This window comes from Azospirillum sp. TSH100 (assembly GCF_004923295.1).
Taxonomy (GTDB): domain Bacteria; phylum Pseudomonadota; class Alphaproteobacteria; order Azospirillales; family Azospirillaceae; genus Azospirillum.
In genome coordinates this window covers 57,672-113,943 of record NZ_CP039636.1, presented here as the reverse complement: position 1 = coordinate 113,943, position 56,272 = coordinate 57,672, and the positions used below count along the sequence as shown (strand labels likewise).

At 67.6% G+C, this 56,272-nt stretch carries 52 protein-coding genes (2 of these 52 only partly in view); 21 read left to right on the top strand and 31 right to left on the bottom strand.

Annotated elements, in window-relative coordinates; all coding sequences use genetic code 11:
* From E6C72_RS18315 to E6C72_RS18260, 12 genes are all read right to left on the bottom strand, one after another.
* Positions 1-1,106: the 5' portion of an efflux RND transporter periplasmic adaptor subunit gene (locus E6C72_RS18315; protein ID WP_199228736.1), read on the bottom strand. Its footprint begins 73 nt before the window's first position; the window shows 1,106 of its 1,179 coding nt (coding positions 1-1,106); it begins with the start codon at positions 1,104-1,106; its stop codon lies off the left edge, out of view.
* Between the two features lie 195 nt (positions 1,107-1,301).
* A complete protein-coding gene (locus E6C72_RS18310) occupies positions 1,302-1,991 on the bottom strand; it encodes a (5-formylfuran-3-yl)methyl phosphate synthase (protein ID WP_109085668.1) in 690 nt (229 codons plus the stop codon).
* Positions 1,988-2,611 (bottom strand): DUF447 domain-containing protein, encoded by a 624-nt coding sequence (locus E6C72_RS18305; RefSeq protein ID WP_109085669.1) that lies wholly within the window; start codon positions 2,609-2,611, stop codon positions 1,988-1,990. Before E6C72_RS18305 ends, E6C72_RS18310 begins: the two co-directional genes overlap by 4 nt.
* Positions 2,608-4,026: a DUF6513 domain-containing protein gene (locus E6C72_RS18300; RefSeq protein WP_109085670.1), complete on the bottom strand. Its 1,419-nt coding sequence runs from the start codon at positions 4,024-4,026 to the stop codon at positions 2,608-2,610. The genes E6C72_RS18305 and E6C72_RS18300 overlap by 4 nt, the downstream gene beginning before the upstream one ends.
* The gene (locus E6C72_RS18295; RefSeq protein WP_109085671.1) at positions 4,002-4,571 is read right to left on the bottom strand and encodes a flavoprotein; all 570 of its coding nucleotides are present in this window, start codon (positions 4,569-4,571) and stop codon (positions 4,002-4,004) included. Before E6C72_RS18295 ends, E6C72_RS18300 begins: the two co-directional genes overlap by 25 nt.
* A gap of 10 nt (positions 4,572-4,581) precedes the next feature.
* On the bottom strand, positions 4,582-5,283 hold the full coding sequence (locus E6C72_RS18290; RefSeq protein ID WP_247875687.1) for a uridylate kinase: 702 nt from the start codon (positions 5,281-5,283) through the stop codon (positions 4,582-4,584).
* 4 nt (positions 5,284-5,287) lie between these two features.
* Entirely contained in the window at positions 5,288-5,797 is a 510-nt protein-coding gene (locus E6C72_RS18285) for a dihydroneopterin aldolase (protein WP_109085672.1), read from the bottom strand.
* Between the two features lie 169 nt (positions 5,798-5,966).
* A complete protein-coding gene (locus E6C72_RS18280) occupies positions 5,967-6,986 on the bottom strand; it encodes a GlxA family transcriptional regulator (RefSeq protein ID WP_109085673.1) in 1,020 nt (339 codons plus the stop codon).
* Positions 6,987-7,331: 345 nt separating this feature from the next.
* Positions 7,332-8,141: a formylmethanofuran dehydrogenase subunit C gene (locus tag E6C72_RS18275; protein WP_109085674.1), complete on the bottom strand. Its 810-nt coding sequence runs from the start codon at positions 8,139-8,141 to the stop codon at positions 7,332-7,334.
* Positions 8,138-9,043 (bottom strand): formylmethanofuran--tetrahydromethanopterin N-formyltransferase, encoded by a 906-nt coding sequence (fhcD, locus tag E6C72_RS18270; RefSeq protein ID WP_109085675.1) that lies wholly within the window; start codon positions 9,041-9,043, stop codon positions 8,138-8,140. The genes E6C72_RS18275 and fhcD overlap by 4 nt, the downstream gene beginning before the upstream one ends.
* The gene (locus E6C72_RS18265) at positions 9,034-10,722 is read right to left on the bottom strand and encodes a formylmethanofuran dehydrogenase subunit A (RefSeq protein WP_109085676.1); all 1,689 of its coding nucleotides are present in this window, start codon (positions 10,720-10,722) and stop codon (positions 9,034-9,036) included. The genes fhcD and E6C72_RS18265 overlap by 10 nt, the downstream gene beginning before the upstream one ends.
* The gene (locus tag E6C72_RS18260) at positions 10,715-12,025 is read right to left on the bottom strand and encodes a formylmethanofuran dehydrogenase (RefSeq protein ID WP_109085677.1); all 1,311 of its coding nucleotides are present in this window, start codon (positions 12,023-12,025) and stop codon (positions 10,715-10,717) included. Before E6C72_RS18260 ends, E6C72_RS18265 begins: the two co-directional genes overlap by 8 nt.
* 242 nt (positions 12,026-12,267) lie before the next feature.
* Here E6C72_RS18260 and E6C72_RS18255 point away from each other — a divergent pair, with 242 nt between their 5' ends.
* From E6C72_RS18255 to fae (E6C72_RS18225), 7 genes are all read left to right on the top strand, one after another.
* A complete protein-coding gene (locus E6C72_RS18255) occupies positions 12,268-13,281 on the top strand; it encodes a beta-ribofuranosylaminobenzene 5'-phosphate synthase family protein (protein WP_247875688.1) in 1,014 nt (337 codons plus the stop codon).
* A gap of 146 nt (positions 13,282-13,427) precedes the next feature.
* Positions 13,428-14,234, top strand: a complete 807-nt coding sequence (locus tag E6C72_RS18250) for a methylenetetrahydromethanopterin dehydrogenase (protein WP_247882159.1) — start codon at positions 13,428-13,430, stop codon at positions 14,232-14,234.
* Positions 14,231-15,394, top strand: coding sequence for an ATP-grasp domain-containing protein (locus E6C72_RS18245; RefSeq protein WP_247875689.1), 1,164 nt, complete (start codon positions 14,231-14,233; stop codon positions 15,392-15,394). The genes E6C72_RS18250 and E6C72_RS18245 overlap by 4 nt, the downstream gene beginning before the upstream one ends.
* Positions 15,369-16,334: a methenyltetrahydromethanopterin cyclohydrolase gene (gene mch / locus E6C72_RS18240; protein WP_109085681.1), complete on the top strand. Its 966-nt coding sequence runs from the start codon at positions 15,369-15,371 to the stop codon at positions 16,332-16,334. Before E6C72_RS18245 ends, mch begins: the two co-directional genes overlap by 26 nt.
* A 10-nt stretch (positions 16,335-16,344) precedes the next feature.
* A complete protein-coding gene (locus E6C72_RS18235; RefSeq protein ID WP_109085682.1) occupies positions 16,345-17,262 on the top strand; it encodes a RimK family alpha-L-glutamate ligase in 918 nt (305 codons plus the stop codon).
* Complete coding sequence (locus E6C72_RS32320) at positions 17,259-18,335, top strand: triphosphoribosyl-dephospho-CoA synthase (RefSeq protein ID WP_247875690.1); 1,077 nt, start codon at positions 17,259-17,261, stop codon at positions 18,333-18,335. Before E6C72_RS18235 ends, E6C72_RS32320 begins: the two co-directional genes overlap by 4 nt.
* The gene (gene fae, locus E6C72_RS18225) at positions 18,230-18,718 is read left to right on the top strand and encodes a formaldehyde-activating enzyme (protein WP_247875691.1); all 489 of its coding nucleotides are present in this window, start codon (positions 18,230-18,232) and stop codon (positions 18,716-18,718) included. The genes E6C72_RS32320 and fae (E6C72_RS18225) overlap by 106 nt, the downstream gene beginning before the upstream one ends.
* On the opposite strand, the gene E6C72_RS18220 is transcribed toward fae (E6C72_RS18225), so the two are convergent.
* Positions 18,697-19,425, bottom strand: coding sequence for a HisA/HisF-related TIM barrel protein (locus E6C72_RS18220; protein WP_109085684.1), 729 nt, complete (start codon positions 19,423-19,425; stop codon positions 18,697-18,699). The genes fae (E6C72_RS18225) and E6C72_RS18220 overlap by 22 nt on opposite strands.
* Between E6C72_RS18220 and E6C72_RS18215 the strand changes: the two genes are divergently transcribed.
* From E6C72_RS18215 to E6C72_RS18200, 4 genes are all read left to right on the top strand, one after another.
* Positions 19,424-20,401: an ATP-grasp domain-containing protein gene (locus E6C72_RS18215; RefSeq protein WP_109085685.1), complete on the top strand. Its 978-nt coding sequence runs from the start codon at positions 19,424-19,426 to the stop codon at positions 20,399-20,401. The genes E6C72_RS18220 and E6C72_RS18215 overlap by 2 nt on opposite strands.
* Positions 20,394-21,428: a hydantoinase/oxoprolinase family protein gene (locus tag E6C72_RS18210; protein WP_109085686.1), complete on the top strand. Its 1,035-nt coding sequence runs from the start codon at positions 20,394-20,396 to the stop codon at positions 21,426-21,428. The genes E6C72_RS18215 and E6C72_RS18210 overlap by 8 nt, the downstream gene beginning before the upstream one ends.
* 10 nt (positions 21,429-21,438) lie before the next feature.
* Positions 21,439-21,921 (top strand): GreA/GreB family elongation factor, encoded by a 483-nt coding sequence (locus tag E6C72_RS18205; RefSeq protein ID WP_109085687.1) that lies wholly within the window; start codon positions 21,439-21,441, stop codon positions 21,919-21,921.
* Positions 21,922-22,158: 237 nt separating this feature from the next.
* On the top strand, positions 22,159-23,232 hold the full coding sequence (locus tag E6C72_RS18200) for an HAD family hydrolase (RefSeq protein WP_109085688.1): 1,074 nt from the start codon (positions 22,159-22,161) through the stop codon (positions 23,230-23,232).
* 89 nt (positions 23,233-23,321) lie between these two features.
* On the opposite strand, the gene pabB is transcribed toward E6C72_RS18200, so the two are convergent.
* From pabB to E6C72_RS18145, 11 genes are all read right to left on the bottom strand, one after another.
* The gene (pabB, locus tag E6C72_RS18195) at positions 23,322-24,773 is read right to left on the bottom strand and encodes an aminodeoxychorismate synthase component I (RefSeq protein ID WP_109085689.1); all 1,452 of its coding nucleotides are present in this window, start codon (positions 24,771-24,773) and stop codon (positions 23,322-23,324) included.
* 3 nt (positions 24,774-24,776) lie between these two features.
* Positions 24,777-25,484 carry a GNAT family N-acetyltransferase gene (locus tag E6C72_RS18190; protein ID WP_109085690.1) on the bottom strand — a complete coding sequence of 236 codons (708 nt, stop codon included), beginning with the start codon at positions 25,482-25,484 and terminating at the stop codon, positions 24,777-24,779.
* Positions 25,481-26,365, bottom strand: coding sequence for a proline/glycine betaine ABC transporter permease (locus E6C72_RS18185; protein WP_109085691.1), 885 nt, complete (start codon positions 26,363-26,365; stop codon positions 25,481-25,483). The genes E6C72_RS18190 and E6C72_RS18185 overlap by 4 nt, the downstream gene beginning before the upstream one ends.
* 3 nt (positions 26,366-26,368) lie before the next feature.
* On the bottom strand, positions 26,369-27,652 hold the full coding sequence (proV, locus tag E6C72_RS18180) for a glycine betaine/L-proline ABC transporter ATP-binding protein ProV (protein WP_109085692.1): 1,284 nt from the start codon (positions 27,650-27,652) through the stop codon (positions 26,369-26,371).
* A gap of 67 nt (positions 27,653-27,719) precedes the next feature.
* Complete coding sequence (locus tag E6C72_RS18175; protein WP_109085693.1) at positions 27,720-28,514, bottom strand: electron transfer flavoprotein subunit beta; 795 nt, start codon at positions 28,512-28,514, stop codon at positions 27,720-27,722.
* The gene (locus tag E6C72_RS18170) at positions 28,507-29,742 is read right to left on the bottom strand and encodes an electron transfer flavoprotein subunit alpha/FixB family protein (RefSeq protein WP_199228737.1); all 1,236 of its coding nucleotides are present in this window, start codon (positions 29,740-29,742) and stop codon (positions 28,507-28,509) included. Before E6C72_RS18170 ends, E6C72_RS18175 begins: the two co-directional genes overlap by 8 nt.
* Positions 29,739-31,655, bottom strand: coding sequence for a DUF3483 domain-containing protein (locus E6C72_RS18165; protein ID WP_109085694.1), 1,917 nt, complete (start codon positions 31,653-31,655; stop codon positions 29,739-29,741). Before E6C72_RS18165 ends, E6C72_RS18170 begins: the two co-directional genes overlap by 4 nt.
* Before the next feature lie 51 nt (positions 31,656-31,706).
* Positions 31,707-33,752 (bottom strand): NADH:flavin oxidoreductase, encoded by a 2,046-nt coding sequence (locus tag E6C72_RS18160; protein WP_109085695.1) that lies wholly within the window; start codon positions 33,750-33,752, stop codon positions 31,707-31,709.
* A gap of 165 nt (positions 33,753-33,917) precedes the next feature.
* The gene (locus E6C72_RS18155; RefSeq protein ID WP_247875692.1) at positions 33,918-35,000 is read right to left on the bottom strand and encodes a GlxA family transcriptional regulator; all 1,083 of its coding nucleotides are present in this window, start codon (positions 34,998-35,000) and stop codon (positions 33,918-33,920) included.
* Positions 35,001-35,266: 266 nt separating this feature from the next.
* A complete protein-coding gene (locus E6C72_RS18150; protein ID WP_247875693.1) occupies positions 35,267-36,379 on the bottom strand; it encodes a hybrid-cluster NAD(P)-dependent oxidoreductase in 1,113 nt (370 codons plus the stop codon).
* A 26-nt stretch (positions 36,380-36,405) separates the two neighbouring features.
* Positions 36,406-37,686, bottom strand: a complete 1,281-nt coding sequence (locus tag E6C72_RS18145) for an SRPBCC family protein (RefSeq protein WP_109085696.1) — start codon at positions 37,684-37,686, stop codon at positions 36,406-36,408.
* A gap of 698 nt (positions 37,687-38,384) precedes the next feature.
* Here E6C72_RS18145 and E6C72_RS18140 point away from each other — a divergent pair.
* From E6C72_RS18140 to fae (E6C72_RS18130), 3 genes are all read left to right on the top strand, one after another.
* Positions 38,385-39,275 (top strand): glycine betaine ABC transporter substrate-binding protein, encoded by an 891-nt coding sequence (locus E6C72_RS18140; RefSeq protein ID WP_109085697.1) that lies wholly within the window; start codon positions 38,385-38,387, stop codon positions 39,273-39,275.
* Between the two features lie 166 nt (positions 39,276-39,441).
* The gene (locus tag E6C72_RS18135; protein WP_109085698.1) at positions 39,442-41,157 is read left to right on the top strand and encodes a methyl-accepting chemotaxis protein; all 1,716 of its coding nucleotides are present in this window, start codon (positions 39,442-39,444) and stop codon (positions 41,155-41,157) included.
* A 37-nt stretch (positions 41,158-41,194) separates the two neighbouring features.
* Positions 41,195-41,728, top strand: coding sequence for a formaldehyde-activating enzyme (gene fae, locus E6C72_RS18130; RefSeq protein ID WP_109085699.1), 534 nt, complete (start codon positions 41,195-41,197; stop codon positions 41,726-41,728).
* Between the two features lie 29 nt (positions 41,729-41,757).
* Here fae (E6C72_RS18130) and E6C72_RS18125 read toward each other — a convergent pair whose 3' ends face one another.
* The 5 genes from E6C72_RS18125 to E6C72_RS18110 all read right to left on the bottom strand — a co-directional run bounded on the left by E6C72_RS18125 (position 41,758) and on the right by E6C72_RS18110 (position 45,924).
* A complete protein-coding gene (locus tag E6C72_RS18125; RefSeq protein WP_247875694.1) occupies positions 41,758-43,041 on the bottom strand; it encodes an MFS transporter in 1,284 nt (427 codons plus the stop codon).
* Between the two features lie 75 nt (positions 43,042-43,116).
* Positions 43,117-43,293 carry a hypothetical protein gene (locus E6C72_RS31815; RefSeq protein WP_169055240.1) on the bottom strand — a complete coding sequence of 59 codons (177 nt, stop codon included), beginning with the start codon at positions 43,291-43,293 and terminating at the stop codon, positions 43,117-43,119.
* A gap of 19 nt (positions 43,294-43,312) precedes the next feature.
* Positions 43,313-44,176: a formyltetrahydrofolate deformylase gene (gene purU / locus E6C72_RS18120; protein ID WP_109085700.1), complete on the bottom strand. Its 864-nt coding sequence runs from the start codon at positions 44,174-44,176 to the stop codon at positions 43,313-43,315.
* 41 nt (positions 44,177-44,217) lie between these two features.
* On the bottom strand, positions 44,218-44,748 hold the full coding sequence (locus E6C72_RS18115; RefSeq protein ID WP_109085749.1) for a YbaK/EbsC family protein: 531 nt from the start codon (positions 44,746-44,748) through the stop codon (positions 44,218-44,220).
* 132 nt (positions 44,749-44,880) lie between these two features.
* A complete protein-coding gene (locus tag E6C72_RS18110) occupies positions 44,881-45,924 on the bottom strand; it encodes a GlxA family transcriptional regulator (protein WP_109085701.1) in 1,044 nt (347 codons plus the stop codon).
* Positions 45,925-46,038: 114 nt separating this feature from the next.
* Between E6C72_RS18110 and E6C72_RS18105 the strand changes: the two genes are divergently transcribed.
* The 7 genes from E6C72_RS18105 (at position 46,039) to E6C72_RS18075 (ending at position 54,724) form a co-directional block, all read left to right on the top strand.
* On the top strand, positions 46,039-47,292 hold the full coding sequence (locus E6C72_RS18105; RefSeq protein ID WP_109085702.1) for a sarcosine oxidase subunit beta family protein: 1,254 nt from the start codon (positions 46,039-46,041) through the stop codon (positions 47,290-47,292).
* A 10-nt stretch (positions 47,293-47,302) separates the two neighbouring features.
* Positions 47,303-47,647 (top strand): sarcosine oxidase subunit delta, encoded by a 345-nt coding sequence (locus E6C72_RS18100; protein ID WP_109085703.1) that lies wholly within the window; start codon positions 47,303-47,305, stop codon positions 47,645-47,647.
* Positions 47,644-50,643: a sarcosine oxidase subunit alpha gene (locus tag E6C72_RS18095; RefSeq protein WP_109085704.1), complete on the top strand. Its 3,000-nt coding sequence runs from the start codon at positions 47,644-47,646 to the stop codon at positions 50,641-50,643. The genes E6C72_RS18100 and E6C72_RS18095 overlap by 4 nt, the downstream gene beginning before the upstream one ends.
* A gap of 11 nt (positions 50,644-50,654) precedes the next feature.
* Positions 50,655-51,209 (top strand): sarcosine oxidase subunit gamma, encoded by a 555-nt coding sequence (locus E6C72_RS18090; protein ID WP_109085705.1) that lies wholly within the window; start codon positions 50,655-50,657, stop codon positions 51,207-51,209.
* A 15-nt stretch (positions 51,210-51,224) separates the two neighbouring features.
* The gene (gene glyA / locus E6C72_RS18085) at positions 51,225-52,499 is read left to right on the top strand and encodes a serine hydroxymethyltransferase (RefSeq protein WP_109085706.1); all 1,275 of its coding nucleotides are present in this window, start codon (positions 51,225-51,227) and stop codon (positions 52,497-52,499) included.
* Between the two features lie 66 nt (positions 52,500-52,565).
* Positions 52,566-53,948: an L-serine ammonia-lyase gene (locus E6C72_RS18080; RefSeq protein ID WP_109085707.1), complete on the top strand. Its 1,383-nt coding sequence runs from the start codon at positions 52,566-52,568 to the stop codon at positions 53,946-53,948.
* A gap of 26 nt (positions 53,949-53,974) precedes the next feature.
* The gene (locus E6C72_RS18075) at positions 53,975-54,724 is read left to right on the top strand and encodes a hypothetical protein (RefSeq protein ID WP_136700806.1); all 750 of its coding nucleotides are present in this window, start codon (positions 53,975-53,977) and stop codon (positions 54,722-54,724) included.
* A gap of 24 nt (positions 54,725-54,748) precedes the next feature.
* Here E6C72_RS18075 and E6C72_RS18070 read toward each other — a convergent pair whose 3' ends face one another.
* Together E6C72_RS18070 and E6C72_RS18065 are read right to left on the bottom strand one after the other, a co-directional pair.
* A complete protein-coding gene (locus E6C72_RS18070; RefSeq protein ID WP_109085709.1) occupies positions 54,749-55,378 on the bottom strand; it encodes a response regulator transcription factor in 630 nt (209 codons plus the stop codon).
* Positions 55,375-56,272, bottom strand: the 3' portion of a protein-coding gene (locus E6C72_RS18065; RefSeq protein ID WP_247882158.1) for a sensor histidine kinase. Its footprint extends 737 nt past the window's final position; only the last 898 of its 1,635 coding nucleotides appear in the window; its start codon lies off the right edge, out of view; the stop codon is at positions 55,375-55,377. The genes E6C72_RS18070 and E6C72_RS18065 overlap by 4 nt, the downstream gene beginning before the upstream one ends.

Genomic DNA, 56,272 nt, shown 5'->3' with positions numbered 1-56,272 from the left:
GGATCGATCCGGCTGCCGGGCTGGAGCTTCAGCTGACCGGAGACCACAACCCGCTCGCCGTCCCGCAGGCCATCGGAGATGACGACGGGCGCCGTGTCGAGCCGGGCGGCCTTGACCGTCCGCAGCTCCACCGTGTTGTCGGGCTTGGCGACATAGACATGCAGACCGTCGGCCCCGCGCTGGACTGCGCCCGGCGGCACGGTCAGCACCTGCCGGTCGGTGCCCAGCGTCAGCCGGGCGGTGACGAACTCGCCCGGCCACAGCCTGTCGTCGGCGTTGGGGAACTCGGCCTTCAACCGGATCGTGCCGGTGGTCTGGTCTACCTGATTGTCGATCAGCTTCAGCACGCCGTCGCCCAGATGGTTGCGACCGTCCCGGCTGTCGATCGCGACCGGAAGCGGGCCGGCCGCCATCGCCTGGACGACGCTGTGCAGCCGGTCCTCGGGCAGGGAGAAGATCACCGAGATAGGGCGCGTCTGGGTCACGACGGCGATCCCCGTTGTCTCCGACGCGTGCAGGATGTTGCCGATATCCACCTGACGGAAGCCGATCCGCCCGTCGACCGGCGAGCGGATGGTGGTGTAGTCGAGCTGGAGCCGGGCGTTGTCGATCGCCGCCTGATCGCCGTCGACCTGAGCCTGCAACTGATCGACCTGGGCCTTCTGCGTGTCGGCCTGCTGGTGGGAGCCGAAATCCCGCTGCGCCAGATTCTCGTAACGGGCGAGGTCGTGGCGGGCGTTGGCGAGCTGCGCCTCGTCCTGCCTTTTTTTGGCCGTCGCCTGATCGAGGGCAGCCTGATAGGGCCGGGGGTCGATCCGGGCCAGCGGATCGCCGGCCTTAACCTCCTGCCCCTCTGTGAACAGGATCGCCTGCAGCGCCCCGTCCACCCGGGTCCGGATGGTTACCGTGTTGACAGCCTGCGCCGTGCCGATGCCCTGGAGGATCCGCGGCACGTCCTGCCGGCTGGCCGCCGCGACCGTCACCGGGATCGTGGCCGGCTGCCGCCCCAGACCGGCTGCGGCCGGCGTGCCGGATCTGCCGTGAAGGGTCTGCCACAGGACGGCCGGCAGGCCGACGACCAGAAGCGCACCGAAAGCGAGGCCCACCCATCTGCGACGTGGCGCGGGCTGCAAGACCGACCGATCCATTCCGGGGACTTTCAAAGGGATCGTCACGACGACGGTACCTGATTACAATCCCGCACTGCCGAACGGTCGAATGAATTCTAAGTTAAATGCCGGTCATGATGGATGCCGGCCGCTGTAGACAACTTTTACGGAATTGACCGTCAATTCCGCTTGTCACGTCAGCTGCGCATCGCGCACGGCTTGAACCACGATGGCGACCCTGTCCGGGTCGATCACGTCGCGCCGCGCGCCGCCCTGGCACAGGGCGCCGCGAAAGCCGAGGATCGACGGGCCGAGCGCTGCCAGAGGGTCGATGTCGGCAAGCCGCAGGGAGCCCGCCAACCCCGCCCACAACCCGGCATCGCGCGCCTGTCCGATGAAGGCGGCCAGCGCGTCGGCCGACAGATGATGGCGCAGGGTGCGGCCATCCTTCAGGCCGGTGTCCAGCATCACGCCGATGAAGCCGGCATCGGCCATGGCGCGGATCAGGTCATGGGTGGGGATGATCAGGTCGGCGAGGACGACGCCGACCAGTGCCGCGGCGCCTCGCGCCTTTGCGGCCGCGGCGATGCAGGCGAGCGGATCGCCTTCGGCGCTGACCCCCATCTTCACGATGTCGACGCCCGTGGCTGCGGTCCGGGACACCGCTGCCGCCACATCGGCCGGCACCATCGGCAGGTCGCCGATGGTGGCGCTGACCGGCCTGCGTCCTGCGACCGTCCCCAGACAGGCGCGGATCATGTCGGCGGGCAGCGCGCCAAGCGCACCCTCGCCCGGGTTTTTCAGGTCGATCAGATCAGCCCCGGCCGTAACCGCGATCTCGGTTTCGTCGGGATTGGTCACGCTGGCGAGCATGCGGATCATAACGGCACCTGTGGCTTGGCCTTGTCGCCCGCATCGGCGCCGGCGGTGTTCGTTTGGGCGGAGAGCATATCGGCGCGGAAGGCCGCCACCCGGTCGGACAGCCAACCCCAGGCCTCCCGCTCGCGCTCCCCGGCGGTCTTCTCGACGGCGATGGCCAGGTAAGCCATTTCCCGCTCAACCTTTTCCCATGGCAGCATGTGCAGGCGGCTGCACAGGATCGCCGCTTCGATCACCGCGGCGGCGGCGCGGTTGTGGCCGGCGAAGGGCCGATGGGATTCTTCGTGGACGCGTCGGCAATGGAAACGCGGGCGCACCGGGTCGGCCTCGACCCCGACCACCTCCACCTCCCAGTGGGCGAGGCTGTCGGCAAGACGCATGCCGGCGATGACGGTTGCCGGGGTCAGCGGCCAGTCTCGTCGCCCGGTCAGACAACCGGCGAACAAGCGTGCGTCGTCGGTGAGGTTGATGACGGCCCGCCTGGTGGCCTCCAGCGCATTGAGCGTGACGGAGGGGCGAAAGGGGGCGATCACCAGATCGTCGCCGGTCCGGGTGACGCCGAACGGGGCGATGTGCGGGGTTCCGTCGGTGCCCAGCGTCGTGACGATGGTTTCAAGGATCATGATGCCTTTCCACAGGCCCGCCGGCGTTCCTGCAAGGTCGTGCCCGCCGTCTTGAAACCATGGGCATCGCCGTCCGCCTCTGCCGCTGCCTCCACGGCGCAACCCCAGGTGAGGTCTTCGTCCTGGACATAGCGCTTGCCGAGCTGCCAGGCGAGGAAGGCCTTCTGCAACTCCACTCCCATGTAGAAAGCGTGTCCGCCGTCCTCCGCCAGCCCGAGCAGGGGATAGAGCCGGTAGGGATCGGTCGCCACATGGTGACCGTCGCGGTTGTAGACATGGACACCGTCCTCCGCCACCTCGATCCGGAAGGAGGGGTCGCGGATGTTGCGGGCGGTCTCGGCGATCTCGGCCGGGGTGCCGGCGTAGGGCCGGCGGTCGCGCAGAGCCATCAGCCCGTCGTCGATGCCCTTGGGCAGGCTGCCGCTTTCCGCCGCCGCATGCATGATCCGCCGCGCCCGATCGGCCTCGCGCACCGCCGTGCGGGCATGTGGGCTGACCTGAAGGGTTAGGACGGCGCCGATCGATAGTTCCGATACCATGCCCATCAGCAGCGCCGTGGTGCCGGTGGTATCGGCGTCGGTCAGTTCGGTCAGGTTGCCGATGCCCATCAGCATCTCGATGTCGGGATAGCGCCGCCGCAACTCTTGATAGCGCACCACCGACTCCGTGAAGCCGTAATGGATGGGGTCGAGCACCGGATCGGCCAGGAAACGCCGCCCGTCCGCCCGCAGCAGGTCGATGGCGCGGCCCAGGGAATCGAGGTCGCGCGGCTTGGCGGGGACCAGGATCGGGGTGGCGTCCGTCCGGTCGAGCACCCAGAGCGTGTCCTCGCTGAGGCTGAGAAGGTAAGAGGCGCCGGCCGACGCACCGCGCAGCAGTTCCTCAGGGTCGGCGCTGTCGACGCTGACGCTGTGGCCGGCGGCGACCAGGGCGGCGACGGCGGCCTCCAGCCCCTCGAACCGTTCGCCGGGGTGGCAGCCGAGATCAATGACGTCGGCGCCGTCGCGGCGCAGCCTTGCGGCGGTCTCCAGCAGAGTGTCGATGGAGCGGTGGGGCGCATCGATGATCTCGGCGAAGATGGTCACCGCATGGTGCGACAGGTCGGCCCGCACCGCCTTCCCACCGAGATAGGCGGGGATGTCGCGCAGTTCCTCCGGCCCGCGTTCGAAGGCGACGCCGAAATGCCCGGACAGGGCCGCCAGATCGCAGCGGGTCCGGCCGGGCAGGATCACCCGGGAGCCCGCCGGCGGCGGCGGCAGGCGGCGTTTGATCAATTCCTCAGTCATCAGTGCGGCGACGCTGACGCCGATCTGCACCACGTCGAAGCGGAAGGGGGCGGACGCCATCCCGTCGAGCACCGCCCGCAGGCGCGGCTCCGCCAGCTTTCCGGTCAGGAAGACGAGCTGGTCAGACATTCGAGACGCGTCTTCAGCGCCACGTCGAGTTCGGGGACGGTCTCGACGACGGTCGTCGCCTCGAATCCACGCAGCCGTTCGACATTCTCCAGATCGATGCGCCGGGGATAGACCGGCACCATGCCGTGCGGCGCCTCGGTCATCATCTCCGGCGCGGTGTCGCAGGCGAAGACGATGCAGGGGACCCGGCATTTCCCGGCCTGGGCGAAGGCGTTGGTCGGCAGCGTGTCGGAAATGCCCTGCACGCATTTGGCGACAGTGTTCGAGGTGGCCGGCCCCACCACCAGCGTGTGGTATTCGCCGAAATAGAACCGCCCGATCTGCGGCGCGCTGGCCGCCCGGTCACGGAACAGGCGGGTGCCGGGCGGGAAGTTGCCGTCGCGCCGGCGGTACATGCGCATGACCTCCTCCGCCGCCTTGCTGAGGAACACGTCGAGAGGCGCCAGCCGCGCCATCAGGTCGAGTGTCTCCTTGATGTAGTGGCCGGATCCGGTGAGTGCCCAGGCCAGCCGTGGCGGTGCGGGAGGGGGAACGATGCTGTTCATGCCCGTACACTCATGCCCGCACACTGGGCATCGGTTCACCCTCCGGGCAGCGCAGCAGGGCGCAGCCGGGCGTGGCGCGGCCGGCCAGCGCCTGTTCCATCAGCAGGTGGTTGTCGCGATGAATGCACCAGCTGTCGCCGGCGAACCGTCCGCGCCACAGCGGAAAGGCCGCGTCGACCAGACCGTCGCGCGCCAGCGACGCCGCATCGGTCGCCGCACAGGGGCAGGGCCCCGACTTCACCAGCACCAGCGCCGCCGCGTCCAGTTCCACCGCCAGCCATGCCGCGAGGCTGTCGGAGGTGACGTCCCAGCTTTCGGCGATCTCGGGCTGGTCGAGCGCCATGGCGGACGGCAGCCACACCGCCGGCATCCGCGCCCGGATCAGCGACCGCAGCCGCTCGCGCGTCGCTGCCGTTTGCAGGGTCGGGCAGATGCCGTGCAGCATCAGCCCGAACTGCTCCATCGCCAGCAGGGCCATGCGGTGGGCGAGCCGGTCGTCGAAGCGCCAGTTGTCCTGGGCATCGCGCACCGCATCGGCGAAGGGGCCGCCACCCGGTACGATGACCACGGGATGCAGATGGCCGGGCCGGGCGATCAGATCCAACCAAGTCCCCAGCCGGTGCCAGTCCGACAGGCTGCCGCCGATCTTGATCACCCAGGGCCGCGTTGCCGCGGCCGGCGATCCGTCTTCGGGCGATGCATTGGCCGTCATCGGATCAAATCCGCCGGTTGGCCAAGTGGTCAGCCAGGGCCATTGGGCGGCGTGATGCCGGCAGTGAGGAGCTTGGCATCTGGTCGCGTGTCCGTTCCAGCCGGATGCCCGGAACCGCGACGCCGTCATAGATGTCCAGCTTCGCCACCGACACACGGGCCGACTGCACCTGTTCGTGAGCCAGGCACATGCGGGCGATCTTCTCCGCCAGCATCTCGACAAGGTTGGTGTGTTCGTCCATCAGGATCCGCTTCAGCCCGGACAGCAGATCATCGTAGGACAGCACGTCGCCGATGTCGTCGGAGAATTGGGCGCCATCCTGGCGCACCTGCAACAGCAGGTCGATGCGCACCCGCTGCGGCGCGTCGCGCTCGTAATCGAAGACGCCGATCCGGCAGGGCAGGACCACGTTCTCAAGGAACAGCTCGTAGAGGCCGGCGGGGATGCTGGACAGCCGGGAGTCGGCAGTGGTCAGGCCGCGTGCGCACTGGGCGGAGAGTATCGCGTCTAGCATCGGTGCCGTCCTCCTGGCTGTTGTCCGGCGGGGCCGGACGTTGATTGGCTGCCGGATGGGCCGTATCCGCACCTTATCCACATCCGCAGAAGGGCAGCTGTTTGAAAGCGACATGAATTTGGCGATTTCCGCCGCCTTCCGCCGCGTAACCCCCTGATCCGGTGCAGTATCACGTCAAGCTGGCGAACTCGTGCGCTGCGGCGAGCGGGCTGTGCCGCTGGTTCTGCCGATCGCTGCGCGGCGCAATGCCGAAATGGTCGCGGTAGCATTTGCTGAAATGGGTGGCGGAGATGAAGCCGCAGCTGATCGACACTTCCATCACCGACATGCGGGTCTGGCACAGCAGCTGGCGCGCCCGCTTCATCCTGAGGCCGAGATAGTATTTGGCCGGCGAGCAGTTCATGTATTTGCGGAACAGCCGTTCCAGATTCCGCCGGGACTGGCCCAGTTCTGCGGCCAGTGTCAGCAGATCCAGCGGCTCCTCGATGTTGGCCTGCATCACCGCCACGGCGGCGTTGAGGTCTTCGTGGTCAAGCACCGGGTTGGCATGCAGTTCCTCCTGCTGGCGGATGCTGCCGGCGCGGATCTTGGTGTGCAGAAGCTGTTCGGCGATGTCCATCGCCAGCTTCTCGCCATGACGGGCGGCGATCAGGTGCAGCATCATGTCGGTCGCGGCGGTGCCGCCGGCGCAGGTGAAGCGGTTGCGGTCGATGGTGAACAGCTCCCCCGTTGCCTCGATTTCCGGGAAGGTCTCGGCAAAGCCGGCCATGTTCTCCCAGTGGATGGTGCAGCGGTAGCCATTCAGCAGGCCGGCGCGAGCCAGGATGTGGCTGGCCGTGCACAGGGCGCCAAAGGCGATCCCCTGGGCGGCCGACCGCCGCATCCACGAGAACATCGCCCGGTCCTCGTACCAGTGGCCGCCGATGCCGCTGCACACCAGAACTGTCGACAGCGGCGGGGCGTCGGCGATGGCGTGGTCGACGCAGATTCCGATGCCGTTGCTGGCCCGCTGGACCCCGCCGTTCGGCGAGAGCAGAACCCAGCGATACAGCTCCCTGCCGCTGATGTGGTTGGCAAGGCGGAGAGGCTCCACCGCCGCGGTGAACGCGATCATGGAGAAATCGGGAACCAGGAGGAAACCGATGGTGTCGGTCTTGGAATCGCCGGTTTGCTGTTCGATGCACTTCATTGTCCCGTGCCCCTCTTCCGCTTTCCTGTTCGTATCGTGGGTCGCGAATGGTCGGCGAACACGCTGTTTTCCCGTGGCCTTGTTTGCTTTGGCGGCCACGTTCGGACGGGCGGAGGATCGATCCCTTTCCGCACCATCAATCTTTTATGACAAGCAGCCTACGCAGGATGCGGCCCGGAGACATTGAACAAAGCGGACATAATTCTTGAAGGAGCGCGACGTTGATCGAGTCGGGATTGTTTTCTATGCCAATCATCCGGATGTGCGAAGGATATTATCAGCCGGCGAGGTAGTCATGCATTCCCCAAACGGATGATCCCGCATGAACTTTGGCGCCGAACGCGGTCAAAGGCAGGCGAGCAGTTCGCCGCGTCCGCCGAAGCCGCGGTCGCCCAGCCAGCGGCGCGCCCGTCCGGTCATGCCACGGCAGGCGGGCGGAACACCATCCAGTTCGGACAGGTGATTGTCCAGAAGCGACAGGAAGGGCAGCTTGTTGAGACCGCAATCGGCGAACCCCGGCAGCGGAGCGATCTCGCCGCGGAACAGGATGGTTCCATTGCGCATGCCATGGCCGGTGAATGGGCCGGGGCTGCCGCCGATCAGCAGGCTGCCGGCATTCATGTGCAGGGCGGCATAGGCGCCGGCATCGCCGCCGACGGCGATCAGCCCGCGGCGCATGCGCTCCCCGACCCGGTCGCCGCAACTGCCCTGGACCATGATCCGTCCCCCGGTCATTCCCGCGCGCTCGCCGGGCAGGGCGCCCCCCAGCCCATTGCCGGCATCGCCGCCAATGGACAGCACCCCGCCGCGCATGGCGGCCCCGGCCGCCAGCCCGGCCGATCCCTCCACCAGGAGGGCACCGGCGCTCATGCCGGTGCCGGCGCGGTGGCCGACCGGTCCGGCGACCCGGATGGTGCCGCCGGTCAGGCCCGCCCCGACGAAATCGAGCCGGTCGTCCCCGTCGAACTCGATGACGTCTCCGGGGCTGCCTGACAGGTTGAACAGTTCGGCGACTGCGACATGCCCGCGGCCGAGCCGTAGCGGAAGGGCGGCGATTTCCGACAAGTCCAGCGCCGCCAGCCGGTGCGGCAGGAGGGGAGAGGCGTCGATGCGGCCGGTCAGCGGGCCTTTCAGACGGAAGCTCAGCACGCTCATGGCAGCAGCTCGTGAAGGTGGAAATGGTGGCGGCCCAGCTTGCCGCCGTAATTGCCGGCGGTGATGCCCCAGATGCCGGAGGCGCGCCCCCGCTCGATCAGGCATTTCAGCCCGGCCGTGGTGGCCGCCGCCACGTCGGTGGCGGTCAGCCCGTCGATGACGATTTCCAGCACCGATTCCACCTCCGCCGGCAGGCGGGAGCGGGGCAGGCCGCGCAGGGTCGGGCAATAGGCGTCGTTGGTGGAGGCCGGCATCCCTTTGTACTTCGCCCCGACCTTGGAGCCGGAGCGGACGACACCGCCGGGGAAGGGCAGCACCACGTTGGGCACGGCGCGCATGGCGTCCGCCGCGGCCTCCGCCGCCTCCAGCGCCGCCATCCGGGCATCGGCGAGAATCAGAATATTGCCGCCGCCGACCGCTGGGACGCTCCAGCTCGATTCCTCGCACAGGAACTCGCCGTCCATCACCGGGATGCGCCAATAGCGTCGGCCGCCCAGCAGCTTCGACATCTGCTGGCCGTCGCCAAAATAGCGCAGCTTCTGCCCCATCGGGATCAGATCCTCCTTCGCTCCGCGCGGAACGCCGGAGAAGCAGGCGGTGCCGGGACAGGTGAGGATACATTGGCCGAGCCGGGTCTCCACCTGCTTGCCCAGCACGCTGCGCCCGGTGGCGAAGAACAGAAGGGCGACGCCGGGGCGCCCGTCGGGGGTCTCATCCGGTGCCAGCTCCCGCTCAATCCCGGCTTCGCAGCCGCAGGCGATGACCGAGGTGGCGAAGCCGGTCGCCGCCATGCCGGCATGGCGAGCCCAGGTCAGGGTGTCGGCGGTCACGATCAGCCGGGTCGCCTTCATGTCGAAGGCCTCGGCATAGGTGTTTTCGATGTGGATGCCGTTCAGAAGCATGAGTCGGACGCCGTCAGGGTCGGAACGATGGACAGGCCGCCGCGGCCATGGTCGAGGATCTCGCCATCGGCGATGCGGAAATTGCCCAGCCGCACGGTCTGATGATTCTCGAACCAGGGCTTCAGCCGCCGCTCGATGGCGGAATCGAACTCCGGCCTGACGACGATGGTGTCACCCCAGCCCGTCGCGGTCAGCGCGCCGTTGCGCGCCACCTGCCGGCCGTTCTTGAACACCCAGGCAGGTGCCGCGAACATCGCCTCGCGGTCGGGCAGGTCGTCATAGACCACCACGTCGGCGACCGCGCCGGGGCGTAGATGTCCGCGCTCGCGCAGCCCCAGCACACGGGCGGGGCCGGCGCGGGTCATGATGGCGATCTCCTCCAGCGTGTATTCGCGGTCGATGGAGCCGAGCCGGCTGTGCGCCGCCACATCGGGGTTGATCCGCGCCAGCTGCTCGTTGCGGAAGCTGCGGTCCATCAGCAGCCGGATCAGGTGCGGATAGCTGGTGAAGGGTCCGCCGTTCGGATGGTCGGTGGTCAGATAGACCCGCCAGGGATCCTCGATCAGCAGGAACAGCTCCAGCCCGATCGCCCATTGCAGGGCGTTAACGAAGGCTTTGTCACGATAGCGGAACGGCACCAGCCCGCAGCCGCCGTCGCATTCGATGTCGGTGCAAACCCATTTGCGCGGGCTGGCGAGACCGCTGTTGCGGAACTGCGACATGATGTCGGCCGACGCCGTGATGGTCTGGCCGAAGACGATCTGGCCCACATCGACCGAGATGTTCGGGCTGCGGTTCACCGTCTCCGCGATCTCGGCGGCGGCCGAGGAGAAGCGGCGGTCGCCCTCCGTCCCATAGCTGTGGAATTGCAGGTGGGTCAGGTGGGCGGGCAGCCCGTCGAGTGCCGCGATGGTGTCGCGCGTCACCGATTCATTGCCGGGGATGCCCAGATTGTTGCAATGGATGTGCAGCGGATGCGGCACTCCGAGGTCGGACAGCGACGTGGCCAGCGTGGTCAGGATGTGGCGCGGCGTGATGCCGTAATGGGGATGCGCCTCGTCGAGATCCAGGCGGCGCTGGTTGAACTTGAAGGCGCTGATGCCGCCGGGATTCACCACCTTGACGCCGACCGCCTGGGTCGCGTGCAGGATCCAGGCGACATAGTCGTTGACCTCCGACTGCGTCGCCCCGGCGGCCAGCCGTTCCAGCAGGAAATCGTCGTTGCCGAGGACGGCGTAGCAGCCCTTGTCGATGATCGGGACGTCGGCCAGCTCCAGATGGGTGTGGCGCGCGTTGGACGGCAGCATCGCCGGCTCGAACGCAGCCGTGTATCCCATCTCGGCATAGCGGTAGCCGGTGACGAAGCTGGACGGGGTGAACAGGCCGCTTCCCGACCGCCGCAGGCCGTCCGGGGCGCTGCCGTGCTGGCGATGCTCCTCCGGCAGCAGCAGGCGGGCGAGGTTTACCTTGCCGCCGCCGATGTGGCTGTGGATGTCGATGGCGCCAGCCATGACGATGCGGCCGTCCAGGTCGATCACCTCGCCGATCCGGGCACCGTCGGGAGGCGGGGCGGCGATGCGGCCGTCCTTCAGATACAGGTCGCCCAGGCTGTCACCGTCCGCGGTCCCGGTCGGATCGCAGATGCGGCCGCCGCGAAGCAGGGTGTAGGCGTCAGACATGCGCTGTCTCCCGGAACAGGGCGGGATGAGGGGAGGCGGGCAGCCGGTCGAGCAGAGCATTCAACACCGCCGCAGCGGTCGGCAAGGTGGCGGTTCGCAGGCGGCGTAGGGGCAGGGCGGCGACGCCGTCGCCGCGGTGAATGCTGCCGGCATGGTCGAGACCGGGGATGGCGACCGGAATCAGCACCTCCGGATCATAGGGCAGGGGCTGTCCGGGGCGGGCGAGCACGACCATCGGCGTCCGGGTGTCCGGCACCTCGGCGCCGTTCAGGGCCGACAGCCAGACTAGCGCATCGATCCCGCCCTCTGCCAGCAGGCTTTTCAGCCGGTAGCGCAAGGGGTCGTGCTCCGGCGGCCCGGCTCCCAGACGGGAGCGAAGCGGCATGCCATACTGCCAGGCGCACACGTAATTGGCGCCCAGCGCGTTGCCCTTGCCCCCCAAAGGCAGTCCGGCGCAGCGGGTGGAGGCGTTGGCGGTCACGACCAGACGGTTGAAGGCTTCGATGGCGACATCGCCGGCCGCCGGGTCCAGCGTGGCGGCGATCCAGCCGACGACACCGAAGCGCGCCTCGCGCAATGCGGTGGCGACACGGGCGAGATCCTCCATTGCGATGCCGCCAACGCGGTCCCCACGCGGGTTTTCGCCGACCACCAGTTGGGACAGGGCGGCGGCGATGGCGGGGGCATGGATCAGTTCGGCGGTCAGGCGCTCGAAGCCTTCCGGTGCCGCGCCGTCGCCGGGACCGATCAGAAATCCGCTTGCAGCACCGGCCGCGCGGAACAGCGCGGTCGGCGGATGGACGATGCGGTCGAACAGACGGGGGGCGTGACGGTCGAACTCGGTTCCGAACAGCACGAACAGGTCGGCGCGGTTGCGCAGTTCGCCGAAGGTCGCGGTCATCGCGCCGGTAACCTGCAAGGCGCGCAGGCCGTGGAACAGGCTATCGGACGCCGCGTGGTCGACCACCGCTCCCAGCCGTTCCGCCAGCGCCAGCGCAGCGGAAACCCCTTCGGTATCGGCGGCCAGTCCCCCGACGGCCGGAGAGCCGGCGTTTCGCAGCAATGCCGCCGCAGCATCCAGCGCGTCGTCGAGCGATGCGGCGCGGCCCCTTATGAAACAGTGGGCCGGCAATGCCGGAAGGGCGAACAGGGTGCGCGCCCGTGCGCAGCCGTTGGCGGTCACCCTGAGCTGCCCGGCCTGATCGCGTGCGACCACAAGGTCGTCGCAGGCCATGGCGCAGAACGGGCAAACGACATCGCTCAATGGCGGCGGGAGATCGCTCCCGCCGAGTTCGTCATCCATGTCCTAAACCCCGCAGATGATGTCGAGCGTGGCGAGATTTTATAATGAAAAATATAAAGTGACGCCTCTTTTTCCGAAAAGAGGCGGCGCAAATAGGTGTATTTACTTTGGTATACTGCGAAAAATCCGTTTTGTATTGTCGTTCTCATTGATTTTATCGCTATCGATTTTATTATGTCCGAAAGGCGGCTGGTCGCCTTGGCTTTTGCGACAGGTAGGCCATGATTTGCGGCGAACAGCGCATGACGGTCGACATGGTGCGGGTAGAGGTGCCGGCCCGTCTGCATCTCGGGTTCCTTGACATGGAGGGCGGGCTGGGCCGGCGCTTCGGCAGCCTGGGCCTGACGCTCGATGGGCTGGGAACGGAATTGGCGCTGACACGAGGCGACCCGGTAGGGGGCGGTCCGGACCGCTCGGTCAGCCGCGCGCGGGACTATCTCGACCGGCTGTGCGGCGCGCTGGAGGTGGAGAACCGCTTTGCCCTGCGCCTGGGCCGGACGATCCCTTCCCATTCCGGGCTGGGGTCCGGCACCCAGTTGGCGCTGGCCGTAGGGGCGGGGCTGTCGGCGATGACCGACCGGCCGCTGCCGCCGCGTCGGGTCGCCAGTCTGCTGGATCGTGGGGCACGGTCGGGCATCGGGGTGGGAGCCTTCGAACAGGGTGGCGTCATTCTGGATGGCGGCAAGGGTGCGCTCGACGAGCCGCCACCGGTCATCAGCCGGATGGCTCTGCCGGAGGCTTGGCGGATGCTGCTGGTGTTCGACGACGCCAACCGCGGGCTGTCCGGCACGGCCGAGACGGTCGCCTTCCGCGATCTGCCGCCCTTTCCGGCCGACAAGGCGGCCTATCTGTGTCGGCTGGCGCTGATGGTCGGGTTGCCGGCGCTGGCGGAAGTGGATGTGGTGCGATTCGGTGCCGCAGTGACGGAATTGCAGAGCGTGGTCGGCGACCATTTCGCCCCGGCCCAGGGCGGCCGTTTCAGCAGTCCGGATGTGGCTGAGGTGCTGCGTTGGTTGCCGTCGGTGGGCGCGACGGGAGTGGGACAGAGTTCCTGGGGGCCGACCGGTTTCGGGATCTTCGGCGATGCCGGATCGGCAGAGCGCGCCGCAGAGGATGCGCGGGCACGATGGCGAACGCGGACCAATCTGCGTTTGGTCGTCTGCCGGGGGCGGAATCGCGGCGCGGTGGTGGAGACTTTCTCCGGCCACGGCACGGTCGCTGCCGGATATGAAACAGTCGCAAAAAAGACAGCGTGAGATTGTGGGGTGAAAGACAGTGCCATGAAGCGAACCAAGGACTTCGTTTCATGGAAAAGCCCTATATCATACATGCCATTACTCCGGTAAAGGCGGTCAGTCCATTCGACATCAACATGGCCTGCGATGCCGGATATGGCGTTGTCGTGCCATATACCAACGTCGAGACTGGTGAAGTTCCGGGTCTTGTCCAGGACATGATATTCTCGCGGGCGCCGGGCGACGCCAAGCGGACCGGCTTGTTCATCGCCGGCCGCGACATCCTGAAGGCACTGGACATGCTGGAGGCAGCGCGAAAGGCCATGGTTCCGCCATTCGAAATCTCGGTCTTCGCCGATCCGTCGGGCGCCTACACCACCGCCGCGGCGATGATCGCGAAGGTCGAGGCCCAGCTTGAGACGGTTGGGATGGGTTTGGCCGGGGCGCGGGTTGCGGTGTTCGGCGGCAAGGGACCGGTGGGCGGTGTCGCGGCGGTGCTGGCGGCCCGTGCCGGTGCATCGGTGCGGCTGGTCGGCCATGATGGCGCGGCGTCCGTTGCGGAGCGGGCGGCCTCCTACCTCCAGCGGTTCGGTGTGACGCTGGGCGCGGTGGACGGGTCCACCGACGCGCACAAGGCCGCCATCCTGGCGGAGACCGATGTCGTGCTGGCGGTGGCCCGCGCCGGCGTGCAGGTGCTGAGCCGCGCACAGATCGCCGCCGCCCCGTCCGTGCGGGTGGTGGCCGACGTCAATGCCGTGCCGCCGGCAGGCGTGGAGGGGGTGGATGCCTTCAGCGATGGCGCGCCCATTGAGGGGACGGATGCGGTCGGCATCGGTGCGCTCGCGATCGGCAACGTGAAGTTCAAGACCCAGCATGGCCTGTTCAAGGCGATGCGCGAGGCGGCGAAGCCGGCCTATCTGGCTTTCGACGATGCCTTCGCCCTGGCCCGCGCCCAATGCCGGAAAGCGGCGTGATCCTGGTTGCCGCCCTGTCGGGCCGGGCCATCGCCCAAGCGGTGGCGCGCACCGGCGCCGTCGTGGCGACGCTGGACCAGTTCGGCGATGCCGACCTGCCGGCGCCTGCCCGCCGCATCGCGGGCGATCCCGTCGCCGGCTTCGATGGGGAGGCGATGATCGCCGCCGCTCTGGAACTGGCTCCGCCGGGCGGCGCTCTGGTGGTCGGATCGGGATTCGAACAGGCACCGGACCTGCTGGCCGCCCTGATCGAGGCCGGTTCCTACCGCCTGCTTGGCAATGGACCGGAGGTGGTGCGGGGGGTCAAGGATCCGGCCAATTTCGCTGCGCGGCTGGCGACGCTGGGGCTTGAAGAGCTGGGCGTCTCGCATCCGGACACGCGGACCGAAGCGCCCGAAAGCGCCGTGGCGGAAGAGTGGCTGGTCAAGCGCAGCGGGGCGGCCGGGGGCTGGCACATCGTGCCCTGGGATGGCGGTCCGCTGTCGGGCGGGCATTACCTGCAACGGCGGATGGCGGGCCGGCCAACCTCCGTCGCCTTTATCGCCGACCGGTCCGGCCGGTGCGAACTGGTGGCGGTCAGCCGGCAATGGGCCGATCCGGCACCCGATGCGCCATTCCGCTATGGCGGGGCAGTGCTGCCGGCGACGGTGCCGACGGTGCTGGCCGACCGACTGGCGGAGACCGCGCGCCGCATCGTGACGGCATTCGGTCTGGTCGGGCTGAACAGCCTGGACCTGCTGGTCGACGGCGACGCGGTGACGGTGCTGGAGGTCAATCCGCGTCCGGGCGCCACGCTCGACCTGCTCGAACGCCACCGGCAGGGCGGGGTGATGCGTGCCCATCTCGACGCCGCAGCCGGACGCAACTGGAGCCTGGGGACGCCGCGTCCGGGCGTCATCGCCGGAGCGGTGGCCTACGCCCCGGCAGCCCTGACGGTGCCGGAAAAATGCGTCTGGGCTCCCTGGTGCGCCGACCTGCCCCGCCCCGGCAGCGCCATAGAGGCCGGACAGCCGCTGTGCAGTGTCACCGCCTGGGGCGAGGACGAGGAGGAGGCGCGGCGGCGCCTGTCCCGCCGCATTGAACGCATCATCGCGGATTGCACTCCGCCGGCCTGTCATTTGGAGAAGACCGCCGATGTCCTCGCTTCCCTTCAGCGTTAACCGGCTTGCCGCCCCCTTGGTCCACGCGCTGGTGGCCGACGCCGCCATGCTGCGGATCGGTGTGGAGCAGCATCCCGCCGGCTGCACCGTGATCGATGCCGGCATCGACCGGCCCGGCAGCCTGGAGGCCGGCCGCCGCATCGCCGAGATTTGCCTGGGCGGCGCCGGCAATGTGCGCATCGGCATGGACTCCCCCTTCGCCCATTGGCCGGCGCAGGTGACGGTGGGTGCCGCCGATCCGGTCCTCGCCTGTCTCGGTAGCCAATATGCCGGCTGGAGCCTGTCGGGCGAGAAATTCTCGGCCCTGGGGTCCGGTCCCGGCCGCGCCCTGGCGGTCAAGGAGCCGCTGTACGCCGAGCTTGGCTATCGCGACATGGCCGACCGTGCCGTCCTGGTGCTGGAGACCGACAAGCGGCCGCCGTCCTCGGTGGTGGAGAAGGTGGCGCGCGATTGCGGCGTGCCGGCGGAGCGCGTGACCCTGATCCTGACGCCGACCCGCAGCCCGGCCGGAATCGTCCAGATCGTCGCCCGCGTGCTGGAAGTGGGCTTGCACAAGCTGCACGCCTTGCATTTCCCGCTGGAGCGGGTGCGCGACGGCGTCGGCTGCGCCCCGTTGCCGCCGCCGGGGCGCGACTTCGTCCAGGCGATGGGGCGGACCAACGACGCCATCCTGTTCGGCGGCAGCGTCCATCTGCTGGTCGATGGGCCGGACGACGACGCGGCCGATCTGGCGGCCCGCCTGCCCAGTTCGGCCTCCGCCGACTATGGCCGCCCCTTCGCCGACCTGTTCGCGGCAAGCGGCTACGACTTCTTCAAGATCGACCCGATGCTGTTCAGCCCAGCCCGCGTGATCGTCACCGCCTTCGAGAGCGGCCGGAGCTTCAGCGCCGGGGCGCTGGCGCCGGCGCTGCTCGACCGCTCCTTCGGCATCGGCGGTTAGGGGCTGGACGATGGGACGGACCCGCATCGCCATCTTCGTGGACGGCGCCGACTGGCACACCCGGCGGCTGACCGGCGCCTTGGCCTGCCGTGGCGCCAAGGCGGTGCCGGTGTCGCTCAGCGCCTGCGGTTTCGGTCCGGACGGGCCGTTGATTCCCGGTTTCGATGGCGGACTGCCCGACGCCTGTCTGGTCCGCACCATCTCCGCCGGCAGTTTCGAACAGGTGACGCTGCGGCTCGGCGTGCTGCATGCGCTGGTCCATGGCGGTGTGCCGGTCGCCAACAACCCGGCCTCCATCGAGCGCTGCGTCGACAAGAGCGCCACCGCCTTCCGGCTGGCCGCCGCCGGAGTTCCTACGCCGCGCACCTGGACCGTCGCCGATCCTGTCCAGGCATCCACGATCCTGGCCGACCTCCATGCCGATGGCCGGGCGGCGGTGCTGAAGCCGCTGTTCGGGTCGCAGGGCAAGGGGCTGCGGCGGCTCGATCCTGGCATGACGCTGCCCGGCCCAGAGGAAGTCGCCGGCACCTACCATTTGCAGGAGTATGTCGGCGCGGCCGACGGCGGCTGGTTCGACTGGCGCGTCTTCGTGGTGGATGGGCGGCCGCTGGCCGCCATGGTCCGCCAGGGCGACCACTGGATCACCAACGTCAAGCAGGGCGCGCGCTGCCATCCCGCCAGTCCGGGCGGTGTGCTGGGCGATCTGGCGGTTGCCGCCGCCGCCGCCGTCGGCACCGATTATGCCGGGGTGGATGTGATCCGTGCCCCGGACGGCCGGTTCCTGGTGCTGGAGGTCAACAGCATGCCGGCATGGCGCGGCCTTCAGGCGGTGACGCCGGTCGATGTGGCGCAGGCTCTGGCCGATCTGGTCCTGGACCGTCTGGCGTCGGCCTCGCCAATGTCGGCGGACGCGCGGAGGGTGGGATGAGCGCCCTGTTGCCGACCCCCGGGAGTGACTGCCGGACAATGGTCGAGGAGGCCGTGTTCACCGCCTGCCGGCTGGAGTTGATGGCGTTGAAGCCAGGCAACGTCCACATCCATGCCGAGGGCCACGGCATGACCGTGACGCAGTTCCTGGACAGCGCCGCCGCCATAGCCCCGATCCTCGCCACGCCGGGCCACCGGGTGGGGGAGACGATCCTGCGCGCTGTCGAGGCGACGCGGGGCGTTGCCGGCTGCAACACCAACCTCGGCATCGTCCTGCTGTTGGCGCCGCTCGCCGCCGCGGCGCTGTGCCGCGACAAGGGGGAGCCGTTGCGGCTGAGGCTGGCGCGGGTGCTCGACGGGTTGAGCGTCGCCGATGCAGCCGACGCCTTCGCGGCCATCCGCGTTGCGCTGCCGGCCGGGTTGGGCGAGGCCCCTCAGCATGACGTCGCCGAGGCGCCGCGGATCGACCTGCGGGCCGCCATGGCGACTGCGGCCGACCGTGATTCGATTGCTCGGCAGTACGCCACCGCCTTTGCCGATGTCTTCGCCTTCGGCGTCGCCCGCGGCCGCTCGGCCCTGCGTCGCGGCGCCAGTCCGGCAGAGGCGGCAAGCGCCATCCATCTGGGATTCATGGCGCTCCACCCCGACACCCATATCGCCCGCAAGCATGGCGCGGCTGTCGCGGAGCGGGTGCGGGACCAGGCCTTCCGGCTGGAGCGGCGCCTCGCCGTCGGTCCGGCATTCGGCGGCCATTCGGGCGCAGCGCGCCGCCTTCTCGCTTTCGACCGCGCGCTGAAGCGCCGCGGCCTCAATCCGGGCACCTCCGCCGACCTGACGGTGGCCTGCCTGTTCGTGCTTCGGCTGGCCGGCGAATTGCCGGCCGGACCGTGGCCGCCGGACGACAACCGGCGGAGCCTTTTCAAACCAACCATCGCAAGGGATGCGCAATGCCTAAGATCGACAAGGTTATGGTCGGCGAAGCTCTGGTGGGCGACGGCAACGAGGTCGCTCACATCGATCTCATCATCGGTCCGCGCGGCAGTGCCGCCGAAACCGCCTTCTGCCAGACCCTGACCAACCAGAAGGAAGGCGTGAACGGCCTGCTGGCCGTGCTGGCGCCGAACCTGATGGTCAAGCCGTCCACGGTCATGTTCAACAAGGTGACGATCAAGAACGCCAAGCAGGCCGTGCAGATGTTCGGCCCGGCCCAGCGCGCCGTCGCCCTGGCCGTCGCCGAATGCGTCCAGGACGGCACCATTCCGGCGGACGAGGCCGACGAGCTGTTCATCTCCGTCGGCGTCTTCATCCACTGGCAGGCGGAGGACGACCGCAAGATCCAGGACTACAACCACGAGGCCACCAAGCTGGCGCTGAAGCGCGCCATCGCCGGCAGCCCGACCGCCCAGGAGATGCTGGACGGCATGGCCGCCGCGGTTCACCCGTTCGCCGCCTCCTGACCGGAGACGAAGCGGGCGAGCGTCTCGGCGTCGAGGCGCCGGTCGTGGAGCGCGCTGGCCACCAGCACGGCATCGGCGCCGTGCGTGGCCAGCGCCTCCAGATCCGCCGCATCGCGCACGCCGCCGGCTCCCCACACCCGAACCCCCGGGCGTCGGGCCGCCAGTGTGACGATGCGGTCCAGGTCCGGACCTTCGCCCGAACCGACCCGGTCCAGCGTCATGGCGATCACCCGTTGGGGCCAGCGGCCGGCATCCTCATGCAGCACCGCCGGTCCCAGCGCTTCGCCCCGCCGGAGATCCAGCGACAGCGCCACCCGGTCCTCGCCGGTCAGGGCCTGCGCCGCCTCCAGCGTTTTGCCGTCGCTCTGGCTTTCGCTGCCGATCACCAGATGGAGGAGACCGGCATCGAGCCAGCGGCGGCAATCGTCCGGCGTCGCCAGCCCGGCATCGACCCAGAAGGCGACCTCTGGCCAACGCGCCTGGAGATCGGCCACGATGGTTCGATGATCTCCGTTTCCGCGGATCGCGTCGAGATCGGCGACATAGCAGGCGCGGAAGGGTTGCAGCGCCAGCAGCGCGACCACGATATCCTGCGGTGCCGATCCAACGGTCAGCGCGCTTTCGATGGGGCGGTAGCGGTCGCGCTCCCCCCGCTTGGCATGAACCACCTGCCCGCCCAGCAGGTCGATGACGGGAACGATGTCCATGGAGAACAGCCTTCGTCGGATTCTGGTCTGCGAGTATGTCACCGGCGGCGCGCTGTGCAACGGGCCGCTTCCGACGGATTTGATGGATGAGGCAAACGCGATGGTCGCTGCCCTCGTCGGCGATCTGGTCGCGCTGGAGGGAATACACGTCACGCTGTGCTGGGACAACCGGCTTTCCCCGCCGTCCTTTCCGTCCGACCGGGTCGCCCTGTTCCCGGTGGCGCCGGGCGAGGATCCGGAGGCGCGCTGGCGCACGGCCGCCGCGCTGTGCGATGCGGTCTGGCCGATCGCGCCGGAAAGCGACGGGCAGCTGGGCCATGTCGCCGCCCTGTTCCGCAACACCGGCCGGACGGTGGTCGCCTGCGCTTCCGACGCCATCGCGCTCGCATCGTCGAAGACGGCGACGGCGGCCCGGCTGGCCGCCCATGGCATCGCGACCATTCCCACCGTTCCTTTCGGCACTATGCCGTCGCCTGCCGTCCGCCATGTGGTGAAGCCGGACGATGGCGCCGGCTGCCTCGACACCTTCATCGTCGACGACATTGCCGCCTGGCACCCGCCCCATTCCGGCCGCTGGATCGTCCAGCCGCTGGTGGAGGGGGAGGCGTGCAGCCTGTCGATGCTGGTCGACGCTGCCGGCGGGGTGCGGCTGCTCGGCTGCAACCGGCAAAAGGTGGGGCGTGGGGACGGGAGCTTCTCCTTCCATGGCGTGGAGGTCGGGGCGATGGAGCACCGCCGTGCCGCCTGGGAACCGCTGGCCCGCGCCATCGCCGCCGCGATTCCGGGGCTGATCGGCTATGTCGCCGTCGACCTCATCGACCGGCCTGACGGCCCGGTTGTTGTTGAGGTGAACCCGCGCCTGTCCGTCGGCTATTCCGGGCTGTCGCGGGTGCTGGGCTGGAATCCGGCCCGCGACATTCTGGCTCTGTTCAACACCACATCGGCCGATGCGGGCCGGGAGGGGGCGCATGTCTGACAAAGTCGGATCGACCGTGATCGGCTGGGACATCGGCGGCGCCCACCTGAAGGCCGCCTGGGCGGAGAACGGCCAGCTGCGCGATGCGGTGCAGGTGCCGTGCCGGCTCTGGCAAGGCCTGGCGGAACTGGACGCAGCGCTCGCGACCGTGCTGGAGCGGCTGCCGGCCGACGCCGACCATGTGGTGACGATGACCGGCGAGCTGGTCGACCTGTTCGACGACCGCACCCAGGGCGTGCACACGCTGATCGACCGGATGGCGGCGGCCCTGCCGCAGGGACGCCTGCGCGTCTATGCCGGCCGCCGCGGGCTTCTGTCGCCCCGGGAGGCGCGTGGACAGGTGATGGAGGTGGCCTCGGCCAACTGGATGGCAACCGCCGCCGTGGTCGCCCGGCGCCTGCCGGCGGCTCTGCTGGTCGACATGGGCAGCACCACCACGGACATCGTGCCGGTGCGCTACGGTGAGGTGGCGGCGCGCGGCGTCACCGATCACGAGCGGATGGCGGTGGAGGAACTGCTCTATACCGGGCTGACCCGCACGGCGGTGATGGCGATGGAGCGCACCGCCCTGGTCGCGGGCGAGCGCCTGCCGATGATGGCCGAATATTTCGCCACCAGCGCCGACCTCTACCGTGTGCTCGGCCGGCTGGACGAGGCCGCGGACCAGCACCCTGCCGCAGACAACGGCGCGAAGACGGTCGAGGCCAGCCGGCGCCGTCTGGCCCGCATGGTCGGGCATGATGCCGGCGACTATGATCCGGCGGTGTGGCGGGCGATGGCCGGCGATCTGACCGAACGCCAGTTGCGCCGCATTCACGACGCCGCCTGTCGTGTCTTGTCGGCCGCAGCACCGCCTCTTCCGGACGAGGCACCGGTGGTCGGGGCCGGCGTCGGCCGTGCGGTGGTGAAGGAGGTGGCTGCCCGGCTCGGCCGCCCCTATCGGGATTTCTGTGACGTTGTGGGCGCTCCCGGTCAGGGCTGGGTCGCCAGTTGCGCCCCGGCCGCCGCCATGGCGCTGCTCGGGTGAGGGCACAAGGATGAGCCGCGCCTTCGTCAAGGAAAGCGACGCCGAAACCGAGGGGCTGCTGCCGCAGATCAACGGACCCCTGCATGTGTCCGCTGCCACCATCGCCGCCTGGCAGGAGGAACTTGCCGCAGCCGATGCGGACATCGCGAGATTGCGCGGTTCCGATGCGCCGGAGGACCGGCAGGCGATGAGCAGCGCCAAGCGGCGGGCCGACCTGCTGCGCGCGCGTCTGGCCGCCGCCGTCGTGGTCCGCCCGGCCGGCCCGGCGGAAGAGGCCGGTTTCGGCTCCGTCATCGTCGCCGAAGATGAGAACGGGCGGCAATGGACCTTCACGCTGGTGGGCGGGGAGGAGGCCGATCCCGCCGCCGGCCGTATCAGCTGGCAATCGCCGTTGGGTGAGGCCCTGATCGGGGGGCGGGCCGGCGACGTGGTGGACTGGCCGCGCCGGGATGGCCTGCTATCCCTCGCCATCCGTTCGGTCTCGCCAAACTGACCGTTCACAGGAATTCCTAGAAATTCTTCTGTGTGGGCGACGGGTTCGGGCCAATCTACGACGGGTCTGCAAAATTAGATTCAGTAGACATGCGTAACTAAACTGTCATAAACTGTGCCTCTCAACTGAAAAATTTTGGGCAGTTCGGGGTAATACCCAGAACAGTCGGTACCACTCCAACATAGTGGTTCCGGTCTCGAAGAATCGTGTCTTTGAACAGGGAAAGAAAGGGCGCAGATGAAGACGCTTTTCCGGTCCGCATTGCTTGCGGGCATGGTCGCGATGGCCCCGCTGGCGGCCATGGCCCAATCGGGCACCCCCCAACCGCTCGCGCATTGGCCGGCGGAGGCGGCCGGGAGCCTCAAGACGCTGGTGGCCGCCAATGCCGGCAAGGGCGCCTACGCGGTGTTCGACGCCGACAACACGCTCTACCGCTACGACCTTGAGGAATCCCTGCTGCCCTATCTGGAGCGCAAGGGCGTTCTGTCGCGCGAGAGCATGGATCCCTCCTTGAAGATCATCCCGTTCAAGGACGTGAACGGGCACAAGGAAAGCCTCAACAGCTATTATTACCGGCTGTGCGAGATCGACGATCAGGTGTGCTATCCCTGGGTGGCGCAGATCTTCTCCGGCTTCACCCTGACCCAGTTGAAGGGCTTCGTCGACGAGATGCTGGCCGACGGCAAGCCGATACCCGCCACCTATTACGACGGCGACGCGGTCAAGACTGTCGAGATCAGCCCGCCCAAATTCTACACCGGCCAGCAGGAGTTGGTGAACCATCTGACCGCCAACGGGATCGAGGTCTATGTGGTTACCGCCGCCAGCGAGGAACTGGTCCGGATGGTCCTGTCCGATCCGAAATACGGCTACAACATCAAGCCGCAGAACGTCATCGGCGTCACCATGCTGCTGAAGAACCGCGCCACCGGCGAGGTTACCACGGCGCGCAAGCTGATCGCCGAGGGAAAATACGACTGGGCGAAGACGATGGACCTGGAGCTCGGCACCTATCTGTGGGCGCCGCTGACCTGGTTCGCCGGCAAGCACGCGGCGATCCTCACCTACATCGACCAGTGGAAGAAGCCGGTGCTGGTGGCGGGCGATACCCCGACCAGCGATGGCTACATGCTGCTCCATTCCACCGACGCGGCGAACGGTGGCATGCGGGTCTGGGTCAACCGCAAGGACAAGTACATGAAGCAGATCAAGCAGATGTGGGAAACCGCCGCCGCCGGTCAGGCGGCGCAGAATCTGCCGGTCCTCGCCGACCGGAACTGGGTCGTCGTCCAGCCGAACGATATCCAGTGACATCGGCGGCTGTTGACGACCATCCCTGAAAGCACGAAGGCCCCGACCGTTTTGACGGCCGGGGCCTTTGCTTGACCGCTCCATTGCGATCAGCCGCCATCCAGCGCGCGCAGCAGCGGACGGATCTTCACCATCATCTCGTTATGCTCATGTCCCGGATCGGAATCGGCGACGATGCCGCCGCCGGCCTGGGCGATGACCCTGTCGGGTGTGATGGTCAGGGTGCGGATGACGATGCTGCTGTCCATCGCGCCGTCGAAGCCGATCCAGGCTACCGAGCCGCAATAGGCGCCGCGCCGCGAGGATTCAAGCTCGTCGATGATCTCCATGGCGCGGATCTTCGGCGCGCCGGTGATCGAGCCGCCGGGGAAGGTGGCGCGCAGCAGATCGACCGGCCCCAATCCCGGCTTCAACCGCCCCTCGATCACCGACACCAGATGATGGACGGAGGCGAAGCGCTCCACCCCGCACAGGACCGGCACCTTGACGCTGCCGATGCGCGCCACACGGCCGATGTCGTTGCGCAGCAGGTCGGTGATCATCAGATTCTCGGCGCGGTCCTTGACGCTGTGCTCAAGCTCCTCGGCCAGGGCGTCATCCTCTTCCGCCGTGGCGCCACGTGGGCGGGTTCCCTTGATCGGGCGGGTTTCCATCCGGCCGTCGGCATGCAGCCGGATGAAGCGCTCGGGCGAGGCGCTGGCCAGACCGGTGCCGCCGGGCAGCGACAGGCAGGCCGCGAAGGGAGCCGGGCTGAGCGCCAGCAGGCGGCGGTAGAGGTCGAGGACCGACAGGCCGTCCGGTCGGTCGGCCAGGAATCGGCTGGTGAAGTTGGCCTGGAAGATGTCGCCCGCGCGGATGTACTCCAGCACCTGCTCCACTTGACGGCAGTACTCGTCGCGCCCGATCTCCGGCCGCCAGACGGCGGTGGCGGGAGAGGGCGGCGGCAAAATGTTGGGCGCTGCTTCCAGGAGTTCGGCGAAGGCGTGAAGACGCCGTGCGGCCTGGATGCGGCGCCCGACCGGGCTGCGCTCGGGAAAGCCGCTGGACAGGATCCAGCCGCGCCGTTCCTGTTCATCGAAGACGATGACGGTGTCATAGAGACCGAAGGCCATGTCCGGCAGGCCGGTGTCGTCGCCATGGCGTGCCGGCAGCCGTTCCAGCACCTGTCCCAGCTCATAGCCGAGGAAGCCCACGGCGCCGCCGGCGAAGGGGACGGGCAGGTCGGAGGGGAGGGAGAGGCGGTGGGCCTCCAGTTGCCGTTCCAGCACTGTGAAGGGATCGCCGTCCACCGCATGGCCGTCCACGGTGATGCAGCCGTCGCGGGCTTCGATGGTGCGGAAGGGTTCGGCGGCGATGATGCTCCACCGGCCTCGGCCTCCGGCCGCCGCGGCACTGTGCAGAAGCGTGGCGAAAGGCCGGCTGGACCAGGGAGCGAAGGCGGCGACCGGATCGCGGTAGGGGATCTCGCGGATCAGCAGTGGACACGCGTCGTCCGCGCTTTCCCCGGCCGGAAGGTCAAAGACAAGGCCATCCTGCGGCATGGGTCACGCTCCGATGTCGGTGGCGAGGGGCTTCACCCAGAAGCGCAGGGGCTTGGCGGTCTCCTCGCGGTCGCAGGCGTCGCACCAGGACAGGGTGCCGCCGATCTCCGGCTCCAGCCGATAGCCCAGCCGCCGCCATGTTCCATCGGGTGTCCGGTATGTCTTCGGGCGGCGGGGATGGTCGGTCGATCGTACGATCTCGCCGAAGGCGGCGGATGCGTAGCGGTCGGCGTCGCGGATATGGGCTTCGCCGATCTCAAGCAGCGTGGTCCCGATGCCGCGGCCGCGGTGGGAGGGCAGGACCACGACCTCGCCGAAATAGAAGATCGAGTGCGGATCGCGGCCGGCATGGGCGAAGGGGTCGCGCAAGGCGTCCAGTTCCTGGTCGAGCGGCGCGCCGGTGACGGCCGCGATCATGCGGTTGCCGTCGAAGGCGGCCAGGATGAGGCCGTCCGACAGGCTGCCAAGGTCCGACAGATAGCGTTCCTCGTAGGCGGCCGACCCCGGGTAGAGGTAAGGGAACTCGCCCAGCACAGCCAGCCGCAGGGCCGCCAGCTCCTCCAGCCCGTCGGCCAGGGTGGCCCCGGCGAGACGTTGCACCCAGATGTCGCCCGCCTGCATGTCGACCCGCAGCTGCCGTCCCTCAGGTGACAGGGGCCGCGCCGGAAGAGCGGCGGCGAAGCCCCCTTCCGGGAGAGCCCCCGCGCTCACCGTGCCGGCACCGGCAGGAACCGGCGCAGGAACGCGAAGCGTGCCGGGCGCGGAGCGACGGCGGTCCGGCCGAAGCTCTGGGTGATGCGGTCGAGGATGATCGCCAGCAGCACGACACTCAGCCCGCTTTCAAAGCCGAGCGCAATGTCCAGCCGCTGGATGCCCTGCAACACCACGTTGCCCAGGCCGCCGGCGCCGATCATCGAGGCGATGACGATCATCGACAGCGCCATCATCATGGTCTGGTTGACCCCGGCCATGATCGAGGGCAGGGCGTTCGGCAACTGCACCTTGAACAGAAGCTGACGGTCATGGCAGCCGAAGGCCTTGCCGGCCTCGACGATCTCGGCCGGAACCTGCTGGATGCCGAGCGATGTCAGGCGCACGGCAGGAGGCATGGCGAAGATCACGGTGGCGAGGATGCCCGGCACCCGGCCGAGCCCGAAGAACATCACGGCCGGGATCAGATAGACGAAGGCCGGCATGGTCTGCATGAAGTCCAGCGTGGTGCGGACGATGCTTTCGACCACGCGGTTGCGGGCCATCCAAACGCCCAGCGGCACGCCGATCAGCAGGCAGAGCAGGGTGGAGGTCAGCACCAGACCGAGGGTTGAGGCCGTCTCCGTCCACAGCCCCATGCCGGCGATCAGCAGCAGGGACGCCACGGTGAAGACGGCGAAGCCGACCCCGACCCGCCAGAGGGAGACCGCGACGATCAGCCCGATCAGCAGCCAGGCCGGCGCCCCGACCAGGACAAAGTCGATGGCGCCGCCGAAGCCGTTCACCACCGTCGAGATCGCGTCGAAGGTCGATTGGAAATGGTCGAGCATGAAGGTGACCAGATCCTCGACCCATTTGCCGATTCTGATTTCGAAATCCATCGGTCAATCCCCCCGAACCAAGGTGTGGAGCATGAGGGCGCGCGAGATGGCGCCGAGGAAATTGTGGTCGTCATCGACGACCGGCACCGGCCATTCGCTGTCGGCCACCAGGGCGAGCAGCGAATGGATGGGGGCGGCGGCATTGACCGTGCGCACGTCGGGCAGGAAGGCGTTGACGAAGCGTGGCTGCGGACCCTTCAGTTCCCGTTCCAGCGTCGCCTGCGAAACGATCCCCTCGAAACGTCCGTCCTGCGTGCGGACATAGCCGAAATTATGGTGGTTCTCGCGCAGCTGCTGCAGGGCGGGGGTCAGTTCGCCGGGAAGACGGATGACCGTGTTGGTCGCCTCGTAACGCGCCACGTCGCCGGCCCGAAGCACCTTGGATGCGTCGACGTTGCGGAAGAAGGAGCGGACGTAATCGTCGGCCGGGCGGCTGAGGATCTCGTAGGGCGTGCCGACCTGCACGATGCGGCCGCCCTCCATGATGGCGATGCGGTCGCCGATGCGCATCGCCTCGTCCAGGTCGTGGGAGATGAAGACGATGGTGCGCTGGTGCTCGCGTTGCAGGCGCAGCAGTTCGTCCTGCATCTCGGTGCGGATCAGCGGGTCAAGGGCGGAGAAGGCCTCGTCCATCAGCAGGATGGTCGGGTCGTTCGCCAGCGCACGGGCGAGGCCGACGCGCTGCTGCATGCCGCCGGACATCTCACGCGGGTAGCGGTGGGCGTAGGTGCCCAGGCCGACCTGTTCCAGTGCCTGCTGCGCCGCCTTGTGGCGCTCCGCCTTGGACGCACCGGAGATTTCCAGGCCGAAGGCGGCATTGTCCAGCGCCGTCAGGTGGGGCATCAGGGCGAAGGATTGGAAGACCATGCCCATGTTGCGGCGGCGGGCCTGGATCAGCTCGGCCTTAGACATGCTGACCAGATCCTTGCCGTCCAGCAGGATCTCGCCGCTGCTCGGTTCGATCAGCCGGTTCAGCAGGCGGATCATGGTGGATTTGCCGGACCCCGACAGCCCCATGATGACGAAGATCTCACCGGCGCGGACCTGAAAGCTGGCGTCGAGGACACCGACATTGACGTTCAGCTTTTCCAGGACCTCCGCCTTGCTGGCGCCCTGGCGCAGCATCGACAGGGCGGGCTTCGGATCGGCGGAGAAGACCTTGTAGACGTTCCGCACTTCCAGGCGGACAGCCGCGTCATCGCCGGTGCCCGTTCTGGCAGCTCCGCGGGGAAAGCCCAGGCTGGCCGGTCCACCGACCGAAACCGCGCTTCGCATCATCGTGTTCATCGACAGGCCTCCCCTCGATTGGCGACAGCGCGACCTGCGGTACTGGGAGGATCGTTTTGCATGGTGTTCATGGAAGCATTCCCTGTTCGACAAGGCTGTCGTAGATGGCCAGCGCCCCCGCTTCAGCTGTCGGGTTGACCAGCAGTTGGCCTTTTCCGCTCTTGCTCTCGGTCGCCGCCCTCAGCCGGTCCAGGGCCGAGCCACCGCGCTTCACGCGCATCAGCTTGGGCCTTGGACGCCATGGCCGATGCTCGCACTCCGACAGGAAGAGATCGGCGGTCGCCTCAACCGTCACCGGCTCCGCCACCGGCTCGATCACGCCCCGCCGGGCCGGGCCGAAGGCCGAGGCGCGGGCGGGCGGGGCGGATGGATGGAGCGTCGCGACGAGGCGGCCGGTGACGGTCAGCGCCCGGCGCTGTCCGCGCGGCAGTGCCTGGACGATTTCCGCCTTGCCCGGCGCGGTGTCGGGCGTCTTGGCGGGGCCGATCCGCACCACGTCCGGGACGATTGCGGCGTCGAGGCCGCGGGCGATCAGATAGGGCAGCATGCCGCTGCCCTCGCCGTCCTCCGCCTGCCGTCCGGTCAGGACCAGCGAGGGGGCAAGGCGGCGCAGATGGGCGATCAGCGGTTCGACCGGATCGGCCCCTTCCGGCAGCACCAGAAGCGTCAGCCGCTCCAGCCCCATCCCGAGATAGGTGCGCAGCGCGTCGGCATCGGCGGCCGGCCCGGCATGGATGGCCGTCAGCCGCCGCGGGCGCAGCGCCAGCGCCATGTCCAGGGCCTGCGCGTCGGTGGCGGCGCGGCGGGCACGGCCGGAAACCGGATGGCGGCCGATGGACAGCAGGACGGCGACATCAAGCATGGCGGCGCTCCCGGATCAGCCGGATCAGGGCTGGCATGACGTCCTGCGCATCGGCGACGATGGACAGGTCGGCCCGCTTGATCATTTCGGCGTGGAGGTCGGTGTTGATGGCGATCACATGCTTGACGCCGGTGATGCCCTGGAGGTGTTGCGGTGCCCCGGCAATGCCGAAGGCGAGGTAGCAGCGCGCGCTGACCACCGTTCCCGAGGCGCCGACCTGCCGTTCGCGCGGCAGATGGCCGGCGTCGCACACGACGCGGCTGCCGGCGCGGGTTGCGCCGAGCGCCTCGCCCAGTTCGGCGAAGCCCTGCCAGTCGGTCACGCCGTTGCCGGCGCTGAGGATAAAGTCGGTTTCCGACAGGGCGAGCGCGTCGGGATCGACGGCCAGCCTGCGGGCGCCGCCCAGCCGGGGCAGGACCTCCTCCCCGGCGATCGCCGGGGTGGCGAGGTCGAGCGGCCGGGCCTCGTGCCGCACGCCGTCGAGCGGGGCGAAGGCGTCGGCCGCCACCGTCATCAGCCGGGTGGGGCGGTGCCCGGTCTCCAGCGATCCGCCAGCGGACTGACGGGTGGCCCGGTCGGGGCTGAGGCTCTGCACGCTGGTGAACAGGCGCTCTCCCGCTGCCGCCGCGACCCGCCGGGCGATGTCGGCGCCGTCAGGGCTGTCCGGGAACAGGATGTGGCGGGGAGACAATGCGGCCATCAGTACCGATGCGGCGGCGGCACGCCGCTCCGGCACATACTCATCGGCCCAGCCCTCGGGCAGGGCGACATGGCGGTCGGACCCGGCCTCGGCCAATGCCTCGCCCGAACCGGTGGCGAGGGTCACCACGGCACCGCCTCCGGCATCGGCCAGCAGACGGGCGGCGGCGATGACCTGCCGGTCATGCTCGCTCACCTCGCCGCCGGAGCGGTCGAGCATGGCGAGGACCAGATAGGCCGGCTCGGCGATCACCCGCAGCGGGATCACGGGCGTTGCGGCGACGGCAACGCCGACAGTTGGGACGGTTCCGGCCGAGGCCGCGTCGCGCGCCCAGTCGTAGCGCGGCCGTGGTTGCCGCTGGACCAGGGCTGCATCGCGGACGGCGCGCGGATCGCGGCGGCGCTCGTTGGTCGCGGCTATGGCGACGGGCTGGCGCAGCAGGCGTGGACGCTGGCCGGTCAGCACGATGCGGGCGGCGCGCTCGGCACGGGGATCGACGCGGCGGCGGATCATCGGGGCATTGCTCATCGGGCGGTCTCCGTCGCGGCGAGCACCAGTTCGGCGATCTCCGCCACCTCCGGCCGGGGACCGACGACGCCCTCCAGCATCAGGGCGCAGTTGGGGCAGGCGACGGCGACCATCGAAGCGCCGGTCTCGCGGGCATGCTCCATGCGGACGTCGGGGATGCGGCGCTCGCCCGACACGTCGGTCAGCGGGGCGCCACCGCCGCCGCCACAGCAGCTCGACCGCAGTCCGGAGCGCAGCATTTCCCGGCGCTCCACGCCGATGGCATCCAGCAGGACGCGCGGCGCCTCGATCTCGCCATTGTAGCGGCCGAGATAGCAGGGGTCGTGGAAGGTGACGCTACGCCCCACCGGCTTGGTCACCGTGAGCGCGCCGGCGGTGATCAGTTCCAGCAGCAGCGCGGTGTGATGGACGATGGTCCAGTTGCCGCCGAAGGCCGGATATTCGTTGCGCAGCGTGTGGAGCGCGTGGGGGTCGGCGGTGACGATGCGATTGAGGCGGCGGGCGTTCAGCGTCGCCACGTTGCGGGTCGCCAGCGACTGGAAGGTCGCCTCGTCGCCCAGCCGGCGGGCGACGTCGCCGCAATCCAGCTCCTCGTCGCCCAGCACCGCGAACTCCACCCCGGCGCGGCGCAGCAATAGGACGAGCGCCCGCAGCGACCGCTGGACCCGCAGGTCGAAGGCGCCGTCGCCAACCCACAGCAGCGTGTCGCAGGAGCCGCCGGCCGGCAGCCGGGGCAGCGACAGGTCGGCCGCCCAATCCCAGCGCCGGGCGAGCGCGCGGCCGCCGGGATTGTCGGTGGCGCGCAGTTCCTCCAGCATGACGGCGGCCTTGCCGGGGGTGGCGCCCAGTTCCAGCGTCTGGAAACGGCGGAGGTCGACCACCGCGTCGACATGCTCGATCATCATCGGGCATTCCTGCACGCAGGCACGGCAGGTGGTGCAGGACCACAGCGTATCGGGGTGGATCATCGCGTCCGCCCCGATCAGCGGCAGCGCCGCCCCGCCATGGGCCTTGCCGACGCCGCGGCCGGGATGGGGGTTGCCGGCATAGGCGGCATCGCTGGCCTGCCCGTCCATGGCGACGACCAGATCCTGCACCAGCTTCTTCGGGTTCAGCGGCAGGCCGGCGGCATAGGCAGGGCAGGCGGTCTCGCAGCGCCCGCACTGGACGCAGGCGTCGAAGCCGAGCAGCCGGTTCCAGGCGAAATCGACGGGACGCTCCACGCCCAGTGCGACCGGCTCATTGTCCCCCATGGGAGCGAGCGGCAGCGGCTTCAGCCCGGTATCGCGCCCCTTGCCGTCGTGAAAACGGGCCGGGCGCGGGTGGAAGGCCAGATGCAGAGCGCCATGCACGGCATGCTTCAGCGGTCCCTTCCACACGCCCCAAACCAGATCGGCCAGCGCCACGCCGGCGACCGCGATCAGGGCCAGGGCCAGAGCCTCCGGCATCACCCCACCCAGCGACTGGTCGAGCGCCACCAGCAGCAGGGAACCGGAAAATCCAAGAAGCGACAGGGGGAGGCGGGAGAACCGGCCCTGCGACAGCTCGCGCGGGCGCAGCACCCGGCGGCGATGGCGGACCATCAGGGCGCCGACCAGCATGACCGCCAGCACCACCGCCAGCAGCAGCCAGAGGATGCGCGATCCGCCGATGGCGACACCCATCGCAACCAGCAGCACCAGCGCCGCCAGGAAGCCGCCGGCGACCAGCGCGTGAAAGCGGGCGTTGAACGGAGTCCGCCCCACCACATGGTGGACATCGACCAGATAGCGGCCGGGCAGAGCGCGCAGACCGGCGACCACGCCGACCGTCGCCGGCCGGCCGGCCAACCAGCGCCGCGACTGCCAGGCGGCCAATGCCGCGCCGATGGCGAGGACGGCAAGGACGACGGTGGTAAGAGCGGTGGCGATCACGTCGGACGGCTCCTGTCGCTTGGCTGGGGTCGCTGGGCGGGGGCAGAGGTGTCAGATGTCCTTGCAGAGACGTGCGGCGTCGTAGATGGCGGCGTGGATGTTGCGGCCGGCCACCGCGTCGCCGATGCGATGCAGCGTGTAGCCGCCGTGGCCGTTGGCCTGCACCGGCTGCGGCCGGCCGGCGATCAGGCTGTCGAGGTCGGTTTGGCCGCGATTCAGCGAATGGTCCTTCAGATCGAAATAGAGGCCGTCGTTGGGCAGGGTGCCCAGCTCGACCACGATCTGATCGACCAGCCGCTCCTCCTCCTCGTGGGTGTATTCGTTGCGCAGGACAGCGACGCGGCGGTTGCCCTCCGGGTAGATTTCCACGAGCTGATGGTTGGTGGTCATCACCACGTTCAGCTTGTACAGCTCGCGCAGGTGGATCGGCTGGTTGGTGGTGCCGACCTCCTCCGCGACCATGCGGTCGGGGGTGGCGATCTCCACCAGCGCACCGCGCTTGGCCATGAACTCCGCGCAGGAGGCGCCGTGATGCTGGCCGGTGCCGTCATACATCAGGACGGTTCCGGTCGGCTCGACCGCGCCGGTCAGGATGTCCCAGGTCGACACCGCCAGATCGGCGCCCTTGAAATCGCCGCGGTTGGGGCGGCCGCCGGTGGCGAGGATCACAACGTCGGGATTCTCGGCCTCGACAGTGGCGCGGTCGGCCTCCACCCCCAGGCGCACATCGACCCCCAGCTTGGTGACCTGCTGGGACAGCCAGCGGGTGATGCCGCTCATCGCCTCGCGCCAGGTCGCCTTGGCCGCGACGTTGATCTGGCCGCCGGGGGTGGCGTTGCGTTCGAGCAGCACGACCGAATGGCCGCGCTCGGCGCAGACACGGGCGGCCTCCAGCCCACCGGGACCGCCGCCGACCACGACGACACGGCGCTTGCGCTCCGCCTTCGGGATCACATGCGGCATGCTGCGCTCGCGGCCGGTCGCGGCGTTCTGGATGCACAGCGCATCGCCGCCGACATAGATGCGGTCGATGCAATAGCCGGCGCCGACGCACTGCCGCACATCGTCCAGCCGCCCTTCCATCAGCTTGCGCACCAGATGCGGGTCGGCGATGTGGGCGCGGGTCATGGCGACCATGTCGACATGGCCTTCCTCGACCGCGCGGGCGGCGGTGGCGAGGTCGGTCACGCGCTGGGCGTGGAAGACCGGGATGCCGGCCTCGCGCTTGATGCCGCTGGCCAGATGCAGGAAGGGGGCGACCGGGAAGGACATGTTGGGCAGCGAGATTGCGTGCGCCAGATGATCGCGCGCCTGTCCGCCCAGCACGTTCACGAAATCGATCAGCCCCCGCTCGGCATAGGTCCGGGCGATGGCGATGCAGTCTTCATGGCTGAGGCCGTCGTCGATCAGCTCGTCGCCCGACATGCGCATGCCGATGACGTAATCGTCGCCGACCTCGGCGCGGATCGCCTCGAACACTTCGATGCCGAAGCGCATGCGGTTTTCCAGGCTGCCACCATACCTGTCGCTGCGCCGGTTGGCCGAGGGGCTCCAGAACTGGTCGATCAGGTGGCCATGAGCGGCCGACAGCTCGAAGCCGTCCAGGCCGCCTTCCTTGCAGCGACGGGCGGCGGCGGCATAGCCGGCGATGATCCGCTTGAAGTCGAAATCCTCCATCTCCTTCGGCGTGTTGCGGTGCGCCGGTTCGCGGGCGGCCGAGGCGGAGACGGTGGGAAGCCAGTTCTCGGTGTCCCAGCGGGTGCGCCGGCCCATGTGGGTCAGCTGGATCATCAGCGCCGCGCCGTGGCGGTGCACCCGGTCGGAGAATTCGCGGAAGAAGGGAATGACGCTGTCGTCGGCGACGGAAATCTGGTTCCAGGGCGCCGCCGGGCTGTCCACCGCGACGGAGGAGGAGCCGCCGAACATCGTCAGGCCGATGCCGCCTTTGGCCTTTTCCTCGTGGTAGAGCTGGTAGCGTTCCTTCGGCTTGCCTTCGGACCCGTACCCCGGCGCATGGCTGGTGCTCATCACGCGGTTGCGGATCGTCAGATGCTTGATCTGGAGAGGTTTCAGAAGGGCTTCGGCGGGTGAGGACATGGCAGGAACGATCCCCAGTATTGAGCCTGCAAAGAATTCACCATCGGCGTGATTGTCGCGTTGCCCCCCGCGACCGTGAATTACCTTTTTGCGACAGGGATCGAATGGCAGGGTGTGGGTCTAGCAAGTGCCTGAAATTTTTGGAAAACTTTTGGCACGTGTGCCTCAGTCCACCGCTGCTGCGTCTTGCTGCATCGGTTCCGGATCTTCGAAAAGGCGGCGGTCGGGCAGCAGGGAATCGCTGTTGGTGCGCTGGAAGGCGGCCAGCGGTGAAAAATGCGGCTCGGCTTCGGCATCGGGTGTCGCGGTGCGGCGCACGTCGGACGGAGAAACGCCGAACAGTTCCCGGAACTGGCGGGAGAAATGGGCGCAGTCGGCGAAACCTGCCTCGTTGGCGATGGCGGTGACCGAACGTCTGGTGTTGCGCAGCAGCCAATGGCCGTAGCGCAGGCGCAAGGACCGGTAATAGGTGGCCGGGCTGGTGCCGACAGCCAGCCGGAACAGCCGCTCGAATTGGCGGGTACTGACGTTCAGCCGGTGGACGATCTCCTCCACCGACAGCGGGTCGCTGATGTGCTGTTCCATCAGCAGCAGGGCGCGGCGGACGCGGTCGTTGGTGATCTCCACCACCGTGGGCGGCTGCGGTTGCGATTGGCTGGCGGGACGCGCCTTGTCGATCAGCAGGATGTGCATGGTTTTCTGGGCGGTGGCGCGGCCCAGATGGCGCTCGATCAGGAAGGCGGCCAGATCGGCAACGCCGGCGCCGCCCGAGCAGGTGATGCGGTCGCGGTCTACCACATAGAGCTGGTCCGCCACCGGCACCAGATCGGGAAATTCCTCGATGAAATCGCGATGATGGTACCAGCTGACGCAACAGCGCCGGTTCTTCATCAGGCCGATACGGCTCAGCACGAAGCTGCCGGTGCAGACGCCGACCAGGGTCACGCCGTAGGATGCCGCGGCGCGCAGATAGGCCAGAGACTCATCGTCCAGCTGCGGGCCGCCATGCAGCAGCCCGCCGACCACGACCACATAGTCGAAGCGGCGGGGATCGGTCAGCGGTTCCCAACGGGCGACGCCGATGCCGCAGCTGGACATTACCGGTTCGGCCCGCGACCCCATGATGGTCCAGCGGCAGCGGATCTGCCGCGACCGGTCGCCCTCGTCGGCCGCCAGACGCAAGGCATCGATGAAGGGTGCTAGCGCCGTCAACGTGAAATTGTTGGTCAGGATGAACCCGACCGACAAGAGAGCGCGTTCCTCCTGCCGTGGTGCGGGACCGCTACCGCCGAACCGGCGATATTCCACTGTCTTCCCCACCAGGGCATCCTCCCAGTCTGACGGCACAATTCCGTCCTTCGGAATGCTAGATCGGATCGCGTGAAATCGGAATCGATTTGACGCGCGACTCCGATCGCCAGACACAACGCCATGGCATCCCGCGTTTGATATCAAACGCAAGACGCCATGGCGTCAGCGGCTTGCCCCCGGAAGACAATTCAGCGGCGATGCGTCTAACGCTCGATCACCAGATCGCTTGTCGGACGGCTGCAACAGAGCAGAATCAACCCCTGGTCGATCTCGCGCTTGCGGATGCCGCCGGTGTGGTTCATCTCGACCGTGCCGGAGATCAGCTTCGTCTTGCAGGTTCCGCACAACCCACGTGAGCAGGAGGTCGGAACCCGGATGTCGGCGGCCGATGCCGCGTCTGCCAGCGCCATGTCGGGCGGACAGGCGAAGACCTTGCCGGTCTTGGCGAATTCGATGCGGAATCCATCGGAAGCCGGCGCCTCGGCGGCCTGCGCGGTATCGACCCGCGGATCTCCGGCGGCCAGTTCGGCCGTCAGCTCCTCGAAATTGAAGCTTTCCTGATGGTAGCGGCTCATGTCGAAGCCGCCCTCCTCCAGGAAGGCGCGCACCGCCTTCATGAAGGGGCCGGGGCCGCAGACATAGACCTCCCGGTCCATGAAATCCGGCGCGATCATTCCGAGCATCGGCAGCGACAGCCGGCCGGTGAAGCCGGTCCAATGGGCCTCGGTGCCTATGCCCTCGCAGACATGGGCGACGCGCAGCCGGCGGCCGGGACCGGTCAGCGCGTCCAGTTCGCGGCGGAACACGATATCGGCCGGAGTTCGAGCGGCGTGGACGAAGACGATGTCGTGATCCTCGCCCAGGTCATCAAAGGTCCGGGTCATCGACATCAGTGGCGTGACACCGCTGCCGCCGGACAGGAACAGGAATTTGCGCGGGGCTTCGGAATCACCAGGAGTGAACTCGCCAAGCGGCCCGACCGCGCGGATCCTGTCGCCCGGCTTCAGGGTGTCGTGCAGCCAGTTAGACACCGGACCGCCGGGTACGCGCTTGACGGTGATCGACAGACGGTGCGGCCGCGCGGCCGAGGAGGAGACGGTGTAGCTGCGATGAACGGTCTCGCCGCCGATGGGCAGTTCCAGCGTGATGAACTGGCCCGGCTTGAACCGGAACAGGCAGGGCCGCGCCGGCGCGAAGACGAAGGTCTTCACGTCGTGCGTTTCCTCCCGCACCGCCCGGCACACCAGCGTGTCGTCGGTTTCGGAATCCCAGTCCCGGCCCGCGGGCGAAGCCGCATCCTGCTGCATCGTCATCATTCTTCCCCCTCAGCCGTGAACAACCGTCACTCGGCAGCGACGCCCACCACTGCCTGCTTGCCCAGAAGATGTTCGGTCATGCGGCCGACGTACCATTCCGTGAATTTCTCCACGAGCGGCTCGGTGTAGGGCGAATAGGGGCCGGGCTCGTAGGCGGGGCTGATGGCGCCGTTGTGCGAGATCTCGACCAGATCGGCGTCCTGCTGGTTGGTGGCTTCCCACACCTCGGTCAGGCGGTTCAGGTCGTAATCGACGCCCTCCACCGCATCCTTGTGGACCAGCCAGCGGGTACGCAGCAGATTCCGGTCGGGACCGAGCGGGAACACCGAGAAGGTGACGATGTGGTCGCTCATGAAGTGGTTCCAGGAGTTCGGCTGGGTCCAGAAGGACAGGGCGCCCAGCTTGCGCTCGGTGATCGAGCCCAGCAGTTTCTTGGACGCGCTGCGGGTGTCCTTGGTGTGGGCCTCGCCGGCGCCGTCCAGCGGCAGGCGTTCGGCGCGGAAGCCGGTGGTGTCGGTCAGATGCTCGACCTCGCGGCTGGGGAAACCCGCCGCTTCCCAACCGGTATGGCAGGATTGCACCAGAGCATCGTACTTGGCGGCATGTTCCATCCGCTTCGGGTTGGTGCCGTCGGGGGCGAAACCGAAGCCATACTCGAACAGCGGGATGGTCAGCTCCGGATGGTTGCCGACGCAGTGGTAGCATTCACGATTGTTCTCCATCGTGAGCTTCCAGTTGCCCTTCTCGATCAGGTCGACGGTCTTGGCGATCTTGCAGTTCTTCAGATCGTGCGGAAGGATGTAGGGCTCCATGACCGCCGCCATGCGGTCGATGTCGTCCGGTGCCTCTTCCGCCAGGCAGATGAAGATCAGGCCGCCGACCGACCGGATGTGCACCTTCTTCAGGTTCCGGCACTTGCGATCGAAATCGTTGCCCATATGCTCGGCGAACAGAAGCTCGCCGTCCTGGCCGTAGGTCCACTGGTGATAGCTGCACACCAGATTGCCGACGGAGGTCTTTTCCTTGAGAATGATGCGTGCGCCGCGATGGCGGCAGACATTGTGAAAGGCGACCAATTCCATGTCGTCGTCGCGCATGACGATGACGGACGTCTTGCCGATATCCACCACCATCACGTCGCCCGGTTCCGGAACATCCGGTTCCACACCCACATGCAGCCAGTGGCGGCCGAAGATGATTTCCATGTCGAGCTTGAAGATCTCGTCGCTGGTGTAGAACGGCGCCTCCAGGCTGTGACCCTTCTTTCGGCGCTTCAGCAGGGCTTCAATGGAAATCTCGGACGCCATGACGGTTGACCTTCTGCGGGAGTGGGGCCGTTTGTTCGAGGAACCGCTTCAGCCTTGACAGGGCTGTCCTTTTTTCGATTCCACGACACACAGCCTGCCGCCGGCCGCGGGGTACCGCGTTCTGGATTGCGACATCAACTTTAAAAAGGCCGACAGGCAGTCCTGTCTTTTTGCGCAAGGCCGGAGTTCGGCAATGGCCGGTTTGCGACAGGACGCGATCATTCGGGAGCGAGTGGCTCATCAGTTCAATCGCAAGATGTCCGGCTGTCGGCGCATTGCCATCCAAAAAGAGCCGCCAGCCGTCCATAAGGTCTCGAGTCCAAGGGACTGGCGCTCCATTTCCCTATTTCTATGCAAGATTTCAAAATCTCCGCTTGTCATCCGTATAGCATTCGCCGGGCGAGCGGCAGGCGTGCCGGGCTGTCGCAAATGCGATACGAACTGCCGCTGTGATGAAGGTTTTTTGCTTTCAAGGCCTGCATCCTTGCCCAATCAGCACTGATGTCAGCGAAGGTCCGCATCGGGTGGCGCCAGCCCTCCGATTCAATCCCGGAAGGTATTCGGCCATCCGCGTTCACCGGCAAGACAGAAGTGAATGTCCGGACCGCATGCGTGTGTCCGGTTCAAATCCCGGCACAACGGACCGGGATTTCCAAACAAACGAGCCCAAACAAATAATCATACGAGGAGGCTTCTTGATGAAAATCTTCGGTAAAGCCTTGGGTATGCTGCTGTCGGCGGCCATGACGGTCGGTCTGGGGACCGCTGTGGTCGCCACCTCTGCGCAGGCGGCCGACAAGTCGATCAACATCGGCTGGACCGCCTGGTCGGATGCCGAGGCGGTGACGAAACTCGCCAAAGCCGTGATCGAGGAACGGTTCGGCTACAAGGTCGAACTGACGATGGCCGACATCGGCATCCAATATCAGGGCATCGCCAGCGGCAAGCTGGACGCCATGCTGATGTCGTGGCAGCCGCTGACCCACAAGCCCTATCTCGACAAGGTCGGCAAGGACATCGTCGATCTCGGTCCACTCTACACCCGTGCCCGCCTGGGCTGGGTGGTGCCGGATTACATCCCCGTCGATCAGGTCAAATCGATCGAGGATCTGAAGAAGCCCGAGGTGCAGAAGCAGCTCGGCGGCAAGATCCAGGGCATCGATCCCGGTTCGGGGCTGATGCAGGCGTCGGAAAAGGCGCTGAAGACCTATGATCTGAAGGGAATGCAGCTGGTGTCGGCCAGCGACGCCGCGATGCTCGCCGCTCTGGAGCGCGCCATGAAGCGCAACGAGTGGATCGTCGTGACGAGCTGGAGCCCGCACTGGATGTTCGCCAACTGGAAGCTGCGCTATCTGGAGGATCCGAAGGGCGCGCTTGGCGGTCTGGAGAGCGTGAACGCCATCGTCCGCAAGGGCTTCTACCAGGATCACCCGGAAATCTTCGAGTTCCTGAACCGGATGGTCCTGCCGATCGGCGATCTGGAGGCGATGATGCAGGAAGCCCGCCAGACCAGCTATGAACAGGCGGTCAACAACTACATCAAGAACAACAAGGCCCGGATTGACTACTGGGTCACCGGCAAGCTCTGACCGGCAGCCGCGCCACCGCCGGGAAGGCGATGGCCGCACACCCTTTCCCACACCTTCGCCTATTTTTACACCGTTCTTGGGAGGCGGCCGTTCAAAGCGCAGTCGCGTGATGGACGGCCGTTTCCAGCCATTCCCGCTTTCAGCCCTTCCATGATCGGGATCGCCGATGAACTCGTCAGCTCACCTGCAGGGCACCGTGCCGGCCGGCACCGGGATGTTGTCGGTTGAAGGACTGTGCAAGATCTACGGTGGCAGCGCCGCCCGGGCCTTGACCATGCTGCATGCCGGCGTCGACCACGCCGACATCAGGCGGGAAACCGGCGCGACGGTGGCGGTCGCCGAGGTTTCGTTCGATCTGGCGGCCGGGGAGGTCCTGGCCCTGCTGGGGCGATTGAATTCCGGCAAGTCCACCCTGGTCCGCATGGTGAACCGACTGGTCGAACCGACGTCGGGCACGGTATTCCTGAACGGGCGCGATATGGCGGCGATGAAGCCGGCCGAATTGGTTGCCGCCCGCCGCGACTCCATGACGATGGCGTTCGGTGCCACGGCGCTGATGCCGAACCGCAGTGTTCTGGAGAATGTTGCTTTCGGGCTGGAGGTTGCCGGCCTGCGCCGGCGCGACCGTCGGGACCGTGCACTCGCCCTTTTGGAGCGCATGGGGCTGACTTCCCTTGCCGCACGGCGGCCCCATGAGATTCCGTCCGAAGCGCGCCTGCGGATCGGTCTGGCGCGGTCGCTGATCGGCGATCCGCCTCTGCTTTTGATGGATGTACCCTTTGCCGGGGTCGACCCGGTCCTGCGGCTGGAACTGGAGGCCGAGTTTCTCGACTGGCAGCGTGGGCATCGCGCCGCCGTGCTGCTCACGACGCAGGACCCTGACGAGGCGATGCGGCTTGCGGACCGGATCGCCGTCATGGACGCCGGACGCATCACCCAGATCGGCAGCCCGGACGAAATCCTGGAGCGTCCGGTGAATGACCATGTCCGTGCCGCCTTCCAGGACATCGCGGCGCGGCGGCGCGAGCGGCAGCGCTCCGCCCATCTGGAGGACCTGATCTCCCATTTCGAGCGGACGGCGATGGAGGGTCTGGATACGGTGGAATCGTCGGCCGGCGCGCTCGACGGCACCGCGCGCCAGTTGACCGGCATCATCGACCGCACCAACGAACAGGCGGGCGAGACCGTCGTGGCGGCGGAGCAGATCGCGAGCAACGTCCAGTCCGTCGCCGCCCTGGCCGACGATACCTTCCGCTCGCTGGAGGACATCCGCCTCCGCATCGACGAGTCCGCCCGCATCGCCTCGTCGGCGGTGGAGCAGGCCCGCAAGGCCGACCAGTCTGTGCACAGTCTGCGGAAATCGGCCGAGGATATCGGCAACGTCGTGCGCATCATCGACGAGATCACCGGACAGACCAATCTGCTGGCCCTGAACGCGACCATCGAAGCCGCACGTGCCGGCGAGGCCGGCAAGGGCTTTGCGGTGGTGGCGCAGGAGGTGCGCCAACTGGCCAGCCAGACCGGCAAGGCGACTCAGGACGTCTCGCTGCGGATCCAGGCGATGCAGGACGCGACCGGCAACGCCGCCCAGGCACTCCAAAGCATCACCACGGTGATCGAGGAGATCAGCACCATCTCGCTGGCGATCGCCCGGTCGATGGAGGCGCAGGCCGCCGCATCGGCCACCATCCACGCCAGCATCGACCAAGCGGCATCCGGGGCGGGCGTGGTCGCGCGCAACGCCCGGCATGTCACCGGCGGTGCCCGCGACACCGAAAGTGCGACACGGCACGTGTTGACCGCCGCTGCGGACCTGGCCGGTCAGACCGAACGGCTGCGCCGCAGCATCGAACAGTTGCTGGACGGCATCCGCACCGGATGACCGGCAACACCACCCTCCCCAAGAGAGCAATGTTCCCATGAGCAATCCGCTGTTCCGCGTCGGCGAGGCCACCGTCTTCGCCAAGGAAGGCCAGTTCACCGACGCGATGCCCGAAATCGTGATCGGGACGGTCGATGGCCCGGCCGGCCATGCGTTCGCCACCATGATGGGGCAGACCGCCGGCCATACCCGCATGTTCGCGGTGCGGGACTGCAACCAGATGGTTCGTCCGGCCACCATGATGGTGTCCAAGGTGACGATGAAGTCCAGCGCCTATGTCGACCTGTTCGGCGGCGTCGTCCAGGCCGCCACCGCCGACGCGGTGCTGGATTGCGTCATCGACGGCGTTCTGCCCCGTGATGGGATCAATGACCTGTGCATTCTGGTGATGATCTGGATCGATCCGCGCTGCCCCACCGATCCGAACCTCGACCGCGCCGACCTCTACCGCACCAACTACGAGGCGACCAAGATCGCCATCGGCCGGGCGATGCGCAACGAGCCTTCCCTCGACGAACTGATCGAAAACCGGCACAAGATCAGGCACTTCATGCTGGATCCGCAGGAGTGAACCGTCGGCGCAAAGTGGCGGACCAAGACTTATAAGGACTCAGGCCCGGGTGTGGCGTCGCCGAGGACGCACCCGGGCTTTTGCTTGTCCGCCTTTTCCTTGTCCGCTGCCATGCCGTCCAAAGTCCCGGCGATCGGTGCCTGGGGGAGGAAGGGGAGGCGCTGGTCGATGGGCACGGGAGGCCGGACCGTCATGCGCCACAGCGCGAAAAACAGGGCCGCGGCGGCCACCAGAGCGGAAAACAGGAACAGCCCGTCCTGCTCGAAGCTCGCCATCACCAGGGAGGCCAGGAAGGGGCCGGCGATGGCTCCGATCGAGAATCCCAGAACCATACCACCGCTCGCCGGCACCATCTCGGCCGGCGTCAGGAAGTCGTTGGTGTGGGAGACGCAGATCGGATAGATCGCGAAGATGATGCCGCCGAACAGGGCGATGCCGGCGATGAGCCACGGGTATCCCAATGCCGGCAGCATCATCATGCCGCCGCTGACGACGACCAGGGCGGCGAACAGGCCGACCAGAACCAGCCGCCGATCGAACAGGTCCGACAGCTTCCCGAACGGCCATTGGAGAATCATTCCGCCGATGATGGCGGCGCTGACGAAGGTCGCTGACTGGCCCAGATCATAACCCAGATGCCGGATGTAGACCGGACCCAGCCCGTAGAAGGCGCCGACCACCAGCCCGCTGATCACCGTGCCGGCGAACCCCAGCGGACTTGCGCGATAGAGATGGCCGATGCGGACGGGCTCCAGCTTTTGAAGAAGGGGCGGGGCCTTGCGGCTCAACGCGACCGGCAGAAGGGCAAGGGAAACCAGGATCGACACCAGGACGAACTGTTTGAAGCCGTGCGGATCGTCGATGACCATCAGATACTGGCCGGCACCTTGTGCGCCATAGAGGGCGATCATGTAGAGTGCCAGGATCTGCCCGCGCGTGGCCGACGTGGCGCTTTGGTTCAGCCAGCTTTCGATGCAGACGAACAGCCCGGCCATGCAGCAGCCCTCGACAAGGCGAAGGGCGATCCAGGCCGCCGGATCGGACCCCAGGGTATGTCCCAGGGTCGCCGCGACCATGACGGTCGCGGAGGCGCTGAAGGCGCGGATGTGGCCGACCTGCCCGACGAGCCGGTAGGCCTGCGTCGATCCGATCGTCACCCCCAGGTAATAGGCGGCGGTCAGGGCGCCGAGCAGGATGGGCGAGGCGCCTGCGGCATCGAGGCGGACGCTGACGATGGTCGTCAGCGCACCGGTGCCTCCCATCATCAGGAACACCGCGACGAGCAGCGGGACGATCGGTTGGATGAGGGACATCGCAGGGTCCGCCGGAGCGAGGGAAATGCCCACCTGTCGGGGGCCGACAGTCCCGATCAGGCGGGGACGGCGTCCTTATAGCCGAGTGTCGCCGTTATGAACACTGGCAAGGAACGCCTCGACGGTGGCGAGCGCCATGCGTTCATCCTCGATGACGACATGGCGGCGCAATTCCTGAACCGCCGCGGCGAGGCCGCCCGACGCGAAGGCACGCCGGACCGCCTGGGTGGCGTTTTCGTCGATGAGCTGCAAGATCGCTGAACTCCCTTTGTTACCGCAGGACGATGGCCCGATGGTCGTGGAGCATGACGCGCGCCTCGATGTGCAGCCGGATGGCGCGGGCGAGGACGACGCTTTCGACGTCGCGGCCGATGGCGACCAGATCGTCGGGCGACATCGAGTGATCGACGCGCGCCACCTCCTGTTCGATGATCGGTCCTTCGTCGAGGTCGTCGGTGACGTAATGCGCCGTGGCGCCGATCAGCTTCACGCCGCGCTTGTAGGCCTGGTGATAGGGCTTGGCCCCCTTGAAGCTGGGCAGGAAGCTGTGGTGGATGTTGATGATCCGCCCCGCCATCCGGGTGCAGAGATCCTGCGAGAGAACCTGCATGTAGCGGGCGAGCACGACGAGTTCGACGTCGTTCGTCTCCACGATCTCCATCAGACGACGTTCCTGCTCCAGCTTGTTGCTGGATGACACCGGGAGATGATGATAGGCGATGCCGTGCGATTCGACCTGGGACCGGAAGGCATCGTGGTTGGAGACGACGCCAACGATGTCGACGGGCAGCGCACTGATACTGTGCCGGTACAGAAGATCGTTCAGGCAATGGCCGAACTTCGACACCATGATGAGGATCTTCGGCCGCCGGCGGGCGTCCCGCAGCGTCAGGCTCATCCCGAAGCGCTTTACGATGGGGGCGAGTTCTTCAATCAGAATGGCATCGCTCCGGATGGCATCCGGAGCGTCGAAGGCCATCCGCAGGAAGAAATGCTTGCCGTCGTGATCGACGAACTGGGCACTTTCGATGATGTCGCAGTTGCGGTCCGACAGATGGGTGGAGATGGCGGAGATGATCCCCGGCCGGCTCAGGCAACTGACGTTCATGTAGAAATGGTTTTGATTGGAACGCATCGCAGCACTCGCGCCTACGGATTTGGCCGGGGAATAAATGGTCAGGCGATGTCGACGACAATCGGTTGGTAGCCAAGCCGGCTCAGGAAGGCCGACAGGTCGTCGGGGTGCATCGACAGCGTCGCGCGATTGGTCATCGGGTGGAAATTGACGGTGTCGCCGGCCAGGACGCGGCGTTCCAGCACCAGACGGACCCGGCGCTCCTTGTCCGCCACCAGCGCCAGCGGGCTGACCCCGCCCGGCTCGATCGACAGGACCTGCTCCAGCGTGACCGGCGAGGCGAAGGACAGCTTGGCCGAGCCGATGACCGGGGCCAGTTCCTTCATGTTCACCGATTGGTCATGCGGCAGCACGACCAGCCACAGGACGCCCTTGGCGTCCTTCAGAAGCAGGTTCTTGGTGTGAACGCCGGGGACGCTGCGCCAGTGCTCTTCGGCATCGGCCACGGTGCGCACCGGCGGATGGGCATGCAGGCGCATCGGCGTCGACGCGAGGGCCAGTTCCCGGCACAGTTCTTCGGGAATGCCGGCTTCACGCCAGTGCATCTGCATGGTGTCGTTGTCGTCGAGCATGGTCGCCATCCCTGTGGGTCCGGCAAGCCGCACAAGGCGGTTTGCTGCATGACCGCAGCATGGCGAAAGGATCCACCCGCCGATTGTACGGGTGCGTCACCGGCGTGGAATGAAACGGCCCTGTCCGAGGTCTCAGCCCTTGCGGAAGACGGAGGGTGTCATGCCGCGGCGCTCCTTGAAGGCGCGGACGAAGTGCGAGGAATCGCAGAAGCCGACGGCGGCGGCGACCTCCGTCACCGACTGCTCGGTGTTGCGCAGCAGGAATTCGGCATGTTCCAACCGCATGATCCGGTAGGCCTCGGTCGGCGTCATGCCCAGCGCGTTCTGGAAATGGCGTTCCATCTGGCGCCGGGCGGCTCCCAGGCGGCGTGCCATCTCCGCGACCGACAAGGGCACGTCGATGTTCTGCTGCATGAGCAGAAGCGCCTTCCGCACCACCTCGTCGTTGGTGGAGAAGTCGAGCGGGATGCCCGGCTGCGGCTTCTCCCCGCGCAAAGCGTCGTCGATGATCATGATGTGCAGGCTTTTGCGTGCCTGGGCACGCCCGACATGCTTTTCGACCAGATAGGCCGCGAGATGGGCCGAACTGGTCCCGCCCGAGCAGGTCAGCCGGTCGCGGTCGACGATGAAGATCTGGTCGGACACCGGCGTGATGCCGTCGAACTGTTCCAGGAAGTCGGCATGGTGGAACCAGCTGATGCAGCAGCGATAGCCGTCCATCAGCCCGGCGCGCTGCAAAATGAAGGCGCCGGTGCACACCCCCACCAGCGGGATCTTCGCGGCCGCTGCCTGACGCAGATAGCGGATGTAATCTGGGCTGAGGTTGGAGATCTCGTCGATCAGCCCGCCGATCACGACGATGTAGTCGAATTTGGTCGGGTCGCCCAACCGCTCGGTCGGCTGGACCAGCATGCCGCAACTGGACGCCACCGGCCGCATCTGGTCCGACAATACAGCCCACTCGCACAGGATCGGCCGGCTGCGGTCGCCCTCGTCGGCGGCGAGCCGCAGCACGTCGACGAAATTCGCGAAGGCGCACAGGGTGAAGCGATGAGCGAGGATGAAGCCGACGGACAGGCGTGGGGCGATCGGGCGATTCGGCAGCCGTCCGGTCCTGGTGGCATTGGACGTGACACTGCCTGCGCCGATGCCGGCTGTCCCGATGCTATTCGTCATGTGATCTCCAGCGGACGCATCGTCGCACAGGTGACATTAAACTGACGCATCCATTCTGTCCAACGGTGGGTCGCTTCCCGATACTGTCAGCACATTGAACTTCGCGGTGCTGCCATGACCCGCTTCTCATTTTCCTCGCTGTTGACCAACGCGCTGACCGGCAACAAGAACTGGCAGCCTCAATGGCCCGATGCGGAACCGAAATCCGAATATGACGTCGTGATCGTCGGCGCGGGCGGGCATGGTCTGGGGGCGGCCTATTATCTCGCCAAGGAACACGGCATCACCAACGTCGCGGTGGTGGAGAAGGGATGGCTCGGCGGTGGCAACACCGGCCGCAACACCACCATCATCCGCTCCAACTACCTGTATGACGAGAGCGCCCGGCTCTACGAGCATGCGGTGAAGCTGTGGGAAGGGCTGAGCCAGGAGCTGAACTACAACGTCATGTTCTCGCAGCGTGGCGTGATGATGCTGGCGCACACGGTCCATGACATCCAGAGCTTCAAGCGCCACATCCACTCCAACCGCCTGAACGGCATCGACAACGAGTGGCTGACGCCGGAGCAGGCCAAGGAATACTGCCCGCCGCTGAACATCGCCGCCAATGCCCGCTATCCGGTGATGGGTGCGGCGTTGCAGCGGCGCGGCGGCACCGCCCGCCACGATGCGGTGGCCTGGGGCTATGCGCGGGCCGCCTCGGCGCGTGGGGTCGACATCATCCAGAACTGCCCGGTGACCGCCATCCGCCGCGACGCTTCCGGCCGGGTCACCGGGGTGGAGACGGCGCGCGGCTTCATCAAGGCCAAGAAGGTCGCGGTGTCGGCCGCCGGCAACACCTCGGTGGTGATGGACACCGCCGGCGTCCGGCTGCCGCTGGAAAGCTATCCGTTGCAGGCGCTGGTGTCGGAGCCGATCAAGCCGGCCTTCCCCTGCGTGGTGATGTCCAACACCGTGCATGCCTATATCAGCCAGTCCGACAAGGGCGAACTGGTCATCGGATCCGGCACCGACCAGTACACTTCCTACAGCCAGCGCGGCGGGCTGCCCCTGATCGAACACACCGTCGCTGCCATCTGCGAGGTGTTCCCGATCTTCAACCGCATGCGCATGCTGCGCAAATGGGGCGGCATCGTCGACGTCACGCCCGACCGCTCGCCGATCATCGGCAAGACGCCGGTGCCGGGGCTGTACGTCAATTGCGGCTGGGGCACCGGCGGCTTCAAGGCGACGCCGGGCTCGGCCAACGTCTTCGCCCACACCATCGCCCGCGACGAGCCGCACCCGATCAACGCGCCCTTCACGCTGGAGCGTTTCAAGACCGGCCGGTTGATCGACGAGGCCGCCGCCGCCGCCGTCGCGCATTGAGGAGACGACCATGCTGCTCATCCGCTGCCCCTATTGCGAAGCAGAGCGCCCCGAGGTGGAGTTCACCTATGCCGGCGAGGCGCATATCGCGCGACCTGCGGACCCTTCCGCCCTGTCGGACGATGAATGGCGCGACTTCCTGTTCATCCGCACCAACCCGCGCGGCCGGCATTTTGAACGCTGGCGCCATATGCATGGGTGCGGCCGCTTCTTCAACGCGGTGCGCGACACCGTGACCGACAAGTTCGCCATGACCTACAAGGCGGGGGCTCCACGTCCGAGCGACGAGGAGATCGCGCGTGCGGTCAGCGCCGCCATCGGGACCGCCACCCGCGCCGAGGAAGCACGTCCATGAGCAATTTCCGCATTGCCGGCAAGGGCAGGGTCAACCGCGGCCGTCAGGTCCGCTTCACCTTCGACGGCGTGGACTACAGCGGCTACGAAGGCGATACGCTGGCGTCGGCGCTCCTGGCGAATGGCGTCCATCTCGTCGGTCGCTCCTTCAAGTACCATCGTCCGCGCGGCATCCTGTCCGCCGGGTCGGAGGAGCCGAACGCGCTGGTCGGGACCGACCGCGGCAACGGACGCTTCGAGCCGAACACCAGGGCGACCGTGCTGGAGGTCTTCGAAGGGCTGAAGACCGAGAGCCAGAACCGCTGGCCGTCGCTGACCCGCGACATCGGGGCGGTGAACGACGCGCTGTACATGCTGTTCTCGGCCGGCTTCTACTATAAGACCTTCATGTGGCCGAAGAGCTTCTGGGACAAGGTCTACGAGCCGGTCATCCGCAACGCCGCCGGCCTTGGCAAGGCGCCGACCGCCCCCGATCCCGATGTCTATGCCAGCCGCTTCGCCCATTGCGACGTGCTGGTCGTCGGTGGCGGTGCTGCCGGCCTTGCCGCCGCGCTGGAAGCCGGACGCAGTGGCGCCTCGGTCATCCTGTGCGACGAGCAGTCGGAAATCGGCGGCTCGCTGCTGTCGGAGCCGACGGCCGAGATCAACGGGCAACTGGCCTGGGACTGGCTGGAGGACACCAACGCCGCGCTGGCGGCGATGCCGAACGTCACCGTGCTGCCGCGCACCACGGCCATCGGCTATTACCACCAGAACTTCGTCGGCCTTTGCCAGCGTCTGACCGACCATCTCAGCATCGTTCCGGACGGCGCGCCGCGCGAGCGGATGTGGAAGGTGCGGGCCAAGCAGGTGGTGCTGGCCCAGGGCGCCATCGAGAAGCCGCTGGTGTTCGCCGGCAACGACCGGCCTGGCGTGATGCTGGCCGGGGCCGCGCGCACCTATCTGAACCGCTATGGCGTCAAGGTCGGCAACCGGGTCGTCGTCGTCACCAGCCATGACAGCGCCTGGCACGCCGCCTTCGATCTGGCCAAGGCGGGGGTGGAGGTCGCGGCCATCGTCGATGTCCGCGGGACCGTTCCGACCCAGCTTGTCGCGGCGGCCGACGCGCTCCGCATCAAGACGATGATCGGCTGGACCGTCACCGGGACCAAGGGCCGGCTGCGCGTCTCCTCGGTGCGGGTCAATCCGGTCGCGAACGGCGGCAAGGTCGGCGGGGCGGAGACCATCGCCTGCGACGCGCTGCTGATGTCGGGCGGCTGGACCCCCAGCGTCCATCTGTTCTCGCACACCCAGGGGTCGCTGACCTGGAACGAGGACGGCCAGATGTTCCTGCCCGGCCGTGGCAAGGAGGAATGCCGTCTGGCCGGGGCCGGCAAGGGCCGCTTCGGCTTGAAGGCCGCCTTCGAGGACGGTGCCGCCGCCGGTGCCGCCGCAGCGGCGGATGCCGGCTTCACCGCCCAGCCGGCCACCTACCATGTCGAGGGCGAGCTGTCCTTCACCGGCGTGACCAGCCGCGAGCTGCCGACCGACCGCGATCCCGGCCATGCCAAGGCCTTCGTCGATTTCCAGAACGACGTCATGGCCAAGGACATCCGGCTGGCGGTGCGCGAGGGCTTCAAATCGATCGAGCACATCAAGCGCTACACCACCAACGGCATGGCGACCGACCAGGGCAAGCTGTCCAACATCAACGGTCTGGCCGTCGCGTCCGATGCGCTGAAGCGGCCGATTCCGGCGGTGGGCCTGACCACCTTCCGTCCGCCCTACACCCCGACCAGCTTCGGCGCCTTCGCCGGCTACAACAAGGGCGAGCTGTTCGAGGTGACGCGCAAGACGCCGATCGACGGCTGGGCGGCGGAGAATGGCGCGGTGTTCGAGCCGGTGTCGCTGTGGCGTCGCGCCTGGTACTTCCCGCAGGTCGGCGAGGACATGCACGCGGCGGTGGCGCGTGAATGCAAGGCGGTGCGCTCGTCGCTCGGCATGTTCGACGCCTCCACCCTCGGCAAGATCGAGATCGTCGGTCCCGATGCCGCCGAGTTCATGAACCGCATGTATACCAACGCCTGGACCAAGCTGGCGCCCGGCCGCTGCCGCTATGGCCTGCTGCTGGGCGAGGACGGCTTCATCCGTGACGACGGCGTGATCGGGCGTCTGGCCCATGACCGCTTCCACGTCACCACCACCACCGGCGGTGCGGCGCGCGTGCTGAACATGATGGAGGATTACCTCCAGACCGAATGGCCCGACCTGAAGGTCTGGCTGACCTCGACCACCGAGCAATGGTCGGTGATCGCGCTGCAAGGCCCGAACGCCCGCAAGCTGATCGAACCCTTCGTCGAGGGCATCGACCTGTCGGACGGCGCCTTCCCGCACATGGCGGTGGCGACCGGCAAGATCTTCGGCGTGCCGACCCGGCTGTTCCGCGTCTCCTTCACCGGCGAACTCGGCTTCGAGATCAATGTGCCGGCCCGCTACGGCCGCGCGGTGTGGGAAAAGCTGTTCGAGGCCGGGCAGCGCTTCGGCATCACCCCCTACGGCACCGAGACGATGCACGTCCTGCGCGCCGAGAAGGGCTACATCATCGTCGGCCAGGACACGGACGGCACGCTGACGCCGGACGACGCCGGCCTGTCCTGGGCGGTCGGCAAGACCAAGCCGGACTTCGTCGGCAAGCGCTCGCTGTCCCGGCCGGACATGCTGGCGAAGGATCGCAAGCAGCTGGTCGGCCTGCTGACCAGCGATCCGAAGACCGTGCTGGAGGAGGGGGCGCAGATCGTTCTCGACCCGAACCAGCCGGTGCCGATGGACATGGTCGGCCATGTGACCTCGTCCTACTGGAGCGCCGAGCTGGGCCGGTCCATCGCCCTGGCGGTGATCCAGGGCGGCCGGTCGCTGCAAGGCAAGACCGTGCATGTGCCGATGCCGGACAAAATCCATGCCGCGACGATCACCGGCATGGTGTTCGTCGATCCCGAGAACACCCGTCTCAGCGCATAGGAGGCTCACCCGTGCTTCTGGCCAATCACCCGTTGCTGGGCAAGACCATCCCCGGCGACACCGCAAGCCGGCTGAGCATCCGTGCCGCCGAGGATGTCGCCCGCTTCAGCCTGCGGATCGATCCCGCCGCCGCGCAGGCGGCCGGGGCCGCCTTCGGCGCGCCGCTCCCCACCCGCATCGGCGGGATGGTGGAGGCCGGCGGCCGGATGGCGCTCCAACTCGGCCCCGACGAGTGGGTGCTGACCGCGCCGGTCGCCGAGGGCGACGGCATCGTCGACGCCTTCGCCGCCCTTGGGGAACCGCACAGCCTGGTCGATATCGGCCATCGCGAGGTCGGCATCCTGGTCGAGGGGGAGGCTGCGGCGCTCGCGCTGCGCTCCGCCATCGCCTTCGATGTCGAGGCGATGACGGTCGGCACCGGCTGCCGCACCCTGTTCGACAAGGCGCAGATCGTCCTGATCCGCGAGGACGAGATCCGCTTCCGAATCGAGGTCTGGCGTTCCTTCGCCGACCATGTCTGGGGAATCCTGCACGCCGTCAGCCGCGAAATCGCGCTCGGCCTCTGATCGAGAGAACCGCACATGACCCGTCATCAGTCCCTGCCGAAATCCGATCTCACCGATACCGCCATCGCGGCGGCCATCGGGCGCGAGCTGAACCGTCAGAAGTACGAGATCGAGCTGATCGCCTCGGAAAACATCGTCTCGGCGGATGTTCTGGCCGCCCAGGGCTCGATCCTCACCAACAAATACGCCGAAGGCTATCCGGGCCGCCGCTATTACGGTGGCTGCGAGTTCGTGGATGAGGTCGAGACCATCGCCATCGACCGCGCGAAAAAGCTGTTCGGTGCCGGCTTCGTCAATGTCCAGCCGCATTCGGGCGCCCAGGCAAATCAGGCGGTGTTCCTGGCCCTGCTCCAGCCGGGCGACCGGGTGATGGGCATGTCGCTGGCCCATGGCGGCCACCTGACCCACGGTTCGCCGGTGACGATGTCGGGCAAGTGGTTCGACATCGTCAGCTACGAGGTGCGGGAGAGCGACCAGCTGATCGACTATGACGCCTTGCGCGCCAAGGCTTTGGAAACCAAGCCGAAACTGATCGTCGCCGGCGCCTCGGCCTATCCCCGGGTGATCGACTTCGCCGCGTTCCGCCGCATCGCCGACGAGATCGGCGCCTATCTGATGGTGGACATGGCCCATTACGCCGGGCTGGTCGCCACCGGCCAGTATCCGGATCCGCTGCCGCATGCCCATGTGGTGACCACCACCACGCACAAGACCCTGCGCGGCCCGCGCGGCGGCATGATCCTGACCAACGACGAGGCGCTGGCCAAGAAGTTCAACTCGGCGGTGTTCCCCGGCAACCAGGGCGGTCCGCTGATGCATGTCATCGCCGCCAAGGCGGTGGCCTTCGGCGAGGCGCTGACCCCGGAGTTCAAGGCCTATGCCGCGCAGGTGGTGGCCAACGCCAAGCGGCTGTCCGACACGCTGGTGAAGGGTGGGCTGGACATCGTCTCCGGCGGCACCGACTGCCATATGGTGCTGGTCGATCTGCGGCCGAAGGGCGTCAAGGGCCGCGACGCCGAGCGGGCGCTGGAGCGGGCCGGCCTGACCTGCAACAAGAACGCGATCCCGTTCGACCCGGAAAAGCCGGCGGTGACCTCCGGCGTCCGTCTCGGCACCGCGGCGGGCACCACCCGTGGCTTTGGCGAGGCGGAGTTCGCCCGCATCGGTGAACTGATCCTGACCGTCGTCGACGCCCTTGCCGCCGCCGGCCCGGACGGCAATGCCGAGGTCGAGAAGCGCGTGCACGGCGAGGTCCGGGAGCTGTGCGAGCGCTTCCCGATCTACGGCTGATAGGGTCTCGCGCCGCTGGGAAATTTTGCTTAAAAGGCCAACTGTTTTGACCTGACGAGGCGCCCGATGTTTCTCAGCGTTTTCGATGTGTTCAAGATCGGCATCGGCCCGTCCTCGTCACACACGATGGGCCCGATGACCGCGGCGGTGCGGTTCCTGGACATGCTGCGGGCGCAGGTGGACGCGGCGCCCGCAGCGCTCCTGGTGCGGCTGCACGGCTCGCTCGCTTTCACCGGCAAGGGTCATGCGACGGACCGTGCCGTGCTACTCGGTCTTCTCGACTACCGGCCGGACAACCTCGACGTCGATGAAGCAGAGGAGCGCATCGCAGCACTTTGGCGGACGCGGAGGCTACACCCCGCCGGCCTCCCGGCGCTCGACTTCGATCCGGAAACCGATCTGGTCTTCGACTTCGGGCCGCCGCTGCCCGGCCATGCCAACGGACTGGTTTTCCAGGCTTTGGACCAAGCCGGCAGGGTGGTCCTGTCGGAAATCTTCTACTCCATCGGTGGCGGCTTCGTCGTCACGGCGGCGGAGCGCGAGGCCCCGCCGGCAGCCTTCGAGACCGAGTGCGTCGGCTGGCCCTATCCCTTCCACAACGCCGCGGCGATGTTGCGGATGGCGCGGGACAGCGGTTCGTCGATCGCCGAGATGAAGCGGGCCAACGAGATCGTCGTCCGCTCCGCCGCCGAGGTGGACCGGAAGCTCGACGACATCTGGGCGGCGATGAACAGCTGCATCGAACGCGGCCTCAGCCTGGACGGCCAGCTGCCCGGCAGCCTGAAGGTGAAACGGCGGGCCAAGGCCATCCATCAGCAACTCTTGCGCGAGCGCGGGGTGAATTCCAGCCTGCCGCATGTCGCCTCCGATTGGCTGGCAATCTACGCGATGGCGGTCAACGAGGAGAATGCGGCAGGTGGCAAGGTGGTGACCGCGCCGACCAATGGGGCGGCGGGCGTCGTGCCGGCGGTGATCCGCTATTACCTCGACCATTGCGCCGGGGCGGAACCGGCGAAGGTCGCCGATTTCCTGCTGACCGCCGCGGCCATCGGCGGACTCATCAAGCACAACGCCTCGATTTCCGGGGCCGAGGCCGGGTGCCAGGGCGAGGTCGGGTCGGCCGCCGCCATGGCCGCGGCGGGGCTGTGCGCCGTGCTGGGCGGAACGCCGGAGCAAGTGGAGAATGCGGCGGAGATTGCGCTGGAGCATCACCTTGGCATGACCTGCGATCCCGTCGCCGGCCTGGTCCAGGTGCCCTGCATCGAGCGCAACGCCATTGGCGCCACCAAGGCGGTGGCAGCTGCCTCACTGGCGCTGCGCGGCGACGGTCAGCACTTCATGCCGCTCGACAACTGCATCCAGGCGATGCGGCAGACCGGCGAGGAAATGAGCACCAAGTTCAAGGAGACCAGCCTGGGCGGGCTCGCGGTGAATCTGCCGGAGTGCTGACTCCCCATTCAGCCGAGTTAGACCCGATGCATGCCGGCACCACGGTATTTGCCGCGTTGGGTGGCGATTGGGAGCCGGTGCTGGCCTGTGGCTGGCTGCTGTCGATGAACCGGAGAGTCACCGTCACGGTCGGCCCATTGAACCGGGGTCCTGGGGCCGGACCGTGGGCGTATGGCCTGATGGATTGGCACGTCTTCAAACGGGACCGTGACGAGGGATCCCTGTTGCGTGCCGCCGCAGTTCGGGTGCGAGACCTTGCGGCACGGTTCCCCGGTAGTGGATCGATTGACTTGAGGCGGGACCAGCCGGCCGGGACGTTCGATCTGCTGCTGGTCGGCAGGCCGCCGTCCCACCAATCACCGATTTGGAATGCCGAGGCGCGGCGGTTCAAGGCGGTTCTGGTGGCTCCGGCCGAGACGGCCGACCGCCTGGGCCGCAACGTAACCATTCTGGCGGACGGACCGCCCCGCGACCTAACAGCCTTCAACCTTGCCCGGCGGCTTTTCCCGACCATGGCATCGCTTCACCTGATCCTCGACAGGCCGGCCGATCCGGATCGGGTGGACGGGTGGCTGCGGTGGCTGGACTGCCAATGCCCGGTCCGTGTCTCGGCGGCGCGGCGGACCACCGATGCGCGGATCGCCGCCATTCTCGAAGCCGGAGGCGACCTTGTGGTCGTCGAGCGTCCAGCACGCTTCTGGAAGTCGATCGGCTTCGAGTGGCGGCTGCCCGCCCTCATCGATCGCACGCCGGGGGCGATGCTGTTCACCCTTTGAACATGGCCGCCGCCGAGCGAGCGCTCACTCCAGCCGATCGCCCAGCTTCGTCCGCATCAGCGCCAGCTCCGGGGCGTTGCGTGCCTCCATCTTTTCCAGAACGCGGGCGCGATGGGTTTCGACCGTTCGGATGCCGATGGCGAGGCGGCTGGCGATCGTCTTGTTGGGCAAGCCCTGGGCGACCATTTCCATCACCTCCAGTTCGCGCGGGCTGAGCAGGGCGATGCGGCGGCGGATGTCGCCGATCTCCGCATCGGCGCTACGCGCCGCGAGGTCACGCTCGAACGCCTCCTGCACCCGCTCGATCAGCAGATCCTCGTCGAACGGCTTTTGCAGGAAATCCACTGCCCCGGCCCGGAAGGCCCGCACTGCGGCGGTGACGTCGCCATGGCCGGTGATGACGATCACTGGAAGGGTCAGGCCGCGCCGGATCATCTCCTGTTGCAAATCCAGCCCGTCCATGCCCGGCATGCGGATGTCGAGAATGGCGCAACCGGGCTGGTCGGGGGAGGCCGTCTCCAGGAACTCGGATGCCGATGCGCAGCAGCGCACGGCCAGCCCGGCCAGATCGAGGTGGAGCGCCAGGGCGTCGCGCACGGCCTCGTCGTCATCCACCACGAAAGCAATGGGGGCGTCGGGCGTCTCGGTCGTCATGCGGGCTCTCCGTCTTTGTCCGTCGTATGGACGGGGATGGTGAACTGGAACACGGTTCCGCCGTCCGTTCCGCTGCGCGCGGTCAGGCTGCCGCCATGACCCTCGACGATGGTGCGGACGATGGACAGTCCAAGCCCCATGCCGGTCGGCTTGGTGGTGACGAAGGGGGCGAACAGGTTCCGTTCCACCACCTCGGCAAGGCCGGGGCCGCTGTCGCGCACGCCGATGGCGACGAAGCCGGGCTGGGGCGCGGCGCCGGCGAAAAGGACGATCCGGCGCCGGTCGGAAGTCGGCTGGACGGGCGCAGCGCCGGTCGCGCCGTCGCCCATCGCTTCGGCGGCATTGCGGACGAGGTTGAGAATGGCCTGCTGCAATTGCACCGCATTGCCGTCAATGGGCGGCAAGGCAGGGTCGATCTCGGTGGCGATCTCCACCGCATGGCGGCTGGCGAGCGGTCCGGCCAGCGTCAGGCAATCGGCAATCAGCGTTGGGACCGGCAAGGGGGTTCGGTCGCTGGCGCCCTTGCGCACGAAATCGCGCAGGCTGCGGATGACGCGGTCCGCCCGCTCGGCCTGGGTGACGGTCTTGTCGAGAATTTCGGTCAGGCGGGGAGAGGCACCTTCGATGCGCGCCACCTTGCGGGCGGCGCGGGCATACCCCATCGCCGCCGCCAGCGGCTGGTTCAGTTCATGGGCCAGCGCGGCCGCCATTTCGCCGGCTTCGATCAGGCGAGAGGCATGGGCGAGGTCGGACTGCCGCATCCGCAGCCGGTCCTCTGCCCGGCGGCGTTCGCTGACCACGGCGCCCAGCGGCAGGATGGTTACCGCCAGCGTCAGCATCAGCAACTGGAAATGCGCCATCCGCGCGGTGTCGACGCCGGTCGCCTGGATGGCG

Excerpts from the sequence above, each read along its gene's own strand:
- E6C72_RS18310 (WP_109085668.1), bottom strand. The coding sequence starts at position 1,991 with ATGATCCGCATGCTCGCCAGCGTGACCAATCCCGACGAAACCGAGATC.
- E6C72_RS18305 (WP_109085669.1), bottom strand. The coding sequence starts at position 2,611 with ATGATCCTTGAAACCATCGTCACGACGCTGGGCACCGACGGAACCCCG.
- E6C72_RS18300 (WP_109085670.1), bottom strand. The coding sequence starts at position 4,026 with ATGTCTGACCAGCTCGTCTTCCTGACCGGAAAGCTGGCGGAGCCGCGC.
- E6C72_RS18295 (WP_109085671.1), bottom strand. The coding sequence starts at position 4,571 with ATGAACAGCATCGTTCCCCCTCCCGCACCGCCACGGCTGGCCTGGGCA.
- E6C72_RS18290 (WP_247875687.1), bottom strand. The coding sequence starts at position 5,283 with ATGACGGCCAATGCATCGCCCGAAGACGGATCGCCGGCCGCGGCAACG.
- E6C72_RS18285 (WP_109085672.1), bottom strand. The coding sequence starts at position 5,797 with ATGCTAGACGCGATACTCTCCGCCCAGTGCGCACGCGGCCTGACCACT.
- E6C72_RS18280 (WP_109085673.1), bottom strand. The coding sequence starts at position 6,986 with ATGAAGTGCATCGAACAGCAAACCGGCGATTCCAAGACCGACACCATC.
- E6C72_RS18275 (WP_109085674.1), bottom strand. The coding sequence starts at position 8,141 with ATGAGCGTGCTGAGCTTCCGTCTGAAAGGCCCGCTGACCGGCCGCATC.
- fhcD (WP_109085675.1), bottom strand. The coding sequence starts at position 9,043 with ATGCTTCTGAACGGCATCCACATCGAAAACACCTATGCCGAGGCCTTC.
- E6C72_RS18265 (WP_109085676.1), bottom strand. The coding sequence starts at position 10,722 with ATGTCTGACGCCTACACCCTGCTTCGCGGCGGCCGCATCTGCGATCCG.
- E6C72_RS18260 (WP_109085677.1), bottom strand. The coding sequence starts at position 12,025 with ATGGATGACGAACTCGGCGGGAGCGATCTCCCGCCGCCATTGAGCGAT.
- E6C72_RS18255 (WP_247875688.1), top strand. The coding sequence starts at position 12,268 with ATGACGGTCGACATGGTGCGGGTAGAGGTGCCGGCCCGTCTGCATCTC.
- mch (WP_109085681.1), top strand. The coding sequence starts at position 15,369 with ATGTCCTCGCTTCCCTTCAGCGTTAACCGGCTTGCCGCCCCCTTGGTC.
- E6C72_RS18235 (WP_109085682.1), top strand. The coding sequence starts at position 16,345 with ATGGGACGGACCCGCATCGCCATCTTCGTGGACGGCGCCGACTGGCAC.
- E6C72_RS32320 (WP_247875690.1), top strand. The coding sequence starts at position 17,259 with ATGAGCGCCCTGTTGCCGACCCCCGGGAGTGACTGCCGGACAATGGTC.
- fae (WP_247875691.1), top strand. The coding sequence starts at position 18,230 with ATGGTCGGCGAAGCTCTGGTGGGCGACGGCAACGAGGTCGCTCACATC.
- E6C72_RS18215 (WP_109085685.1), top strand. The coding sequence starts at position 19,424 with ATGGAGAACAGCCTTCGTCGGATTCTGGTCTGCGAGTATGTCACCGGC.
- E6C72_RS18220 (WP_109085684.1), bottom strand. The coding sequence starts at position 19,425 with ATGGACATCGTTCCCGTCATCGACCTGCTGGGCGGGCAGGTGGTTCAT.
- E6C72_RS18210 (WP_109085686.1), top strand. The coding sequence starts at position 20,394 with ATGTCTGACAAAGTCGGATCGACCGTGATCGGCTGGGACATCGGCGGC.
- E6C72_RS18205 (WP_109085687.1), top strand. The coding sequence starts at position 21,439 with ATGAGCCGCGCCTTCGTCAAGGAAAGCGACGCCGAAACCGAGGGGCTG.
- E6C72_RS18200 (WP_109085688.1), top strand. The coding sequence starts at position 22,159 with ATGAAGACGCTTTTCCGGTCCGCATTGCTTGCGGGCATGGTCGCGATG.
- pabB (WP_109085689.1), bottom strand. The coding sequence starts at position 24,773 with ATGCCGCAGGATGGCCTTGTCTTTGACCTTCCGGCCGGGGAAAGCGCG.
- E6C72_RS18185 (WP_109085691.1), bottom strand. The coding sequence starts at position 26,365 with ATGGATTTCGAAATCAGAATCGGCAAATGGGTCGAGGATCTGGTCACC.
- proV (WP_109085692.1), bottom strand. The coding sequence starts at position 27,652 with ATGAACACGATGATGCGAAGCGCGGTTTCGGTCGGTGGACCGGCCAGC.
- E6C72_RS18175 (WP_109085693.1), bottom strand. The coding sequence starts at position 28,514 with ATGCTTGATGTCGCCGTCCTGCTGTCCATCGGCCGCCATCCGGTTTCC.
- E6C72_RS18170 (WP_199228737.1), bottom strand. The coding sequence starts at position 29,742 with ATGAGCAATGCCCCGATGATCCGCCGCCGCGTCGATCCCCGTGCCGAG.
- E6C72_RS18160 (WP_109085695.1), bottom strand. The coding sequence starts at position 33,752 with ATGTCCTCACCCGCCGAAGCCCTTCTGAAACCTCTCCAGATCAAGCAT.
- E6C72_RS18150 (WP_247875693.1), bottom strand. The coding sequence starts at position 36,379 with ATGATGACGATGCAGCAGGATGCGGCTTCGCCCGCGGGCCGGGACTGG.
- E6C72_RS18145 (WP_109085696.1), bottom strand. The coding sequence starts at position 37,686 with ATGGCGTCCGAGATTTCCATTGAAGCCCTGCTGAAGCGCCGAAAGAAG.
- E6C72_RS18140 (WP_109085697.1), top strand. The coding sequence starts at position 38,385 with ATGAAAATCTTCGGTAAAGCCTTGGGTATGCTGCTGTCGGCGGCCATG.
- E6C72_RS18135 (WP_109085698.1), top strand. The coding sequence starts at position 39,442 with ATGAACTCGTCAGCTCACCTGCAGGGCACCGTGCCGGCCGGCACCGGG.
- fae (WP_109085699.1), top strand. The coding sequence starts at position 41,195 with ATGAGCAATCCGCTGTTCCGCGTCGGCGAGGCCACCGTCTTCGCCAAG.
- E6C72_RS18125 (WP_247875694.1), bottom strand. The coding sequence starts at position 43,041 with ATGTCCCTCATCCAACCGATCGTCCCGCTGCTCGTCGCGGTGTTCCTG.
- purU (WP_109085700.1), bottom strand. The coding sequence starts at position 44,176 with ATGCGTTCCAATCAAAACCATTTCTACATGAACGTCAGTTGCCTGAGC.
- E6C72_RS18115 (WP_109085749.1), bottom strand. The coding sequence starts at position 44,748 with ATGCTCGACGACAACGACACCATGCAGATGCACTGGCGTGAAGCCGGC.
- E6C72_RS18110 (WP_109085701.1), bottom strand. The coding sequence starts at position 45,924 with ATGACGAATAGCATCGGGACAGCCGGCATCGGCGCAGGCAGTGTCACG.
- E6C72_RS18105 (WP_109085702.1), top strand. The coding sequence starts at position 46,039 with ATGACCCGCTTCTCATTTTCCTCGCTGTTGACCAACGCGCTGACCGGC.
- E6C72_RS18100 (WP_109085703.1), top strand. The coding sequence starts at position 47,303 with ATGCTGCTCATCCGCTGCCCCTATTGCGAAGCAGAGCGCCCCGAGGTG.
- E6C72_RS18095 (WP_109085704.1), top strand. The coding sequence starts at position 47,644 with ATGAGCAATTTCCGCATTGCCGGCAAGGGCAGGGTCAACCGCGGCCGT.
- glyA (WP_109085706.1), top strand. The coding sequence starts at position 51,225 with ATGACCCGTCATCAGTCCCTGCCGAAATCCGATCTCACCGATACCGCC.
- E6C72_RS18080 (WP_109085707.1), top strand. The coding sequence starts at position 52,566 with ATGTTTCTCAGCGTTTTCGATGTGTTCAAGATCGGCATCGGCCCGTCC.
- E6C72_RS18075 (WP_136700806.1), top strand. The coding sequence starts at position 53,975 with ATGCATGCCGGCACCACGGTATTTGCCGCGTTGGGTGGCGATTGGGAG.
- E6C72_RS18070 (WP_109085709.1), bottom strand. The coding sequence starts at position 55,378 with ATGACGACCGAGACGCCCGACGCCCCCATTGCTTTCGTGGTGGATGAC.